This is a genomic window from Streptomyces sp. NBC_01551, from assembly GCF_026339935.1.
Taxonomy (GTDB): domain Bacteria; phylum Actinomycetota; class Actinomycetes; order Streptomycetales; family Streptomycetaceae; genus Streptomyces.
In genome coordinates, this window is sequence record NZ_JAPEPX010000001.1 from 4733827 (window position 1) to 4791497 (window position 57671).

General features: G+C 72.1%; 47 protein-coding genes (1 of these 47 running past the window's edge). 31 read left to right on the forward strand and 16 right to left on the reverse strand.

Features of this window, described 5'->3' with window-relative positions; all coding sequences use genetic code 11:
• The first annotated feature begins 23 nt into the window (after positions 1-23).
• Complete coding sequence (mnmA, locus tag OG982_RS21565) at positions 24-1160, forward strand: tRNA 2-thiouridine(34) synthase MnmA (RefSeq protein WP_266784284.1); 1137 nt, start codon at positions 24-26, stop codon at positions 1158-1160.
• 119 nt (positions 1161-1279) lie between these two features.
• Here the strand turns inward: mnmA and OG982_RS21570 are convergent, their stop codons facing one another.
• The gene (locus OG982_RS21570; protein WP_266784282.1) at positions 1280-2203 is read right to left on the reverse strand and encodes an NADP-dependent oxidoreductase; all 924 of its coding nucleotides are present in this window, start codon (positions 2201-2203) and stop codon (positions 1280-1282) included.
• A gap of 126 nt (positions 2204-2329) precedes the next feature.
• Here OG982_RS21570 and OG982_RS21575 point away from each other — a divergent pair, with 126 nt between their 5' ends.
• Together OG982_RS21575 and OG982_RS21580 are read left to right on the forward strand one after the other, a co-directional pair.
• Entirely contained in the window at positions 2330-3310 is a 981-nt protein-coding gene (locus tag OG982_RS21575) for a GlxA family transcriptional regulator (RefSeq protein ID WP_266784280.1), read from the forward strand.
• 61 nt (positions 3311-3371) lie between these two features.
• Positions 3372-6779, forward strand: coding sequence for a S8 family serine peptidase (locus OG982_RS21580; protein WP_266784278.1), 3408 nt, complete (start codon positions 3372-3374; stop codon positions 6777-6779).
• A 339-nt stretch (positions 6780-7118) separates the two neighbouring features.
• Here the strand turns inward: OG982_RS21580 and OG982_RS21590 are convergent, their stop codons facing one another.
• Positions 7119-7751, reverse strand: coding sequence for a hypothetical protein (locus OG982_RS21590; RefSeq protein WP_266949116.1), 633 nt, complete (start codon positions 7749-7751; stop codon positions 7119-7121).
• Between the two features lie 607 nt (positions 7752-8358).
• On the opposite strand from OG982_RS21590, the gene OG982_RS21595 reads away from it, so the two are divergent.
• From OG982_RS21595 to gatB, 9 genes are all read left to right on the forward strand, one after another.
• Entirely contained in the window at positions 8359-8703 is a 345-nt protein-coding gene (locus OG982_RS21595) for a DUF1330 domain-containing protein (RefSeq protein WP_266949118.1), read from the forward strand.
• A gap of 67 nt (positions 8704-8770) precedes the next feature.
• Positions 8771-9460, forward strand: a complete 690-nt coding sequence (locus OG982_RS21600; protein WP_266784272.1) for an SDR family oxidoreductase — start codon at positions 8771-8773, stop codon at positions 9458-9460.
• Complete coding sequence (locus OG982_RS21605; protein ID WP_266784270.1) at positions 9457-10440, forward strand: methionine synthase; 984 nt, start codon at positions 9457-9459, stop codon at positions 10438-10440. Before OG982_RS21600 ends, OG982_RS21605 begins: the two co-directional genes overlap by 4 nt.
• Positions 10441-10471: 31 nt before the next feature.
• Positions 10472-12682 (forward strand): NAD-dependent DNA ligase LigA, encoded by a 2211-nt coding sequence (ligA, locus tag OG982_RS21610; protein ID WP_266784268.1) that lies wholly within the window; start codon positions 10472-10474, stop codon positions 12680-12682.
• A 446-nt stretch (positions 12683-13128) separates the two neighbouring features.
• Complete coding sequence (locus OG982_RS21615; protein WP_266784266.1) at positions 13129-15258, forward strand: bifunctional diguanylate cyclase/phosphodiesterase; 2130 nt, start codon at positions 13129-13131, stop codon at positions 15256-15258.
• A gap of 202 nt (positions 15259-15460) precedes the next feature.
• Positions 15461-15757, forward strand: coding sequence for an Asp-tRNA(Asn)/Glu-tRNA(Gln) amidotransferase subunit GatC (gene gatC, locus OG982_RS21620; RefSeq protein ID WP_007266718.1), 297 nt, complete (start codon positions 15461-15463; stop codon positions 15755-15757).
• A 5-nt stretch (positions 15758-15762) separates the two neighbouring features.
• Positions 15763-17259, forward strand: coding sequence for an Asp-tRNA(Asn)/Glu-tRNA(Gln) amidotransferase subunit GatA (gene gatA / locus OG982_RS21625; RefSeq protein WP_266784264.1), 1497 nt, complete (start codon positions 15763-15765; stop codon positions 17257-17259).
• Positions 17256-17501 carry a hypothetical protein gene (locus OG982_RS21630; protein ID WP_125816106.1) on the forward strand — a complete coding sequence of 82 codons (246 nt, stop codon included), beginning with the start codon at positions 17256-17258 and terminating at the stop codon, positions 17499-17501. The genes gatA and OG982_RS21630 overlap by 4 nt, the downstream gene beginning before the upstream one ends.
• Positions 17502-17517: 16 nt before the next feature.
• On the forward strand, positions 17518-19029 hold the full coding sequence (gene gatB, locus OG982_RS21635) for an Asp-tRNA(Asn)/Glu-tRNA(Gln) amidotransferase subunit GatB (protein ID WP_266784260.1): 1512 nt from the start codon (positions 17518-17520) through the stop codon (positions 19027-19029).
• A 66-nt stretch (positions 19030-19095) separates the two neighbouring features.
• On the opposite strand, the gene OG982_RS21640 is transcribed toward gatB, so the two are convergent.
• The 4 genes from OG982_RS21640 to OG982_RS21655 form a co-directional block, all read right to left on the reverse strand.
• Positions 19096-19332 carry a DUF397 domain-containing protein gene (locus OG982_RS21640; RefSeq protein ID WP_266784258.1) on the reverse strand — a complete coding sequence of 79 codons (237 nt, stop codon included), beginning with the start codon at positions 19330-19332 and terminating at the stop codon, positions 19096-19098.
• The gene (locus OG982_RS21645) at positions 19329-20153 is read right to left on the reverse strand and encodes a helix-turn-helix transcriptional regulator (RefSeq protein ID WP_266784256.1); all 825 of its coding nucleotides are present in this window, start codon (positions 20151-20153) and stop codon (positions 19329-19331) included. The genes OG982_RS21640 and OG982_RS21645 overlap by 4 nt, the downstream gene beginning before the upstream one ends.
• Positions 20154-20286: 133 nt before the next feature.
• A complete protein-coding gene (locus OG982_RS21650; RefSeq protein ID WP_266784254.1) occupies positions 20287-20886 on the reverse strand; it encodes a GNAT family N-acetyltransferase in 600 nt (199 codons plus the stop codon).
• Positions 20883-22973 (reverse strand): penicillin acylase family protein, encoded by a 2091-nt coding sequence (locus tag OG982_RS21655; RefSeq protein ID WP_266784252.1) that lies wholly within the window; start codon positions 22971-22973, stop codon positions 20883-20885. The genes OG982_RS21650 and OG982_RS21655 overlap by 4 nt, the downstream gene beginning before the upstream one ends.
• A 66-nt stretch (positions 22974-23039) precedes the next feature.
• On the opposite strand from OG982_RS21655, the gene OG982_RS21660 reads away from it, so the two are divergent.
• The 3 genes from OG982_RS21660 (at position 23040) to OG982_RS21670 (ending at position 25951) form a co-directional block, all read left to right on the forward strand.
• Positions 23040-23780: a siderophore-interacting protein gene (locus OG982_RS21660; protein WP_266784250.1), complete on the forward strand. Its 741-nt coding sequence runs from the start codon at positions 23040-23042 to the stop codon at positions 23778-23780.
• Between the two features lie 101 nt (positions 23781-23881).
• Complete coding sequence (locus tag OG982_RS21665) at positions 23882-25348, forward strand: hypothetical protein (RefSeq protein ID WP_266949120.1); 1467 nt, start codon at positions 23882-23884, stop codon at positions 25346-25348.
• 102 nt (positions 25349-25450) lie between these two features.
• On the forward strand, positions 25451-25951 hold the full coding sequence (locus OG982_RS21670) for a DinB family protein (protein WP_266791799.1): 501 nt from the start codon (positions 25451-25453) through the stop codon (positions 25949-25951).
• Positions 25952-26015: 64 nt separating this feature from the next.
• Here OG982_RS21670 and OG982_RS21675 read toward each other — a convergent pair whose 3' ends face one another.
• Positions 26016-26813 (reverse strand): GNAT family N-acetyltransferase, encoded by a 798-nt coding sequence (locus OG982_RS21675; RefSeq protein ID WP_266791797.1) that lies wholly within the window; start codon positions 26811-26813, stop codon positions 26016-26018.
• A gap of 63 nt (positions 26814-26876) precedes the next feature.
• Here OG982_RS21675 and OG982_RS21680 point away from each other — a divergent pair, with 63 nt between their 5' ends.
• The 6 genes from OG982_RS21680 (at position 26877) to OG982_RS31000 (ending at position 34373) form a co-directional block, all read left to right on the forward strand.
• Positions 26877-27248: a signal peptidase I gene (locus tag OG982_RS21680; RefSeq protein WP_266784246.1), complete on the forward strand. Its 372-nt coding sequence runs from the start codon at positions 26877-26879 to the stop codon at positions 27246-27248.
• Positions 27249-27334: 86 nt separating this feature from the next.
• A complete protein-coding gene (locus tag OG982_RS21685; RefSeq protein ID WP_266784244.1) occupies positions 27335-29584 on the forward strand; it encodes an MMPL family transporter in 2250 nt (749 codons plus the stop codon).
• A gap of 39 nt (positions 29585-29623) precedes the next feature.
• Entirely contained in the window at positions 29624-30178 is a 555-nt protein-coding gene (locus tag OG982_RS21690) for a GNAT family N-acetyltransferase (protein WP_266784242.1), read from the forward strand.
• A gap of 82 nt (positions 30179-30260) precedes the next feature.
• Positions 30261-30941 carry a hypothetical protein gene (locus tag OG982_RS21695; protein ID WP_266784240.1) on the forward strand — a complete coding sequence of 227 codons (681 nt, stop codon included), beginning with the start codon at positions 30261-30263 and terminating at the stop codon, positions 30939-30941.
• Positions 30942-31098: 157 nt separating this feature from the next.
• A complete protein-coding gene (locus tag OG982_RS21700; protein ID WP_266784238.1) occupies positions 31099-31266 on the forward strand; it encodes a hypothetical protein in 168 nt (55 codons plus the stop codon).
• An 80-nt stretch (positions 31267-31346) separates the two neighbouring features.
• Entirely contained in the window at positions 31347-34373 is a 3027-nt protein-coding gene (locus tag OG982_RS31000; RefSeq protein ID WP_323139298.1) for an AAA family ATPase, read from the forward strand.
• 41 nt (positions 34374-34414) lie between these two features.
• Here the strand turns inward: OG982_RS31000 and OG982_RS21715 are convergent, their stop codons facing one another.
• The 3 genes from OG982_RS21715 to OG982_RS21725 all read right to left on the reverse strand — a co-directional run bounded on the left by OG982_RS21715 (position 34415) and on the right by OG982_RS21725 (position 37064).
• Positions 34415-34588 (reverse strand): DUF6191 domain-containing protein, encoded by a 174-nt coding sequence (locus OG982_RS21715; RefSeq protein ID WP_266784236.1) that lies wholly within the window; start codon positions 34586-34588, stop codon positions 34415-34417.
• 42 nt (positions 34589-34630) lie between these two features.
• The gene (locus OG982_RS21720) at positions 34631-35911 is read right to left on the reverse strand and encodes a sorbosone dehydrogenase family protein (protein WP_266784234.1); all 1281 of its coding nucleotides are present in this window, start codon (positions 35909-35911) and stop codon (positions 34631-34633) included.
• Between the two features lie 133 nt (positions 35912-36044).
• On the reverse strand, positions 36045-37064 hold the full coding sequence (locus OG982_RS21725) for an aldo/keto reductase (RefSeq protein WP_266784232.1): 1020 nt from the start codon (positions 37062-37064) through the stop codon (positions 36045-36047).
• An 89-nt stretch (positions 37065-37153) separates the two neighbouring features.
• On the opposite strand from OG982_RS21725, the gene OG982_RS21730 reads away from it, so the two are divergent.
• The 6 genes from OG982_RS21730 (at position 37154) to serA (ending at position 46943) form a co-directional block, all read left to right on the forward strand.
• On the forward strand, positions 37154-38101 hold the full coding sequence (locus tag OG982_RS21730; RefSeq protein WP_266784230.1) for a 2-hydroxyacid dehydrogenase: 948 nt from the start codon (positions 37154-37156) through the stop codon (positions 38099-38101).
• Between the two features lie 237 nt (positions 38102-38338).
• Positions 38339-41308: a bifunctional diguanylate cyclase/phosphodiesterase gene (locus tag OG982_RS21735; protein WP_266791794.1), complete on the forward strand. Its 2970-nt coding sequence runs from the start codon at positions 38339-38341 to the stop codon at positions 41306-41308.
• A gap of 227 nt (positions 41309-41535) precedes the next feature.
• The gene (locus OG982_RS21740; protein WP_266784228.1) at positions 41536-43422 is read left to right on the forward strand and encodes an acetolactate synthase large subunit; all 1887 of its coding nucleotides are present in this window, start codon (positions 41536-41538) and stop codon (positions 43420-43422) included.
• 31 nt (positions 43423-43453) lie between these two features.
• Entirely contained in the window at positions 43454-43978 is a 525-nt protein-coding gene (ilvN, locus tag OG982_RS21745; RefSeq protein WP_266784226.1) for an acetolactate synthase small subunit, read from the forward strand.
• Between the two features lie 102 nt (positions 43979-44080).
• Positions 44081-45082, forward strand: a complete 1002-nt coding sequence (gene ilvC, locus OG982_RS21750) for a ketol-acid reductoisomerase (protein WP_266784224.1) — start codon at positions 44081-44083, stop codon at positions 45080-45082.
• Between the two features lie 271 nt (positions 45083-45353).
• Entirely contained in the window at positions 45354-46943 is a 1590-nt protein-coding gene (gene serA, locus OG982_RS21755) for a phosphoglycerate dehydrogenase (protein WP_266784222.1), read from the forward strand.
• Positions 46944-47368: 425 nt separating this feature from the next.
• On the opposite strand, the gene OG982_RS21760 is transcribed toward serA, so the two are convergent.
• A complete protein-coding gene (locus OG982_RS21760; protein WP_266784220.1) occupies positions 47369-47602 on the reverse strand; it encodes a hypothetical protein in 234 nt (77 codons plus the stop codon).
• Between the two features lie 480 nt (positions 47603-48082).
• Complete coding sequence (locus tag OG982_RS21765) at positions 48083-49672, reverse strand: MFS transporter (protein ID WP_266949122.1); 1590 nt, start codon at positions 49670-49672, stop codon at positions 48083-48085.
• Positions 49673-49761: 89 nt separating this feature from the next.
• Here OG982_RS21765 and OG982_RS21770 point away from each other — a divergent pair, with 89 nt between their 5' ends.
• The gene (locus OG982_RS21770) at positions 49762-50346 is read left to right on the forward strand and encodes a TetR/AcrR family transcriptional regulator (RefSeq protein WP_266949123.1); all 585 of its coding nucleotides are present in this window, start codon (positions 49762-49764) and stop codon (positions 50344-50346) included.
• A gap of 296 nt (positions 50347-50642) precedes the next feature.
• Here the strand turns inward: OG982_RS21770 and OG982_RS21775 are convergent, their stop codons facing one another.
• Both OG982_RS21775 and OG982_RS21780 read right to left on the reverse strand, forming a co-directional pair.
• Complete coding sequence (locus OG982_RS21775; protein WP_266949124.1) at positions 50643-51245, reverse strand: GPP34 family phosphoprotein; 603 nt, start codon at positions 51243-51245, stop codon at positions 50643-50645.
• A 94-nt stretch (positions 51246-51339) separates the two neighbouring features.
• Positions 51340-52575 carry a CdaR family transcriptional regulator gene (locus OG982_RS21780; RefSeq protein ID WP_266784212.1) on the reverse strand — a complete coding sequence of 412 codons (1236 nt, stop codon included), beginning with the start codon at positions 52573-52575 and terminating at the stop codon, positions 51340-51342.
• Between the two features lie 201 nt (positions 52576-52776).
• On the opposite strand from OG982_RS21780, the gene OG982_RS21785 reads away from it, so the two are divergent.
• Both OG982_RS21785 and pruA read left to right on the forward strand, forming a co-directional pair.
• Positions 52777-53703 carry a proline dehydrogenase family protein gene (locus OG982_RS21785; RefSeq protein ID WP_266784210.1) on the forward strand — a complete coding sequence of 309 codons (927 nt, stop codon included), beginning with the start codon at positions 52777-52779 and terminating at the stop codon, positions 53701-53703.
• Between the two features lie 44 nt (positions 53704-53747).
• Complete coding sequence (gene pruA / locus OG982_RS21790; RefSeq protein WP_266784208.1) at positions 53748-55379, forward strand: L-glutamate gamma-semialdehyde dehydrogenase; 1632 nt, start codon at positions 53748-53750, stop codon at positions 55377-55379.
• An 84-nt stretch (positions 55380-55463) separates the two neighbouring features.
• Here the strand turns inward: pruA and OG982_RS21795 are convergent, their stop codons facing one another.
• Entirely contained in the window at positions 55464-56195 is a 732-nt protein-coding gene (locus OG982_RS21795) for a nitroreductase family protein (protein WP_266784206.1), read from the reverse strand.
• A gap of 425 nt (positions 56196-56620) precedes the next feature.
• Between OG982_RS21795 and OG982_RS21800 the strand changes: the two genes are divergently transcribed.
• Positions 56621-57175 carry a GNAT family N-acetyltransferase gene (locus OG982_RS21800; RefSeq protein ID WP_266784204.1) on the forward strand — a complete coding sequence of 185 codons (555 nt, stop codon included), beginning with the start codon at positions 56621-56623 and terminating at the stop codon, positions 57173-57175.
• Positions 57176-57193: 18 nt separating this feature from the next.
• On the opposite strand, the gene OG982_RS21805 is transcribed toward OG982_RS21800, so the two are convergent.
• A protein-coding gene (locus OG982_RS21805; protein WP_266784202.1) for a phosphocholine-specific phospholipase C crosses the window boundary here: on the reverse strand, positions 57194-57671 show its final stretch. 1550 nt of this gene lie beyond the right edge of the window; only the last 478 of its 2028 coding nucleotides appear in the window; the start codon falls outside the window, past its right edge; it ends in the stop codon at positions 57194-57196.

Here is a 57671-nt window from a genome sequence, read left to right on the forward strand (position 1 = left end):
TTCCCCGTACCCTGGAAGGCGCTATGACTGAGAACCTGCCGCGCACCGATCGCCCCCTCCGCGTCCTCGCCGCCATGTCCGGTGGCGTGGACTCCGCCGTCGCCGCCGCCCGCGCCGTCGAAGCCGGGCACGACGTGACCGGCGTCCACCTGGCGCTTTCCGCGAACCCGCAGTCCTTCCGGACCGGCGCGCGCGGCTGCTGCACGATCGAGGACTCCCGCGACGCCCGCCGCGCGGCCGACGTCATCGGCATCCCGTTCTACGTGTGGGACCTCGCCGAGCGCTTCCGCGAGGACGTCGTCGAGGACTTCATCTCCGAGTACGAGGCCGGGCGCACCCCGAACCCCTGCCTGCGCTGCAACGAGAAGATCAAGTTCGCGGCGCTGCTCGACAAGGCGCTCGCCCTCGGCTTCGACGCGGTCTGCACCGGCCACTACGCCACCGTCGTCCTGAACGAGGACGGCTCGCGCGAACTCCACCGCGCCTCCGACATGGCCAAGGACCAGTCGTACGTCCTCGGCGTCCTCGACGAGAAGCAGCTCGCGCACGCGCTGTTCCCACTCGGCGACACCCTGACGACGAAGGACGAGATCCGGGCGGAGGCGGAGCGGCGCGGCCTGGCCGTCGCGAAGAAGCCCGACAGCCACGACATCTGCTTCATCGCCGACGGCGACACCCAGGGCTTCCTCGCGAAGCGCCTGGGCAAGGCGGAGGGCGACATCGTCGACGAGTCCGGCGAGAAGGTCGGCACCCACGAGGGCGCCTTCGGCTTCACCATCGGCCAGCGCAAGGGCCTGCGGATCGGCCACCCGGCGGCGGACGGCAAGCCGCGCTACGTCCTGGACATCTCCCCGGTGAACAACACGGTCACGGTCGGCCCCGTCGAGGCGCTGGACGTCACCGCGCTCACCGCGATCCGCCCGCGCTGGTGCGGCTCCACGGCCGCCGCGCCGGGCACCTACACCGCGCAGTTGCGCGCCCACGGCGGCGAGACCGAGGTCTTCGCGGAGCTGGTGGACGGGGAGCTGCGGGTCCGCTTCTCCGAGCCGGTCCGGGGCGTCGCCCCGGGCCAGGCGATCGTGCTCTACGACGGCACCCGCGTCGTCGGCTCGGCCACCATCGCGACCACGACCCGCGCCGAGGCCGCGACCGCCGTCTGAGCAGCGCCGTCTGAGTACAGCCGTCTGAGCACAGCCGTACGAGCAGCGCCGTCCGACCCGCCGCTGCCGGGGGCACGGGCCCCCGGCGCGCGGATCGATCCGGTCGGGCGACCGTCGGGTCAGGCGACCGTCAGGACGATCTTGCCCGTCGTGCGGCCCTGCTCGCCGATCTCGTGGGCCTTGGCGGCCTCCGCGAGCGGCAGGACGGTGTCGATCACCGGGCGGAGGGTGCCGTCCTCGACCAAGGCCGCGATCTCCAGCAGGCCCCGGTAGTCGGGCTCCACCAGCGTCCAGCCCGTGTGGACGCCCGGCGCCTCGGCCGGGACGCCGTCCGGGCCCGGCAGGGTCACCAGGTGGCCGCCCGGCTTCAGGACCTTCAGCGAGCGCTCCCCGTACTCCCCGCCGATCGCGTCGATCACGACGTCCACGTCGGACACCGCGTCCTCGAACGCCGTGGAGCGGTAGTCGATCACCTCGTCCGCGCCCAGCTCGCGCAGCACCCCGTGCTTCGCGGCGCTCGCCGTGCCGATCACGTACGCGCCGCGCGCCTTCGCGATCTGCACCGCGAAGTGGCCGACGCCGCCCGCCGCGGCGTGCACCAGCACCCGCTGCCCGGCCCGCAGCCCCGCCGTGTCCACCAGGGCCTGCCACGCGGTCAGCGCGGCCAGCGGCAGGGCCGCCGCGCCGATGTGGTCGATGCCCTCGGGCTTGCGGGCGAAGTGCCGCGCGGGCGCCGTCACGTACTCCGCGTACGCCCCGGCCTGCTGCGGGAAGCGCGGCATCCCGAAGACCTCGTCGCCCGGCTGGAACAGGGTCACGCCCGGGCCGACCTCCTCGACGGTGCCGGAGACGTCCCAGCCGACCGCGGGGACCGGGCCCCAGGGGATCAGGGCGCCGCTCTCGCGGGTCTTCCAGTCCACCGGGTTCACGCCGGCCGCGTGGACCCGTACGAGGATCTCGCCCATGCCCGGCTCCGGCCGGTCGATCTCGGTCTCGGTGAGAACCTCGGGTCCACCCCACTGGCTGACGACTACGGCACGCATGATGTGTGTCTCCTTATGGCCGGTATGGCTCGCATCGCCCGGATTTCCCGGCCGATGTGACCAGCTTCGCCGTCTTCGTGCCCGCGTGGTGCTGACCGAACGGCCACCATGTGACAGGATCTGGCCATGCACAAAATCGCCGTACTCGCCCTCGAAGGGGTCCCTCCGTTCGAGCTCGGGATGCCGTCCCGGGTCTTCGGCAACGCCCTCGACGACGTCGGGAAGCCGCTCTACGAGGTGACCGTCTGCACCGTCGACGGCCGGCCCGTGGCCAGCGACGCGGGCTTCACCATCGGGGTCTCGGCGGGCCCCGAGGCCCTGGCGGCCGCCGACACGGTGATCATCCCGCCCACCAACGTCATGATGGCGCTGGAGCAGGGCGTCCCCCTGCCCCGCCCGCTCGCCGACGCCCTGGCCGCGATCCGCCCCGGCACCCGGCTGGTGTCGATCTGCACCGGCACCTACGTGCTCGCCGCCGCCGGGCTGCTCGACGGCCGGCCCGCCACCACGCACTGGCTCAAGGCCCCGGCCTTCCAGCGCGCCTTCCCGCGCGTCAAGCTCGACGAGGACGTCCTCTTCGTCGACGACGGCGACATCCTCACCTCCGCCGGGGTCGCCGCCGGCGTGGACCTGTGCCTGTACATGGTCCGCCAGGACCACGGCACCGCCGCCGCCAACCGCGCCGCCCGGCTGTGCGTCGTACCGCCGTGGCGCGACGGCGGCCAGGCCCAGTACATCGACCGGCCCGTCCCCGAACCCACCGTCGCCACGACCACCGCCACCCGTGCCTGGGCCCTGGAGCGGCTCGCCGAGCCGATCACGCTGACCGAGCTCGCCGAGCACGCCCGGATGAGCCTGCGCACCTTCACCCGGCGCTTCCGCGACGAGGTCGGGATGACCCCGGTGCAGTGGCTCACCGGGCAACGCCTGGAGATCGCACGCCAGTTGCTGGAGTCCAGCGATCTGCCCGTCGACCTGGTCGCACACCGTGCCGGATTCGGCTCCGCCAACTCCCTGCGCCAGCACATGCGGAGCACCCTCGGGATCTCGCCGATCGCCTACCGCCGCACCTTCCAGCCCAACTCCGCCATTCTGACGCCCCATTGATGGCCCGTCACTCCGTCGGCATACTGCGTGGTTCCTGCACCCTTCTCTCAGGGGGAACTACGTGCGCAACCATCACGGCAGGGCGGGGGCGGCGGCTTCGGTCGCCGCGATCGCCGCTCTCGCGCTCGCGGCGGGGCTGACCACCCCGGCCGCGGCCGCGCCCGCACCGCGCTCCTTAGCCGGCCCGGCGGCGAGATCCACATCCGCTTCGGCACCCGCATCCGCATCGGCCGCCGGCTCGAAGACCACCCGCGTCACCCTCGTCACCGGCGACCGCGTCGTCCTCGACGCCGACCGCAAACCCGTCGGCCTCGAACGCGCCAAGGGCCGCGAGCACATACCCGTCTCGCTGCGCCGCGCGAACGGCCACACCAGCGTCCTGCCGTACGACGCCCAGGCCCTGATCCGCGCCGGAAAGCTCGACCCCCGGCTCTTCGACGTCACCGAGCTGAGCCACCCCGAGTACCAGGACCGCCGCTCCGGCCGCCTCCAGCTGATCGTCGGCTACGAGGGCGGCTCCGCCCCCGCCGCCCGGTCCGCCCTGCGCGCCGCCGACGGCCTCAAGGTGACCCGTACGTACGCCACCCTCGGCGCCGAGGCCGTCACCGCGGCCCCCCAGGACGCCGCCGCCGTCTGGGAGGCGCTCACCGACCCCCAGCGGGACACCGGCCGCCGCGCCGCCGCCCCCGGCATCGCCACCGTCTGGCTCGACGCCGTGCGCACCGCCACCCTCGACAAGAGCACCCGGCAGATCGGCGCCGACAAGGCCTGGGCCGCCGGATACGACGGCGCCGGCGTCAAGATCGCCGTCCTCGACACCGGCGTCGACGCCACCCACGCCGACCTCACCGGCCAAGTCGTCGCCGAGCAGAACTTCTCCCGCGCCGCGGACGCCAAGGACCGCTACGGCCACGGCACCCACGTCGCCTCCATCGCCGCCGGTACGGGCTCCCGATCGGGCGGCGCCTTCAAAGGCGTCGCGCCCGGCGCGAAGCTCCTGAACGGCAAGGTCCTCGACGACAACGGCTCCGGCGACGACTCCGGCATCCTCGCCGGCATGGAGTGGGCCGTCGCCCAGGGCGCCGACATCGTCAACCTCAGCCTCGGCGGCTACGACACCCCGCAGCTCGACCCCCTCGAAGCGGCCGTCGACAAGCTCAGCGCCGACAAGGGCGTGCTGTTCGCCATCGCGGCCGGCAACAGCGGCCGCCCCGGCACCATCAACTCCCCGGGCAGCGCGGACGCCGCGCTCACCGTCGGCGCCGTCGACGACACCGACGTCCTCGCCGGCTTCTCCAGCACCGGCCCGCGTACCGGCGACGGCGCCGTCAAGCCGGACGTCACCGCCCCCGGCGTCGACATCACCGCCGCCGCCGCGCCCGGCAGCGTCATCGACCGCGAGGTCGGCCAGAACCCGGCCGGCTACCTGAGCATCTCCGGCACCTCCATGGCCACCCCGCACGTCGCCGGAGCCGCCGCGCTGCTCAAGCAGCAGCACCCCGCCTGGAAGGGCGCCGAGCTCAAGGGCGCGCTGACCGCCTCCACCAAGGGCGGCGCGTACACCCCGTACCAGCAGGGCACCGGCCGGATCGCGGTCGACGGCGCGCTGCGCCAGAGCGTGGTCGCCCAGGAGGCGGCGCTGACCTTCGGTACACAGCCCTGGCCGCACGCGGACGACACCCCGCAGTCGCGGAAGATCACGTACCGCAACCTCGGCAGCACGCCCGTCACCCTCGATCTCGCCGTCACCGGCAGCGGCCCCGACGGCAAGCCCGCGCCCGAGGGCTTCTTCACCTTCGGCGCCCGGCAGCTGACCGTCCCGGCGGGCGGCACCGCCGACGCCGCCGTGACCGCCGACACCCGCCTCGGCGGGGCGCTGGACGGCACGTACACCGCGTACGCCGTCGCGACGGCGGCCGCGACCGGCGGTGGCCAGGGCCAGAGCGTCCGTACGGCCGTGGTCGCCGAACGCGAGCCGGAGTCCTACCAGCTGACGCTGCGCCACATCGGGCGGGACGGGAAGCCGGCCACGAACTACAGCAGCACCGTCGAAGGCACCAAGGGCGGCGCGAGCGCCCGCCGCTTCGAGCCGTACGACGCCTCCGGCACCGTCACCGTGCGCGTGCCCAAGGGCGGTTACCTGCTCGACACCTCCCTCGTCGTCGACCCGCTGGACCCCACCCGGGGCGCCGACTGGATCGTCCAGCCCCAGCTCGACATCACCGGTGACACCACGGTGACGCTCGACGCGCGCACCACCAAGCCGGTCGACATCACCGTCCCGTCGAAGTCCGCGGTCGCGCGGTTCGCCATGCCCTCGTACACCCTGCGCGAAGGCGGCTCGGAGTACGGCTTCGGGTTCTGGCTCGACTCGCTCACCGGGTTCCGCACCCGCCACCTGGGCCCGCCGCCCGCGGCCGGCGCGCTCAGCCAGCAGTGGGACGTGCACTGGGAGGACGGCGCCACGGCGGAGTACCACGCCGTCCTCGGCGGCCCGGTACGTGCCGTCGCCACCGGCTACACCCGCCACCTGAAGCCGCGCGACCTGGCGACCCTCAAGGTCGAGCAGGGCGCCTCGGCCCCGGGCAAGGAAGGCTCGCTCGTCGCGATGGGCCTCCTGCCGGACAGCAGTTCCGCGAGCTCGATGTCGCGCCGGCGGCCGCTGCCGACCACGACGGCGGTGTACGTGTCGACCGTCGACCGGGTGAAGTGGGACCTCTCCTTCAGCCAGAGCGGCGGTGTGGACGAGAACGGTTTCCCGGTCGACGAGGCGACGTACGAAGCGGAGCGCCAGCGCACGCTCACGGGCGGCCGCACCTACCACGAGCGCTTCAACACGGCCGTCCTCGCACCCCGCGTGGACGCCGACCACGGGGTCGTGCGCGAGGGCAACCGCATCGCGGGCTCCGTACAACTGCTCGCGGACGGCGCGAACCACGCCGGTGACTACGTCGCGGCCACCGGCAGCACGGTCCTCTACCGCGACGGCGTCGTGGCGGGCCGCAGCCAGGCCCCGCTGGCGTCGAGCGAGCCGTTCACGGTCCCGGCGGGCGACGCGGCGTACAAGCTGACCACGACCGCGCTGCTGCGCCCGGAGCTCTCCGCGACCTCGTCGAAGGTGACGGCGACCTGGTGGTTCCGCTCGAAGGAGACGGCCGCACCGACCGCGCTCCCGGTTTCGGCGGTCCGCTTCGACGCCCGCCCGGCGCCGGACGGCACCCTGCCGGCCGGGCGGACGGCGACCTTCCCGCTGACCGTGCAGGGCCCGGCGGCCGCGGCCCCCGCCGCCTTCCGGGCGCAGGTCTCCTACGACGAGGGCTACACCTGGCAGCCGCTCACCGTGAAGGACGGCAAGGTCAGCGTGAAGACCCCGGCGAAGGGCGCCGCGGTCTCGCTGCGCGCCACCGTCACCGACCGGGCGGGCAACACGTCGGAGGTGACCGTCATCCGCGCCTACCTCGCGGGCTGACCCCCTCACACCCCGACCGTCGTACGCCGATGACACCGAAGGTAAGTGAGTCCGCGTCACGGACGCCACGTTCCGGCAGGTGCGGCCCCTGCGCCCGGCCGAAAGCCAGGCGCAGGGAGCCGATCAGGGGGCCACGCGGGGAATTCAGGGCTGCTGACCGCTGGCTTCCCTCGGCCCGTCCTGTCTGAAGATCTCGTCCATGGCCTTGGCTCCGTCCCGGATCACCGGTCGAAGCTGCTTGCGGTACACCCGTTCCGTTGTGTGTGTCCCGCTGTGCCCGGGTCATGTCGCTGAAACCGAGGTGGTGCGGAGCAAGGGGAACGGATGGCCAGGCGTGCGTCACCCCCTTTTCAGGGAGAGGAGATCGATCGGTGCAGCGCACACATTCTCCTTGATCCTCCTCGCCCGGCGAGCGATCTCGAGGTTCTTCCCCAAGGCCAAGGCCTTGAAGTCTTCCTGCGCCGCGATGGTGCGGCGGCGCACCTCAACGCAGTCCTTTGGTGTCGGGTTCTGTTGGCCATCGACCAGCATCATGGCGCTCAATGCCCAGTAGGTCTTTGTGTATTGACGCGCTTCTACCTCAACGTACCGATTCCGAGCACCTTCCGCTTCCGAGATGTTGAGTGCAGCCTGATACTCCTTCGTCATTTCGCCCAGGTCCAGGTTCTGTGCGGCGACGTCGGCTAGCACGCGGTGCGCCTGGAGCGCTTCAAGCGGATCTGCCATACGTAGGCCACCGGAGCCGTCGGGCTCCATGCGGGTGGCCAGATCCAGCGCACGGTGCGCCATGCGTCCTGCAAGTTCCAGGTCAGTAGTGGAAAGTGCTACGAACAGGCCTACGAGCCGGTAGGTCGATGCGCTCAGGTTCAGGTTCTTTTGCCCGTGCTTGACGACCAGGATCTCGACCTGCTTCGCCAGCGTCACGATCTCGCTCCGGTAAGTTGATCCGCCGGTGCGGTCCAGCTCGCTCATTTTCACCAGGTGACTGGATATCTCAGCGCGTGCCCCATCCTGTCGCTGCACGTCGGCGATATCGTGGGCTACACCGATGGCGGCAATTGTCGAAACAAGGGACGCACCCGTTGCGACGAGTGCGATGGTGGCACTGGCGACTGCGGCCCAGGCGGACAGCCTTCCAGTGTCGGACGGGGGCGCGGCCATCAGTCGAGATCGTTGCGCAGACCGAGCGCTCCGGCAGAAGAGGCCCGGAGGCCGCCTACCTTCGTGGCGTCCGTATCGAGGCCCCCGGAGCTGAGTACCGCTTTCACCGTCTTGGACTTCGCAGCTGCGGTTGCCTGTGCGGCTTGCCGACGCACGCTTTGATCACCTGCTCGACGGCCTGCCACCGCTCCGTTCTTCCCTCGACGATTGGCCATGGACTTCACCATGCGCCTCTCCGTTCTCTGGCTGCCCCGTGCTGCAGGTCCGCTCCCACCTTTAGGCACGAGGCCGTGGCCCGCCATCCAAGGACGGCCGAGTGGGGGGCGCGGGTTACCCCGGAGGTAATCGCCTCCGAGGTCATCGGCGGGGCACGCTGGGACCGGCAACGAGCCCACCCCGCAGGGAAGAAGAGGCCGACATGACCGCGTACGCCATCGCCCACATACGCCCCGAGACCATGAACGAGGACGTCCTGCGCTACATCGAGGAGATCCAGGCCACCTTCGGCCCCTTCGGCGGCCGTTTCCTCGTCCACGGCCAAGAAGTCGAGGTCCTGGAGGGCAGCTGGCCCGGCACCGTCGTCGTGGTCGGCTTCCCGGACGTCGAGCGGGCCCGCGCCTGGTACGCCTCACCCGCCTACCAGGCCCTCGTCCCGCTGCGCGCCGACCACATGGCGGGCGACATCATCCTCGTGGGCGGCGTCCCCGCCGACTACGACGCCACCGAGACCGCCGCCACCCTGCGCGCCGCCGCGGGCCTGTAGACCCGGGTCACCAGCCCCGCCGGGTACGCGTGCGACCAGCCCTGGCCGGGGTGCGAGCATGGGCGGTATGGCTACTCACCTGATCACCGGCGCCGGGTCCGGCATCGGCGCCGCCGTCGCCGCCCGCCTGCACGCCCGCGGCGACGACCTCGTCCTGCTCGCCCGCGACGCCGCCCGCGGCAAGCAGCTCGTCGAGCGCTACCCCGGCTCGCGCGCCCTCGTCGGAGACCTCGCCGACCCCGAGCGGCTGTCCTGGGCGTTCTCCAAGCAGGCGATCCCGGAGCGGATCGACTCCCTCCTGCACATCGCCGGCATCGTCGACCTCGGCCCCGTCGGCGAGCTGCGCCCCAAGACCTGGCACCAGCAGCTCAACGTCAACCTGATCGCCCCCGCCGAGGTGACCCGGCTGCTGCTGCCCACCCTGAGGGCTTCGCACGCCACCGTCGTCTTCGTGAACTCCGGCGCCGGCCTGACCGCCCACGCCGAGTGGGGCGCCTACGCCGCCTCCAAGCACGGCCTCAAGGCCCTCGCCGACTCGCTGCGCGCCGAGGAGAAGCCGAACGGCATCCGCGTCACCTCCGTCTACCCCGGCCGCACCGCCAGCCCCATGCAGGCCAAGGTGCACTCGCAGGAGGGCAAGGAGTACGACCCGGCCCGCTGGATCGACCCCGAGTCGGTCGCGACCACGATCGTCATGGCCGTGGACCTGCCCCGCGACGCCGAGGTCAACGACCTGTCCGTGAGGCCCGGCCGATGACCGCCGGCGCCACCGGAATCGGCTCCCTGCCCGGCGGCGACGCCCGCGAGGCCGCCAAGACCGTCACCGGGTCCTTCGAGGAGTTCCCCTACCTCGCGGAACTGCCCGCGCGCGGCCCCGGCGCCGACATGATCGGCCGCTCCCTCGGGCTGCTCGTCGACATGTACGCCCACGTCGAGCCCAGCGGCTGGCGCATCAGCGACCGCCCCGGCCGCGACAGCAAGCGCGCCCGCTCCTGGCTCGGCGAGGACCTCGACGCCCTGGAGGAGTTCACCCAGGGCTACGAGGGCAAGCTCAAGGTCCAGGCCGTCGGACCGTGGACGCTGGCCGGCTCCCTGGAACTGCACGGCGGCGAGGCCATGCTCCAGGACCCCGGCGCCTGCCGCGACCTGGCCGCTTCCCTCGCGGAGGGCGTGCGCGGGCACCTGGCCGACGTACGCAAGCGGATCCCCGGCGCCGAGATCGTGCTCCAGTACGACGAGCCGTCGCTGACCGCCGTCCTGCTCGGCCGGGTCCGCTCCGCCAGCGGATACCGGACGTACCGCGCCGTCGACCGGCAGGTCGTCGAGGGCACCCTGCGCGAGCTCTTCGCCGTCCACGACGGGGAGGTCATCGTCCACTCCTGCGCGCCCGAGGTCCCCTTCGGGCTGCTGCGCCGGGCCGGCGTCGCGGGCGTGTCGTTCGATTTCTCGTTGCTCACGGAGCGCGAGGACGACGCGATCGGCGAGGCCGTCGAAGGCGGCACGAAGCTGTTCGCCGGAGTGGTGCCGGGCACCGACGGCCCGTTGTCGGACCCGGGCGGTAGCGTCATGGGTGTCAGGAAGCTTTGGCGCAGGCTGGGGCTGGCCCCGGGGACTCTGGCGGAGTCCGTCGTGGTCACTCCGTCATGCGGCCTGGCGGGCGCTTCGCCCGCCTACGCCCGCGCGGTGCAGGCGCACTGCGTCAGGGCGGCGAGGTCGCTCGCCGACAACCCTGAGTGATGGATCGAGACGGGCCACGGGAGGAAACGGCATGGCAGCCGAACAGAAGCAGGCCGGCGACACGGCGGTACCGGCGGCGGTGCGCGAACAGCACGCCCTGATCGCCGAACAGGTCGAGGAGCACCGCTTCCGGTACTACGTGAACGACCAGCCGGTCGTCAGCGACGCCGAGTTCGACCAGCTGCTGCGCTCCCTTGAGGCGCTGGAGGAGCAGTACCCGCAGCTGCGCACGCCCGACTCGCCCACCCAGAAGGTGGCCGGGGCGTACGAGACGGACTTCGCGTCCGTCGAGCACCGCGAGCGGATGCTCTCCCTCGACAACGCCTTCGACGACGAGGAGCTGGCGGCCTGGGCGGAGCGCGTGGCCCGGGACGTCAACACCTCGGACTACCACTACCTGTGCGAGCTCAAGGTGGACGGCCTCGCGGTCAACCTCACCTACGAGAACGGCCGCCTGACCCGCGCCGCCACCCGAGGCGACGGCCGCACCGGCGAGGACATCACGCCCAACGTCCGCACCATCGCGGAGATCCCCGACCGCCTCAAGGGCGACCGGATCCCGGCGCTGGTGGAGATCCGCGGCGAGGTCTTCTTCCCGATGGAGAAGTTCGAGGAGCTCAACGCCCGGCTCGTGGAGGCGGAGGGCAAGCCCTTCGCCAACCCGCGCAACGCGGCGGCCGGTTCGCTGCGCCAGAAGGACCCGAAGATCACCGCGAGCCGCCCGCTGCACATGGTGGTGCACGGCATCGGCGCCCGCGAGGGATTCGAGATCGACAAGCTGTCGCACGCGTACGCGCTGCTGGAGGAGTGGGGACTGCCCACCGCCAAGCACAACCGGGTGGTCTCCTCGCTCGCCGAGGTCCGCGCGTTCATCGCGGACTTCGGCGAGAACCGGCACTCCGTGGAGCACGAGATCGACGGCGTCGTCGTCAAGCTCGACGAGATCCCCCTCCAGGGCCGGCTCGGCTCCACCGCGCGCGCACCGCGCTGGGCCATCGCCTGGAAGTACGCGCCCGAAGAGGTCAACACCAAGCTGGTGGACATCAAGGTCGGCGTCGGCCGCACCGGCCGCGTGACCCCGTACGCCCAGGTCGAGCCGGTGACGGTGGCCGGTTCGGAGGTCGAGTTCGCCACCCTGCACAACCAGGAGGTCGTCAAGGCCAAGGGCGTGCTCATCGGCGACACCGTGGTGCTGCGCAAGGCGGGCGACGTCATCCCCGAGATCCTCGGCCCGGTCGTCGACCTGCGGGACGGCACCGAGCGGGAGTTCGTGATGCCGGCCGACTGCCCCGAGTGCGGGACGCCGCTGCGGCCGATGAAGGAGGGCGACATCGACCTCCGCTGCCCCAACGGGCAGACCTGCCCCGCACAGCTGCGCGAGCGGCTCTTCTACCTCGGCGGCCGGCAGTGCCTGGACATCGAGAACTTCGGCAAGGTGGCCGCCGCGGCCCTGACGCACCCGCTGGAGCCGGCCGAGCCGCCGCTGCGCGACGAGGGCGACTTCTTCGGCCTGACCATCGAGGACCTGCTGCCCATCAAGGCGTACGTCCTGGACGGCGACAGCGGGCTGCCCAAGCGGGACCCGAAGACGGGCGAGGAGAAGATCGTCACCGTCTTCGCCAACCAGAAGGGCGAGCCGAAGAAGAACGCCCTGGCGATGCTGGAGAACATCGCGGCCGCCAAGGACCGCCCGCTGGCCCGCGTCATCAACGGCCTGTCGATCCGTCACGTCGGCCCGGTCGCGGCCGAGGCCCTCGCCCGCGAGTTCCGCTCCATCGAGCGCATCGAGCGGGCGACGGAGGAGGAGCTGGCCGCCACCGACGGCGTCGGCGCCATCATCGCCGCCTCCCTCAAGGAATGGTTCGCCGTCGACTGGCACCAGGAGATCCTGCGCAAGTGGCGGGAAGCCGGCGTCCGGATGGAGGAGGAAGGTTCCGGCGAGGAGGAGGGCCCGCGTCCGCTGGAGGGCCTGACCGTCGTCGTCACCGGCACCCTGGAGAGCCACACCCGGGACGGCGCCAAGGAGGCCCTGCAGAGCCGCGGCGCCAAGGTGACCGGCTCGGTCTCCAAGAAGACCTCGTTCGTCGTGGTCGGCGACAACCCCGGGTCCAAGTACGACAAGGCCGTGCAGCTGAAGCTGGCCATCCTCGACGACGCCGGATTCGCGGTGCTGCTGGAACAGGGCCCCGACGCGGCCCGCGAGGCCGCGCTCCCGGTGGGCGGCGACACGGAAGCGGAGTAGTAACTCGTACGAATGTCGTCCCGGGGGAGTAGTGGGGGCGAACGGTTGCGTGGCGTGCGGCCGTACGGGCGGGCGCACGCCGGGCGCGGCGGTCGGTGGTAAACGGCTGGTACAGGGCTGGTGGCAGGCCGGTGAGCTGTCGGATCATCGGATGGGTGACCCTGGAGTCCTGGTCCAAACTCACCCGTTCGGCGGATACCGTACTGATGAGGATGGCTGGGTCGCATTCGGGCAACCGCCGCCGACTGCTGCCCCTGGGAGCCTCTCGCGTCCTACTGTTGAGGGGTGCGCCTGTCGTGCACGGCTGCGTGAGGCCGATTCCAGCCGTGATGGCATGACATCGGGGCCATCGCGTGGCATCGGCATCGCCGGCTGTGAGAGGGACGGGCATGAAACCCACCGAAAACGCCGACCCGTCACCTGAATCCGGCGGGGAAATCCCGTCCATGCGGACGGGACGGCTCGGTTTCCTGGGTTCCAGGACGCCGGACTGCCTCCCGCTCGAAACCGGTGCGGGCGGAGCGGGGCACCGCACCGTGCTGCCCTCCGTCGTCGTGGGCCTCTCCGCCGCGCTGCTCGTCGTCGGCATCGTCACCGCACTGACCGACCGTCAGGCCCTGTTCCCCGGAGGGGCGGTGGGCTGGGCGTTCGCGCTGCTCACCGGCATCATCGTCGGCCACCTCGTCGCCCTCGGCCGTGACCGCTGGTGGGGCGGCACCGGATCGGGAGCCGCGCTCACCCTCGGCGTCCTCCTCCTCTACGGATGGGTCCCGGCCGGGCTCGTCTCGCTGGCGGTGGTCACCCTGGTCGGGGCCGCGCGCCGGCACCGCTGGCGCCAGGGCCTGCTGCACGGCTCCGTCGACATCCTCGGCATCGGCGCGGGAGCCCTCGTGCTGGCCGCGTTCGGGCAGACGCCGACCGTGGCCGCGCCGTGGCGACCCGACACCTGGGGGCTCGGCGCGGTCCCCGAGGTGATCCTGGCCGCCGTCGCGTACCTGCTCGTCACCCGGATCGTGCTGTGGCTGGCGCTGAACCAGCCCGGCGGGGGGCTGCCCACGGTCGCCCGCACGGCGTTGCTGCGCCAGGCGCTCGTGGCGGTCGCGCTGCTCGGCATCGCGCCGCTGATCTGCGTCGTCGCGATGAGCCGGCCGGTGCTGCTGCCGCTGTTCGCCGTACCGCTCATCGCGCTGGACTCCACGCTGTGGATCGCCCGGGCGCGGGCCGAGGAGCAGCTGCGGGACCCGCTGACCGGGCTGCCGAACCGGCAGTGGCTCCTGGAGCGGACATGGACCGCGCTGGACGAGGCTGAACGTTTGGGCACCCGGTCAGCTCTTGTGCTGATCGACCTGGACCGGTTCCGGGCGGTCAACGACACGCTGGGTCACCTGGCCGGCGACCGGCTGCTGCTCCAGATCGCGGACCGGCTGCGGCAGGCGCTGCCGAAGGACGCGGAGGCCGCGCGGCTGGGGGGCGACGAGTTCGCGGTGCTGCTGCCGGTCGCCGACTCGACGACGAGCGCGCAGCGGGTCGCGCGCCACCTGGTGGCGGAGCTCAGCTCCCCGCTGGACCTGGACGGCCTGACGCTGGTCCTGGAGGCGAGCGCGGGCCTGGCGGTGTTCCCGGACCACGCGCTGGACGCTGAGGGGCTGCTGCGGCGGGCCGATGTCGCGATGTACCAGGCGAAGCGGGACCGGACCGGGGTCGAGGTCTACGAGTCCAAGCGGGACAGCAACACGCCGGACCGCCTCGGCCTCCTGGGCGACCTGCGCCGTGCCCTCGACGCCGGCGAAGTGGAACTCCACTACCAGCCGAAGGTCCGCTTCGACGGGCAGGTGGCGGGGTTGGAGGCGCTGGTCCGCTGGGTGCATCCGGAGCGTGGCCGCGTCCCCCCTGACGAGTTCATCGCGATCGCGGAGACCTCGGGCCTGATGCCGCACCTGACGGAGTACGTCCTGGAGACGGCCCTGGCGCAGGTCGCGCGCTGGCGGGCACAGGGCCTGAAGGTCCCGGTGGCCGTCAACGTCTCGCCGCGCGATGTCCACACCCCCGGTTTCGCGGGCGCGGTCGCGGCGCGCCTCGCCCGGCACGGGGTCCCCGCGAGCGGTCTCCAGCTCGAAATAACGGAACACGTCCTGCTGGAGGACCCCCAGCGGGCGGCGGACACCATGGCGGGCCTGACGGGCCACGGCGTGAAGATGTCCCTGGACGACTTCGGCACGGGCTACTCGTCGCTGGTCCACCTGCGTCGCCTGCCGGTGAGCGAGCTGAAGATCGACCGATCCTTCGTGGCGCGGCTGGCGGTGGACGCCCAGGACGCCGAGATCGTCCGCTGCACGGTGGACCTGGCGCACTCCCTGGGCCTCCTGGTCGTAGCCGAGGGCGTCGAAGACGACGAGACGTGGGAGCGCCTGCGCGACCTGGGCTGCGACGCGGTCCAGGGGTGGCTGGTCGCGGCCGCGATGCCGCCGCAGGAGGCGACGGCGTGGCTCCTGGCCCGGGGAGAACGCGGCTGGCGCCGTCCGGCGGACATCACGGCGGAACTGGCCGCCGCCACGGCGGAACCCCCGTCCGCCTGACCCCGGCGGGGCCGGATCTTCCGGCCCCGCCGGTGTTTGAGGCCCGGGGCCGGGCCGGGGCAGGCGCCCGGGGCGGCCGGTGGCCCGGGTGAATGCGGGGCCCGCGCGCGGGCGCGGCGGTAACCGTTTCGTGGGGTGGGGGGTCGGCCCCATAGGATTGGGGCCGAAACCTACACACTCACCACCCCCAGAGGATCGCTGCATGCCTGGCATCACGCGCGAGGAGGTCGCCCACCTCGCTCGGCTGGCACGTCTGGAGCTGAAGAGCGAAGAGCTCGACCACTTCGCTGGACAGCTCGACGACATCATCGGCGCGGTCGCCCGCGTTTCCGAGGTCGCCGACCAAGACGTCCCGCCGACCTCCCACCCGCTGCCGCTGACGAACGTCATGCGCGCGGACGAGGTCCGTCCGTCGCTCACCCCCGAGCAGGCGCTTTCCGGCGCTCCCGCCCAGGAGCAGCAGCGTTTCAAGGTGCCGCAGATCCTGGGGGAGGACTAACAACCATGACTGACCAGATCATCAAGCTCACGGCCGCCGAGACCGCCGAGAAGATCGCCTCCGGCGAGCTCACGGCCGTCCAGGTCACCGAGGCCCACCTGGCCCGCATCGACGCCACCGACGAGAAGGTCCACGCCTTCCTGCACGTGGACCGCGAGGGCGCCCTCGCCCAGGCGCGCGCCGTCGACGCCAAGCGCGAGCGCGGCGAGAAGCTGGGCCCGCTGGCCGGCGTCCCGCTCGCCCTCAAGGACATCTTCACCACCGTCGGGGTCCCGACCACCGTCGGTTCGAAGATCCTCGAAGGCTGGATCCCGCCCTACGACGCCACCCTGACGCGCAAGCTCAAGGAAGCCGACGTCGTCATCCTCGGCAAGACCAACATGGACGAGTTCGCCATGGGGTCCTCCACCGAGAACAGCGCCTACGGCCCCACCGGCAACCCCTGGGACCTCACCCGGATCCCCGGCGGCTCCGGCGGCGGCTCCGCGGCCGCGCTGGCCGCGTTCCAGGCGCCCCTCGCCATCGGCACGGACACCGGCGGCTCCATCCGCCAGCCCGCCGCCGTCACCGGCACCGTCGGCGTCAAGCCGACCTACGGCGGCGTCTCCCGCTACGGCATGGTCGCGTTCTCGTCCTCCCTCGACCAGGGCGGCCCCTGCGCCCGCACGGTCCTGGACGCGGCGCTCCTGCACGAGGTCATCGCCGGCCACGACCCGATGGACTCCACCTCCATCGACGCCCCGGTCCCGCCGGTCGTCGAGGCGGCCCGCAACGGCTCCGTCGCCGGCATGCGCGTCGGCGTGGTCAAGCAGTTCGCCGGCGAGGGCTACCAGGCCGGCGTCGTCCAGCGCTTCAACGAGTCCGTCGAGCTCCTCAAGGAGCTGGGCGCCGAGATCGTCGAGCTGGACTGCCCGTCCTTCGACCTCGCGATGGCCGCGTACTACCTGATCGCGCCGTCCGAGTGCTCCTCGAACCTGGCCCGCTTCGACGCCATGCGCTACGGCCTGCGCGTCGGCGACGACGGCACCAAGTCCGCCGAGGACGTCACCGCGCTCACCCGCGAAGCCGGTTTCGGCGACGAGGTCAAGCGCCGCATCATCCTCGGTACGTACGCGCTCAGCTCCGGCTACTACGACGCGTACTACGGCTCGGCCCAGAAGGTCCGCACGCTCATCAGCCAGGACTTCGAGAAGTCCTTCGAGCAGGTCGACGTGATCGTCTCCCCGACCACGCCCACCACCGCCTTCGCGATCGGTGAGCGCACCGACGACCCGCTCGCGATGTACCTCGCGGACCTGTGCACCATCCCGACCAACCTGGCCGGCAACTCCGCCATGTCGCTCCCCTGCGGCCTGGCTCCGGAGGACGGTCTCCCGGTCGGCCTGCAGATCATCGCCCCGGCCATGAAGGACGACCGCCTCTACAAGGTCGGTGCCGCCGTCGAGGCCGCCTTCGTCGCGCGCTGGGGTCACCCGCTGCTTGAGGAGGCTCCGTCGCTGTGAGTTCGAGTGCGCTGTCCAAGGCCAAGGGCTTCAAGAAGTCCAAGTCCGGTACGTACCTGTCGATCGGCACCACCGCTTTCGGTGCCATCAGCGTGATCAAGCAGGCCCGCAAGGCCCGCACCGACCACGACACGCTGAAGCTGGTCGACGCCGTTGTGTCCGCCGCCGCCATCGTCACCGGCCTCGCGATCCTGTACCGCGAGCTGAAGCGCCTCGGCGACGACGACGTCCTGCTGGGCTGAGAGGGAAAGTTTCACCGTGAGCACCTACACCGAACTGCTCTCGTACGAGGAAGCTCTCGCCTCGTACGACCCCGTCATGGGCCTTGAGGTCCATGTCGAGCTCGGCACCAAGACCAAGATGTTCTGCGGCTGCTCGACCGAGCTGGGCGCCGAGCCCAACTCGCAGACCTGCCCCACCTGCCTCGGTCTCCCCGGCTCGCTGCCCGTCGTCAACGCGATCGGCGTCGAGTCGGCCATCAAGATCGGTCTCGCGCTGAACTGCGAGATCGCCGAATGGTGCCGCTTCGCCCGGAAGAACTACTTCTATCCGGACATGCCGAAGAACTTCCAGACCTCCCAGTACGACGAGCCCATCGCCTTCAACGGCTACCTGGACGTCCAGCTGGAGGACGGCGAGATCTTCCGCGTGGAGATCGAGCGCGCCCACATGGAGGAGGACACCGGCAAGTCGCTGCACGTCGGCGGCGCCACCGGCCGTATCCACGGCGCGTCCCACTCCCTGCTGGACTACAACCGCGCCGGCATCCCCCTCATCGAGATCGTCACCAAGCCGATCGAGGGCGCCGGCGAGCGGGCCCCCGAGGTCGCCAAGGCGTACGTGGCCGAGCTGCGCGAGGTCATCAAGGCCCTCGGCGTGTCCGAGGCCCGGATGGACAAGGGCCAGATGCGCTGCGACGTGAACCTGTCGCTGCGCCCGACCCCCGAGTCCGAGTTCGGCACCCGCTCGGAGACGAAGAACGTCAACTCCCTGCGCTCCGTCGAGCGCGCGGCCCGCTTCGAGATCCAGCGCCACGCGGCGGTGCTCTCGTCCGGCGGCTCGATCGTGCAGGAGACCCGGCACTTCCACGAGGAGGACGGCTCCACCACGGCCGGCCGCATCAAGGACAACGCCGAGGACTACCGGTACTTCCCGGAGCCCGACCTGGTTCCCGTGGCCCCGGCCCGCGACTGGGTCGAGGAGCTGCGCGCCGGCCTCCCCGAGATGCCGCGCGTGCGCCGCAACCGGCTCCGCGAGGAGTGGGGCGTGGGCGAGCACGACATGCAGTCGATCCTCAACGCGGGCGCGGTGGACTCCATCGTCGCCACGATCGAGGCGGGTGCCGACTCGGCCGCCGCGCGCAAGTGGTGGATGGGCGAGCTGGCCCGCAACGCCAACGAGCAGGGCGTCGTCGTCGACGAGCTGCCGATCACCCCGGCGCAGGTGGCGCGTGTCGCCGCCCTCGTCGCGGCCGGCGACCTGAACGACAAGCTGGCCCGTCAGGTCATCGAGGGCGTCCTCGCCGGCGAGGGCACCCCGGACGAGGTCGTCGAGAAGCGCGGCCTGAAGGTCGTCTCGGACGAGGGCGCGCTCGGCGCGGCCGTGGACGAGGCCATCGCGGGCAACGCCGGTATCGCGGACAAGATCCGCGGTGGCAAGATCGCGGCCGTCGGCGCGCTGGTCGGCGCGGTCATGAAGACCACCCGCGGCCAGGCCGACGCGGCCCGCGTCAAGGAGCTCATCCTGGAGCGCCTGGGCGTCTCCGAATAGCCCGGCGCCCGTACGCACGGCGGCCCCGCACCGTTTCGATGGTGCGGGGCCGTTGCCGTACCGGGGTCAGACTGACGCGTCGACGAAGGCGGCCCAGGTGGTGGGGGAGACGGTCAGGACGGGCCCGTCGCTGACCTTGGAGTCCCGCACGTGGACGGCCGCGGGGTGAGCCGCGACCTCGACGCAGTTGCCGCCCGCGTCGCCGCTGTAGCTCGACTTCTGCCAGTGGTAGGCGACTTCGAGGCAGTTGCCGCCCGCGTCGCTGCTGTAGCTCGACTTGAACCAGGCCAGTGGGTGCGTCATGACTCTCCTAGCAGGGCGTCCAGCAGGCGCTTGCTGTCCTCGATGGAGAGCGCCTGCGAACGCAGCATCCCATATTTGAGATGGAGGAGATGGACCTCGTCGGGGTCGTCCTGGAGGAAGCTGACGTGCTGGCCTTCCAGGTAGGCGAGTTGGTCGTGGTCAGGCGTCTCCAGGAGCACCATCGGGCCGTTCAGCCCCGCGTGGGTCTCGCGGTCCGTGCGGATGATCTGGATTCCCACGAAGGGGAGTTCGGCCATCGCGCGCAGATGGCGCAGCTGTTTCCGGAGGACCTCACGGCCGCCGACGGGGCGCTCCAGTAGGTGTTGCTCGATGATGAAATGCACCACTGGTGGTTGGGGTTTGCGCTGAAAGAGGCCCTGGCGGGCGATCCGGTCCTCGGTCTGCTGAGCGATCTGATCTGCGGGCAGGGGCGGATAGAAGTTGGAGAACACCGCCGTCGCGTACTCCGGGATCTGGAGTAGGCCGGGAATGGCCGCGTTCTCGTAGAAGAGCAAGCTCAGGGCCTGCTCCTCGTGCTCCATGTACTCGATCGCGAACGCCGGATATCGCTCGCGGCGCGGGATCGCCTCCGCCGCCTCGCGCAGGGCGCCCTTCGAGTCGAGGAGGTGGTCGAGGATGTCGGCCAGTTTCACGGACAGGGGCCGGCGGCCCTGTTCGACGGAGGCGATGGACTCGACGTCGCAGTGGGCCAGTTCGGCCAGTTCCTGCTGGGTGTACCGGGCGCGCTTGCGCTGATGGGCCAGCAGGACGCCGACGACCTTCCAAGAGGCGTTGCGCTTGGGCCTGTTGCTCTGGGGCATGTCGGTCACTTTCCCCCCGGCCGCCCCCGCTGACGCACGAAGCGCCCGTACGGCACCCGTACAAAAACGGTGTACGGGCCGGTTCGGACCGCCGGGCGCGCGGTTCGTCGGCGCCCGGCGGAACGGGCCGCCGCTAGCGGGCGACCGGCGCGCTGAGGAAGGCCAGGCGGGCCCGCTTCGCCGGGAGGTAGACCTCGGGGAGGTCGATCTCCGGGAGTTCGATCTCCGGGCCGAGGACGAAGCCGGTGCGCTCCAGGCGGGTGATGGCCTTCTCGTTGCGGGCGTCCGGCTCGGCGACCACGCGGAGGGTGCGGCCGTCGGACCAGACGAAGCCTATGAAGGCGTTCATCAGGGCCGCGCTGAAGCCGCGTTCGGCGGCCCCCCGCGTGGGGCCGATCAGCAGGTGCACGCCGGTGTCGCCCGGCTGGACCTCGTAGCACTCGCTGACGCGGTCCTCGGCGCAGTCGTACGTCTGGAAGAGCCCGACCGGCTCGCCGTCGCGGCTGACGATGAACGCGTGGTGCGTGGTGCGTCTGTCGACGTCTTCGTAGATCTCCTGGACCAGCTCGCGGCTGGCCTCGCGCATCCCCCAGAAGCACGCGCGCTCTTCGGTGACCCAGCTGTGGATCAGCGCCGAGTCCCCGGCGGGGTCGACGGGGGTGATGGTGACCGTGCCGAAGCCCTCGACGAGCTGGGTGTGCACGGGCCGGCGGGCGGACGTGGAGATGGTCATCTGGAGGTTTCCTTCGTGAGCCGGTCCCAGTCGGTGACGACGGGGATGAGTTCGCAGCGCGCCCAGAGGGGGAGCTGGTCGAGGTGGTGGGGCGAGCCGGAGACGCCGTCGGCGCCCAGCGGGACCGCCCAGAGGCTGTCCTCGCGGCGGCCGAGGTCCCACACGTAACGCGCGGCCGATGCGCGGGCGGTGAGGTCGGTGAAGCCGGGGACGGAGGAGGTGGCGTTCACGCAGTCGTGATCGCCGCCGAGGCCGGGCCACTCGGCCTCCGGGTCCGGGAGCGCCGACCAGGGGGTCAGCCGGTGGACCTGCGACCAGGGCGCGTCGGGGCGGGCGGCGGCGGCCGTCTCCTCCAGGGCGGCGCGGACGTGGGCCGCGCGGTCGAGGCCGGGCAGGAGGGCGGTGGTCAGCAGGCCTTCGAGGGCGTAGCCGATCTTGGGGACCAGGTACAGCCAGGGGTGGAACACGTCGGGGCCGGAGGGCGCGTCGGTCAGCCCGGCGAAGACGGGGTCGGCGGCGAGTTGGCGGACGGTCGCGGTCCGGAAGGCCGAGAAGACGGTCGCGTCGGTGCTCTCGGCGGCCATGTGGCGGTCCCAGGCGAGCAGCCGGGTGCGCAGCGCGGCGGCTGCGGGGGAGAGGTCGTCGAGGCCGGGCAGCAGGGCGAGCAGCGGCTCGGCGGAAGCCAGGTACGTGTCCTGGTGTACGTCGGCCATCGCCTTCGGGGTCCAGTCCGCGGAGCCGCTCAGCAGCTCGCGGATGCGGTTGGCGCGGTGCGGGGGCGCGAACTCGACGCCGAGCGGGGAGGCGATGCCGTGCGCGTTCGCCATGACGGCGAAGCCCTGGACGGGCTCGACCGGCGTCTGCGCCCAGCCCTGCCACTCGTGCCGGCGCTCCCACGCGGGCACCGGGCGCAGCCGGTTGGCGGGGTCGCGCAGCGGCACGGCGCCGGCGACGCGGTGCAGCAGACCGCCCTCGGAGTCGGCGGCGTGGACGACGTTGACGGGCTCGGCCCAGGCGTCGAAGGCGCGGTCGATGTCGGCGACCGTACGGGCGCGCAGCAGGGCGGGGAGGGTGGCGAAGCCGAGGTCGCGGCGGACCCGGGGCGGGTAGCGCAGGGCGAGGGTCTGGCCGCCGCCGTCCGTGTCGTCCCGGACGATGACGGGGCCGCGCGCGGTCTCCAGGACCTCGATGTCGACGGGGTCGGCGCCGGCGACGGTGATGGTCTCGGTGTGCCGCCGGACCGGCTCCCAGGCGCCGTCGGGGCCCAGGGCCTCGATGCCGGCGCCGTCGGCGGTGGGGCGCAACTGCTCGGCGTACAGGTCCTGGTAGTCGGACATCGCGTTGGTGATGGCCCAGGCGGCGGTGCCGGTGTGGCCGAAGTGGCCGAGGCCGGGGATGCCGGGGACGGCGAGGCCGATGACGTCGTACTCGGGGCAGGCGAGACGGATCTGCTGGTAGACGCCCGGGTCCTCGATGAAGCGGTGCGGGTCGCCCGCGATGATCGCCGAGCCGGTGGCGGTGCGGTCGCCGGGGACGAGCCAGCCGTTGCTGCCGACGGTGCCGGGGCCGTCGGTGGCGAAGAGGGTGACGGCCTCGTCGCCGAGGGCGCGGGCCACGCGCTCGCGCCACAGCTTGGTGGCGAAGCCGGCGAACAGGATGTGCGTGGCGATCCAGATGGCGAGGGGGACCCAGGGCTCCCACGGGGTGGGGGCGTGGCCGGTGCGGGCGAACCGCTCGTCGCGGGCGGCGCCTTCGGCGAGGCCGTCGTTGACGCCGTCCACGTAGGCGCGGACCCAGGCGGCGGTTTCCGCGTCGAGGGCCTCGTAGCAGGCGCGGGCGGTGTCGGCGAGGCGGCTCTGGCGGGCGAACCGGTCCCAGGTGACGGACTCGGCGCCGAGGAAGGCGGCGCTGGAGCCCTCGGCGCGGTGCCGCTCGACCTCCAACTGCCAGGCACGGTCGAGGGCGGTGGTGCGGCCCTGGGCGCGGGAGAGGCCGAGGGCGTCGGGTGCGCGAAGATGGGGGATGCCCCATGCGTCGCGGTAGACCTCGTAGGCTTGGCCGGTCGCGCTGTTGCTCACACTGCTCACACTCTTCCCCGGGCTGTCTTAGGTTAGGCTGACCTAACTATAAGCTGGATGAAGGGGTGGGCGGCGATGGGCGTCGGTAAGGGCTGGGAGGGCGTGGTCCTCAAGCTCATGCGGGGCAGGGACTTCACGTTCACGGTGACGGGCGTGGAAGACGTCACCGAGCACTACCGGCGGATCCGGCTCTCGGACGGCGGCCTGCTCGCCGAGGCCGGGGGCTCCCTCCACCCGACGATGTGGGTGCGGCTGTGGTTCCAGAGCGAGGGCAAGCCGCACCAGCGCGCCTACACGCTCGTCGACCCGGACCCGGCCGAGGGGACGTTCGCGTTCGAGTTCGCGCTGCACGACGGCATAGCGAGCGACTGGGCGCGGGCCGCGAAGCCGGGCGACACGATCGAGGCCACCGTCCAGGGGACGGGCTTCACCGCCCCGGAGCCGGAGCCGCAGCGCCTGCTGGTCATCGGCGACCCGGCCTCGCTCCCGGCCGTCAACTCCCTGCTGGACGCGTACCCGAGCACCCCGGCGACGCTGTGGTTCGAGACGCAGCACGACTCCGACCTGCGGCTGCCGGTACGGCTCGACACGGAGCGGCACGAGATCCGGCGGGTCGAGCGCGGCACGGGCGGCGGGGCGGCGCTGGTGGAGCGGGTGAAATCGGAACTCCCCGCGCTGGTGGCGGACCCGGCCTCGGCGTACGTCTGGCTGGCCTGCGACGCGGCGACGACCCGCACGCTGACGGGGTACCTCCGCAAGGACCTGGGGCTGCCGAAGCAGCGCGTGAACTCGCTGGGGTACTGGCGGGCCGGCTGAGCCCCCGTCGTCGATCCGCTGGCGGGGCTTGCCAGTTGCTAACCTCGGGCGACAGCTGAAGATCGACACGGGGGAGAGCGGGCATGCGGGCGGCGAGGGCTGTGGCAGGTGCCGTACTGGCGGCGAGCATGCTGGCCGGCTGCGGCGGCCCGGACGGCGCAGCCGCGGCCGACCCGGCGACGGCCGGTGCGGGCAAAGGCGGCGAGGGCGGCGGCAAGGACGGCAAGGCCGCACCGCGGGCGTCCGCCGCGGCGAAGCCGGCGCCCAAGCTGAACGTCCCGCCCGCGTACGACGGTTCCCAGGGCTGGGACCACTCCCTCCCCTGGGTGCCCGGCTCCGTGGACACCATCCCCGTCGCGGCCGTGCCCGGCGCCAACGCGGTCGCGCTCCTGAACGTGGGGGCCGACGGGGCCGTCGGGTACACGGTGCAGCTCCGGGCCGCCGACAGCGGGCAGGTCCGCTGGACCTCCGCGCCGTGGAAGCTCCCGACGCCGGTGGACGGAGCCTCGGGAGCCGTCGCGACCCACGAAGGCGCCGAGATCCCGGGCGTGACGAGCGTCGAGCAGAACGGCCACAGCTACGTGGTGGCGCACGCCCACGGGAAGACCGGCGAGGACGCCCTCCACGAGGGCGCCGAGGTGGTGCGCCTGTCGGTGTACCGCCCGGAGGAGAGCGGCTCGGCGGTGAAGCCGGTCCGGGAGATCGACGTTCCCGTCCACGCGAAGCCCGGCGAGTACGTGGTGCGGGCGGACGGCGGAAAGCTGCTCGTCGCCTACGGCGGGCGGGGGCGGTACCCGACGTGGTCGGCCGCGGTGGACGTGGAGACCGGCACGGTCACCCCGTACGAGATGCCCGCCGACCTCCTTTCGCAGTGCGCGGAGCGGCAGGCGGCCATGCCCGTCCCCTGCCGCAACGCCCGGGTGATGGCGGCGGGAGCCGACGGGCCGCTGGTCGCCGCGGACGGCGGCTTCGGCGTGCCGGGCCGGTGGTTCAGCGAGGCGCACAAGCCCGAGGGCGTGGCCGCCAAGGGGCCCCTCGGGGGCTGGAACGGCAAGGTGTACGGGGTCGCCGGGGGACGCGTCCTCGCCACGTGGCAGATGGAGTGGAAGGCCGGCGTGGTGCCCGTGTGGTCGGTGCACGACCAGCGGACCGGCGCGCTGACCGCGCGCATGGAATGCGACGTCACCGAATCCCACACCGACTCCTCGCTGCGGGACTACCCGGTGGTCAGCTCCCCCTCCGGGCGCTTCCTCGCGGCGGGACCCATCGCCTTCGACCTGGAACGCAAGCAGGGCATCTGCCTCTGGCGCGACGGCAACCGCAAGACCATCGCGGTCAGCTCGATCCGCGACGACGGCACCGCCTACGGGGAGGTCGAGGACAGCGACACCGCCGGCTCCCGACCCGCCATCGCCCAGCTGAACCTCACCACGGCCACCGGTGAGGCGAAGGCGCTGGACCCGGGCGTCGAGGTCCCGCAGCACACGGCCGTGGGCGGCTCGGGCATGTTCGTGTTCCGCGACGAGAACAAGGACGTCCGCCTCTCCCTGAGGCGTGCGCGGCCGTAGCCCAGTGGGCGGGACGCCGGACATGAAGGCGGGGAGCGCATGGAGGGAAAGGAGCGCATGCAGCGCATGGAGGGCATGGAGGGCATGGACCGCATGGAACGTATGGAACGCATCGGACCTCCGCTGACCGGAGGCGAACGGGAAACCCTGCGGGCGTACCTCGACTTCCACCGCGCCACGCTCGCGATGAAGGTCGAGGGTCTGGACGACGAGGAGTTGCGGCGGCGCTCCTCCCCGCCGTCCACGCTGTCGCTGCTGGGGCTCGTCCGGCACATGGCCGAGGTGGAGCGGCAGTGGTTCCGCCGTGTGATCGGCGGGGCGGACGTCCCGCACGTGTGGTCCGACAAGCACGACTTCCAGGCTGCGTACGACACCACCGGCGCCACGGGGGCCGAGGCCTTCGCCGCGTGGGAGGCGGAGGTCACGCACGCCCGGCGCGTCGAGGCCGCCGCGGAGTCCCTGGAGGTGACGGCGTACGTACCGCGGTGGGAGTCGGACGTCTCGCTGCGCCTGGTGATGCTGCACATGATCCACGAGTACGCCCGCCACAACGGCCACGCCGACCTGCTCCGCGAGGCCATCGACGGGGCCGTGGGAGCCTGAGGTCCTGGAGGTCCTGGAGGTCCTGGAGGCCCTGGGTCCTGGGGGTCTTGAGGGTCCTGAGGGGTCAGGCTTCGCGGGTGTGCAGGTGCGGCGTCGTGACGCCCAGGGTCGCGAAGCCCAGCCGGTGGAGGATGGGGCGGCTGTCGTCCGAGGCGTCGACCTGGAGGTACGGGATGCCGAGGTCGGCGGCGATGCGGGCGCGGTGTGCGACCAGGAGGCGATAGATGCCGCGGCCGCGCCACCCGGGGAGCGTGCCGCCGCCCCACAGGCCCGCGAAGGGGGTGCCCGGCCGCATCTCCATCCGGGCCGCGCTCACCGGGGTGTCGCCTGCCATCGCGACCACGGCCGCGATGGTCTCCGGCTCATCGCGCAGCAGGGTCAGCAGCAGGTGCCGGATGCGCGGGCGGTCCGTGCCGAAGGCACCCGCGTGGACGGCCATCATCAGGTCCACACCCGCCTCGTCCGTGACCACCCGCAGGGTGATCCCCTCCGGCGGCTCCACCGGCAGCCGCGCCAGGTCGAGCGTCCGGCCCACCATCAGCGTCTCGGCCGGCTCCGCGACGAACCCCGCCGCCCGCAGCCGCTCCCCGAGATCCGCCGGGCGGTCGTGGTCGTACAGCTTCCACTCGAACTCGGACACCCCACGCTCCCGGTAGTGCGCCACCTGCGCCGCGATCTCCGCGTCCGCCGTCGCCTCGTCGAGGTCCGACCAGAGCACGCCGTTCCAGCCCTCCTCGGGCGCGGTCTGCCGGACCACGGCGCCGACCCGCTCCACCCGTGCCCCGGCCGAGTCCGGGCTCGCACCGCGCCGCATCCGCGCGTCGTACTCGGCCCGTACCCTCGTCAGTTCGTCAAGATTCATCATCGTCATCGCACCAGCTCACCAGCCTGCGGACCGCCCCCACAACTGCATTAGCCTCACCCCGTGAACGACGAAGCCCTCATCTACACAGGCAAGGCCACCCCCGACGCCGCCGCCGACCGCGGCTGGCTCCTCGGCCACTTCAAGGACCCCGGCGACGTCCGCCACAGCGAGGACGTGGAGATCAAGTGGGGCGTCCACCCCAAGGGCGAGGAGCGCGCCCAGTGGGTGACCGGCGAGTCGCGCACCGCGCTCCAGGTGCTGATCAGCGGGCGCTTCCGGCTGGAGTTCCCCGGCCGCACCGTCGTCCTCGCCGAGCAGGGGGACTACGTGGTCTGGGGCCGCGGCGTCGACCACTCCTGGTACGCCGAGGAGGACGCGGTCGTCCTCACCGTCCGCTGGCCCTCGATCCCCGGTTACCGCGCCGACGCGTAGAGCTGTGACGATGCACACGAAACGGTCCAAGGATCACTAATCGCTGCGATCGTGGACCGGATATCGACCATCAGGGAGCACGTTCGTTGGCAGCAATCGCACGGTGGTGCATGCGGCACCGCCTCGTGACCGTCCTGCTCTGGCTCGTCGCGTTCGGCGGGACCGCCGCTGCCGCAGCCGTCGCCGGACCGGCGTTCTCCAACGACTACGAGGTCCCCGGCACCGAGTCGAGCAAGGCCAACGCCCTCCTGCGCGACGGCTTCCACGGCCAGGGCGGCGACACCGACACCATCGTGTGGCGGACCCCTGACCATCAGAGCGCCCGCACGCCCGACGTCGAGCGGCGGATGACGCGGGCGCTCGACGCCGTCGCCGCGCTCCCCGGCGTCGGATCGGTCGCCGGCCCCTACGGCCCCGCCCCCGAGGACGCCGCCCGCATCAGCTCCGACGGGCGCACCGCCTACGCCGTCGTGACCTTCGACAAGCCGGCCGACTCCGTCCCCAAGGCCCAGGCGCAGGCGGTCGTCGACGCCGCGAAGAACGACGGGACCGAGCGGGACGGCCTCCAGGTCGAACTCGGCGGCCGCGCCATCGGCCTCACCGAGGCCCCCACCGCGCACCTCGCCGAGGTCATCGGAGTCGGCGTCGCGGCCCTGGTCCTCTTCCTCGCCTTCGGCTCGCTCGCCGCGAGCCTGCTGCCGATCGCGACCGCCCTGGTCAGCGTCGGCACCGCCTATTTCGGCATCACCCTGCTCGGGCACACGATGCCCGTCGCCGACTTCGCGCCGATGCTCGGCACCCTCGTCGGCCTCGGGGTCGGCATCGACTACGCACTGTTCATCGTCACCCGGCACCGCAAGGCCCTCCAACGGGGCCTGCCGGTGGCCGAGGCGGCCGAGAACGCCGTCGCCACCACCGGGCGGGCCGTCGTCTTCGCCGGAGCCACCGTCTGCATCGCGCTGCTCGGCATGCTCGTGCTCCGGCTGAACTTCCTGGGCGGGGTCGCGATCGCCGCCTCCGTCACCGTGGTCCTCACCGTGGCCGCCTCGGTCACCCTGCTGCCCGCCCTCCTCTCGTACATCGGCCCGCGCGCCCTCTCTCGCCGCGAGCGCCGCCGGCTCGCCGCCGAGGGCCCCCGGCCCGAGACGCCGACCGGCTTCGCCGCCCGCTGGTCCGCCTTCGTCGAACGCCACCCCAAGCTGCTCGGCCTCGCCGCCGCCGCGGTCATGGCGGTGCTGGCCCTGCCCACGCTCTCCCTGCACCTGGGCACCTCCGACCAGGGCAACAACCCGGCCACCGCGACCACCCGCAAGGCCTACGACCTGCTCGGCGAGGGCTTCGGCCCCGGCATGAACGGACCGCTCACCGTCGTCGCGCGCCTCGACGGGGCGGGCGACCGGGTCGCCGTGACCCGGCTGGCCGAGGAACTCCGTACGACCGAGGGCGTCGCCTCCGCCGGCCCGGCCGTCCTCAACCGGAGCGGGGACACCGCCGTCGTCACCGTCGTACCGGAGTCCGCCCCGCAGTCCCGGGCCACGAGCGACCTCGTCGACACGCTCCGCCGGGAGGTCATCCCCGGCTCCGACGACCGCCGCGCGATGGACATCCACGTCGGCGGCGTGACCGCCGGCTACGACGACTTCGCCGAGGTCATCGTCGGCAAGCTGCCGCTCTTCGTCGGCGTGGTCATCGCCCTCGGGTGCGTTCTGCTGCTGCTCGCCTTCCGGTCCATAGGCATCCCCGTCAAGGCGGCGGCGATGAACGTCGCCGCCGTCGCCTCCTCCTTCGGCGTCGTGGTCGCGATCTTCCAGTGGGGCTGGGGCAGCGAGCTGATGGGCCTGGGCAGCGCGGGCCCGATCGAGCCGTTCCTCCCCGTGATCATGGTGTCGGTCCTCTTCGGGCTGTCCATGGACTACCAGGTGTTCCTGGTCAGCCGGATGTACGAGGAGTGGCTGGAGACCGGGGACAACCGGCGGGCCGTCCGCGTCGGCCTCACCGAGACCAGCCGCGTGATCAACTCGGCGGCGGTCATCATGATCTCCGTCTTCCTGGCCTTCGTGCTCAGCGGCGACCGGATCATCGCCATGTTCGGCATCGCCCTCGCGGCGGCCGTGGCCCTCGACGCGTTCGTGCTGCGCACGCTGCTCGTCCCGGCGCTCATGCACCTGCTCGGCGGCGCGAACTGGTGGCTGCCGGCCTGGCTGGAGCGCCGGCTGCCCCGCATCAGCATCGAACCCCCGGAGTGCCGCCCGCATGCGACACTTCCGGCGCAGCGGACCGGCGCGGACCCCGCCACGAGCGAGGACGACGCCGCACCCGCGACAGCTTCCCGGTGACGCGGCAGACCGCCGCAGGAGACCCTTGGAGAGGGCCGCATGTTCTCGATAGACCTCGCCGACGACGCCCAGCTCTTCCCCGTGGAGGGCCGGCACGCCGAGGAGTTCCTGGCGCACATGGACCGCGGCCGGGAGTACATCGGTGAGCACATCGCCCTCGCCGACGTCGTGCCCGACCTCGACGGGGCGCGGGCCTTCATCGCCTCCTACGCGCAGAAGGCCGCCACCGACACCGGGCGCCTCTACGGCATCCGCCTCGACGGCACGCTCGTCGGCGGCGTCCTCTTCCGGACCTTCGACGCCGCCACAGGCACCTGCGAGGTCGGCTGCTGGCTGGAGCCGCCCGCGGCCGGCCGCGGCCTGGTCAGCCGGGCCTGCCGGGTCCTGATCGACTGGGCGTTCAACGAGCGCGGCATGCACCGCGTGGAGTGGCACGCCTCCTCCGCCAACAAGAAGAGCCTCGCCGTCGCCGAGCGCCTCGGGATGACCCGCGAGGGCGTCCTGCGCCAGACCCACCCGCACCGCGGCGTCCGCCAGGACACCGAGATCTGGGCGGTCCTCGCCGACGAGTGGCCCCCGGTTCGTCCCGCTTAGCCCAGGCCGGGAACGGGGCGCCGCCGGGCGGGTCCGACGGGCTCTCAGGAACCTCTCAGAAACGCCGCCTACGGTGCCCCGCATGGACACCACGAAGACCTCTGCCCCGCCCGCTCCCGAGGCGGACTCCGCCGAGCCCCAGACCCCCGCGCGCGCGGAGAAGGCCGACGGGAGCAAGCCGGCCGCCACCAAGGCCGACACGACGAAGGCCGAGGCCGACGTGAACACCGCGGCCACGGAAGCCGCCACCGAAGCCGCCGCGGAAGCCCCCGCCGGCCTCACCGGCGAGGCGGCCGACCTGTCCGGTGCCGACGACCTCGACGACCTCGATGACCTGGACGGGCTCGACGAGCCGGAGCAGCAGGTCGGCGGTGTCGGCGCCGCCGCCTCCGCGATTGTCGCCGCCGGTCTGGGCCTCGTCGCCCTCAGCGGCACCTGGGTCTCGCGCGTCATCGCCGAGCGCCAGACCCTCATCGGCCAGATCGAATCGGTCAACGCCACCACCACCGAGGCGAAGATCTCCGCCCTGTACGGCGACGCCTGGCACCTGACTGCCCTCGTCAACGGTGTCGTCTCCACCCTCGCCCTCCTCCTCGCCGTCTTCGTCCTGGCCCGCCCCGCCTTCGGCACCCCGGGCCGCGTCCTGCCGGTCTGGATCCGCTCCGTCGCCTGGGCCGCCGTCGCCCTCGGCGCCATCGGTGTCCTGCTCTTCGGCCTCATGTACTTCGACCTCCTCCTCGCCATGCCGAAGGCCGCCGCCTAGGCACTGCCTTAGTCCGCCTCAGGACCCCCCGACCCCGGACTAAGGCCCCCCGGCCGGCACAGATGCGGCATGCGCCCGATGTGCCGGCACCCCCTGGGAAGCGAATCTTGGATCACACCGAACGAGGTGCCCGAGAAACCCCACCAGGGAGAACGAGATGTTCGAGTACGAGATGGCCCACGCCCGCCACGCCGACCTGATCCGCGAGGCGGCCGAGTACCGCCAGGCCCGCGAGGCGCGCAAGGCGCACCGCGCCTCCTCGCGCGGCAAGGAACCCGAAGGGTCGGTGAGAGGGTCCCGGAGCCGCTTCGCCCGCGCCGCGTGACCCGCGACGCGATCCGCGTGAACTGACACGTGATGAGAAGCGCAGCGAAACCCAGTGCCGCCGGCCCGGACGCCTGTGCGATGCTCGGCGGCGTGGAAACCAGATCTGTCAGCCCGGTGTTCGTCGGCCGCGCCGACGAACTGGCCGTACTCACCGACGCCCTGACCCGCGCCGCCTGCCAAGAACCGCAGGCGCTGCTCATCGGGGGAGAGGCCGGCGTCGGCAAGACCCGCCTCACGGAGGAGTTCCTCGGCGAGGCGACCCGCCGCGGCGCGGTCGTCGCGGTCGGAGGCTGTGTGGAGATCGGGGCGGAGGGACTTCCCTTCGCCCCCTTTTCCACGGCCCTGCGCAGCCTGCGCCGCCAGCTCCCCGACGAGCTCGCCGACGCGGCCGCGGGCCAGGAGGACGAACTCGCCCGGATCCTCCCCGAACTCGGCGAGACCCTCCGGGGCCCGCACGACGAGGAGAGCACCGCCCGGCTCTTCGAGCTGACGGCCCGGTTGCTGGAGCGGCTCGCCGCCGAGCGCACTCTCGTGCTCGTCCTGGAGGACCTGCACTGGGCGGACACCTCCACCCGGCACCTGCTCGCCTACCTCTTCCGCGCCCTCGGCAGCGGCCGGCTCGTCGTCGTCGCCACCTACCGGGCGGACGATGTCCACCGCCGCCACCCGCTGCGCCCGCTCCTCGCCGAACTGGACCGGCTCCGCACCGTCCAGCGGATCGAACTGCCCCGCTTCAACCGGGCCGAGGTCCGCCGCCAGCTCGCCGGGATCCTCGCCGCGCAGCCCGACGAGGACTTCGTCGACTCCGTCTTCGACCGCTCCGACGGCAACGCCTTCTTCGTCGAGGAACTCGCCGCCTGCCGCGAGAGCGGCTGCCGCACCGGACTCACCGAATCCCTGCGCGACCTGCTGCTCGTCCGCGTCGAGGTCCTCCCGGACGCCGCCCAGCGCGTGGTGCGGATCGTCGCCGAGGGCGGATCCACCGTCGAGTACCCCCTGCTGCGCGCCGTCGCCGGACTCACCGAGGACGAACTGATCGACGCCCTGCGGGCCGCCGTCGGCGCCAACATCCTCCTCGCCACCCCCGACGGCGACGGCTACCGCTTCCGCCACTCCCTCGTCCGCGAGGCCGTCAGCGACGACCTGCTGCCCGGCGAACGCGCCCGCGTCAACCGCCGCTACGCCGAGGCCATGGAAGACGACGACGCCCTCGTCCGCGCCGAGGAGCGGGTCATCCGGCTGGCCAGCTACTGGTACTGCGCCAACGACCCCGCCAAGGCCCTGCCCGCCGTACTCGCCGCCTCGGTCACCGCCCGCCGCCGGCACGCCTACTCCGAGCAGCTGCGGCTGCTGGAACGGGCCCTGGACCTGTGGGACAGCACCCCCGAGGACGTCCGCGCGCGGCTGCGCCCGGCGGACTACACCGAGGTCTACCCGCCCTGCGGCTGCGACCCCGCCACCACCCCGCTCCAGCGGCTCGACATGCTCGCCGAGGCGACCGTCGCCGCCCGGTTCGGCGGAGAGCGCGAACGCGCCCTGAAGATGACCAAGACCGCGCTGCGGATGCTGGAGGACGGGCACGACCCGCTGCGCGAGGCCTGGTTCTGGACCGAGCGCTCCCGCCTGGTCTCCAGCCTCGCCCGCGGCGACGGCTGGGCGGAACTGGCCAAGGCCCAGGACCTCGTCCAGGGGCTGCCCCCGTCCCAGGTGCACGCCGACGTCCTCGTCCGGGCCGCGAGCTGGGGCATGCTGCACAACCCCGGCCCCGACAACCTGGCCGCCGCCGAACGCGCCGTCGAGTACGCGCGGATGGTCGGCGCCGAGGAGACCGAACTCAACGCCCGGATCACCCTCGGCACCCTGCGCACCGACTCCGGCGGCGCCGAAGCCGGTCTCGCCGAGATGCACGCGGTCAAGGAGCGGGCCACCACACTCGGGCTCGCCATGCTGGCAGGTCGTGCACATATCAACCTCTCCTCTCAGTTGGAAAGCATGGGCCGGTCCCGGGAAGCCGTGGAACTGGCCGAACAGGGAGCCGAGTTCGTCAGCCGGTCCCGGCTGCTGGACTCCGAGGCCTGGCTGCGCGGCAACATGGCGGAGAGCCTCTACGGCCTCGGCCGCTGGGACGAGGCGGCCCAGGCGGCCCGCCGCACCCTCGCCGTCGGCCAGAGCGCCGGCCCGCGCGGCTCCGCCGCCGCCCGGCTCGCCTACCTGGCCCTGGGCCGCGGCGAACTCGCGGAGGCGGCCGCCCAGCTCGCCGCCGCCCACGCCCACTTCGGCGACCACGACACCCAGCCCCAGCACCGCATACCGCTGTTCCGCCTGGCCGTCGGCATCGCGGCGGGGGAGGGGCGCTTCAGCGACGTCCGCACCGAGACGGCTGCGGCCATCGCCTACGGGTTCCCCCTCGGCCACCACCGTTACGTGTGGCCGCTGCTGCTCGCGGCCGCCTCCGCCGAAGCCGACTTCCGCGGTCTCCCGGTCGCCGACGCGGGCCGCGCCGACGCCCTCGGCGCGCTGCGCACCGCCGCCCGGACCCTGGCCACCCCGGTGCCGCTGTGGGCCGCGCACTCCGAGTACGTACGCGCCGAGCTGCTCCGGGCCGACGACCTGGACACCGTCGCCGACTGGACCGCCGTCGAGGCGGCCGTCCGCCCGCTGGAGCGCCCGTACCTGCTGGCCCGGGCCCGCCACCGGCTCGCCGAAGCCCTGCTGGCCGCCGGCTGCGACCGCGAGGACGCCGCCGACCTGCTCCGCGAGGCCTACGCCACCGCCGACCGGCTCGGCTCACGCCGGCTGCGCGAAGACCTGGCCCTGCTCGCCCGGCGCGCCCGCATCCCGCTCGCCCCCGACCGCCCCCACACCCCGCCCGCCCCGGACACCGACCCGGTCGAGGCCCTCGGCCTGACCAGCCGGGAACGGGACGTACTGCGCCTGGTCGCCGCCGGGAACACCAACCGCCAGATCGCCGAGGAACTGTTCATCTCCCCGAAGACTGCCAGCGTCCACGTCTCGAACATCCTGGCCAAGCTGGGCGTCGCCGGCCGCGGTGAGGCGGCCGCCCTCGCCCACCGGCTGCGGCTGTTCGTCCCCGTCTCCGGCTGACCCCCGCGCCCCCGCGCCCCACGCACGCCCCGGACAAGCGGCTACGCCACGGGCCGCTTGTCCACGCGTATGACCACCTTGCCCGACTCCAGGTCTATCGGGCCGCGCCCCGGATCCCCGTCGTTCACATCGATCCGGGACAGCTCCAGCCGCTTCTTCTCCTCGTCCGTGTGCTTACGGCCCGGATTGAACAGCTCCTCGATCATGTTGAACACCGCGCCCACCACGCCTTCCGTCCCCCACCGGGGCCCTGCCGGTTACCGCACCGTCAGTGTCAGGATCCTGTCGTCGCCCGATTGCGGCGACCCGCGCCCATCCGTCTCGCTCGTGACCAGCAGCAATCTGTCCCCGCCGAGGGAGATCACCGTGCGCAGCCGGCCGTACTTCCCCGTGAGGAAGGCCTCCGGCTCCGCCACCGGAACCGCCCCGGCCAGCGGGATCCGCCACAGCCGCTCGCCCTTCAGCCCGGCCATCCACACCGAACCCTGTGCCCAGGCGATCCCGCTCGGCGAGGCCTCGTCCGTCTTCCACACCGCGACCGGGTCCCGCAGACCCGGCTTGCCGGCCTTCCCCTCGGCTTCCGGCCAGCCGTAGTTGCCGCCGGGCTCGATCAGGTTGAGCTCGTCCCAGGTGTTCTGGCCGAACTCGGCCGCCCAGAGCCGCTTGTCCTTGTCCCAGGCCAGCCCCTGCACATTGCGGTGCCCGTACGAGTAGACGACTGAATCCGCCTCCGGGTTGCCGTGCACCGGCTGTCCGTCCGGGGTCATCCGCAAGATCTTGCCGCCCAGCGACTCCTTGTCCTGCGCGAGCCCGGTGTCGCCGGTCTCGCCCGTCCCCGCGTACAGCATCTTGTCCGGGCCGAACGCGATCCGGCCGCCGTTGTGGATCAGACCCTTGGGAATGCCCCGGAACACCGTGTCGGGCGCCCCGAGTTGCTGGCCGGGGTCCCGCTGCTCGTCGTACCGCATCCGGGCGATGCGGTTGTCGGACTCCGTCGTGAAGTACGCGTACACCATGCGGTCCGAGGCGAAGGCGGGGGACAGGGCCAGGCCCATGAGCCCGCCCTCGCCGCCCGGGGCGACCCCGGGCACCTTGCCGATCTGCGTCACCTCGCCGGTGGACACCCGGACCCTGCTGATCGTGCCCTTGTCCCGGGAGGCGACCAGCAGGTCCCCGTCCGGCAGGGGGGCCACGCCCCACGGGGACTCCAGGCCCTTGGCGACCTCGCCGGACACCGTCACCGAGCCCTTCGCCGGCGGCGCCGAGGCCTGCGGCGACCCGGAGGCTCTCGCCGAGGGCGACGCCGACGCCTTCGGCGGCGAGCTGCCGGCCGCCGCCCCCGCGCCGCCGCTCGCCGGGGAACACCCGGCCGCCAGCAGGGCGCCGCACCCCGCCAGCGCGGCCGCGGTCACGGCGCCCCGACCCCGCGCGCCCCGCCCCTCGTACCGCTGCGGTCCGCGCTCCCGCCCGGACGACTCCTCGTACGAGTCCTCGTACGTCTTTCCGCGCGACTTCCCGTACGTCCGTCCGTATCGCATCGCCCTGCTCCCCTCCGGTCCTCCGATCCTGCCCTTCGTCCATCTCAACAGCTCCGGCAGTTCCCGAAGTTCCGTCACTCGTACACTCGATCGAGTGGTTGCCGGGTCGTCCGCGGCCCGGCCCCGCCGTGCCTCAGTCCCAGGCTCCCACCGCCGCCGGCAGCGCCGCGATCTCGGCCAGGTCCCCCGCCGTCAGCCGGACCTCCGCCGCCCGCGCGTTCTCCGCCGCCCAGCGCGCCCGCTCGGCCCCCGGCACCGGCACCACGTGCGGCCCCTGCGCCAGCACCCAGGCCAGCGCCACCTGCGCCGCCGTCACCGGCACCCCGGCCACCTCGCCGTGCCGCAGCGCCACCCGCCGCAGCCCCGCCACCAACTGCTGGTTCGCCGCCATCGCGTACGCCGTGAACCGCGGATGCCGGGCCCGCACGTCCTGCGACTCGAAGCCCTCCCCGGGCGTGAGCGTCCCGGTCAGGAACCCGCTGCCCAGCGGCATCGCCGCCAGCACCCCCACCCCCCGCGCCGCACACCACGGCAGCAGCTGCCACGCGGCCTCCGGCGACCACACCGACAGCTCCGCCTGCACCGCCGTCACCGGGAACACCTGCTGGGCCCGCTCCAGGTGCCGCAAGGTCGCCCCGTAGGCCCGGTCCCCGCGCCGCCCGGCCCCCGGTCCGGCCCCCGCGCCGAGCGCGCAGAACCCCAGCGCCCGGACCTTCCCCGCGCCCACCAGCTCCGCCATGGCGCCCCAGGTCTCCTCGACCGGGACATCGGGATCCACCCGGTGCAGTTGGTACAGGTCGATCACATCGGTCCGCAGCCGCCGCAGCGAGGCGTCGCAGGCCCGCCGCACATAGCCCGGCCGCCCGTCGGCCACCACGTGCTGTTCCCCGGCCCGCAGTCCGACCTTGGCCGACACGAAGGCATCGGCCCGGCGTTCCCGCAGCACCCGTCCCACGACCAGCTCATTGGTGAACGGCCCGTACACGTCCGCCGTGTCCAGCAGGTTCGCCCCCAGGTCCAGGGCCGTGTGCACCGTGCGCAGCGACTCCTCGCCCCGCCTCCGCGAAGGCGCGTACGCCCAGCTCATCGGCATGCAGCCGAGCCCGATGGCACCCACCCTCAGCGGCCCCGCCCCGATCGACCTGCGCTCCACCCGTGCGTCCCCCTCCCGGCCCCCGTGAACACGGCCCCGGCGAACAAACTAACGGCTTGATCCACATCCCTTGGCATAGCCTCCGGATCATGACCACCACGACCGGGGACGTCTGGCTCCCCTTCCCCGCCGACGAGATCGACGGCCTCCCCGACACCTTCCGCTACCACCAGTGGGACGGTGAGGACGCGTTCCCCGCCGACCCCGGCCCCTGCGTCTTCTACGTCACCCCGTACATGAAGTCCTCCGAGGTCACCCTGCGCCCGCTGGCGTCGATGCCCGACGTCCGGGTGATCCAGACACTGACCGCCGGCGTCGACCACGTCCTCGGCGGCCTCGGCGAACTGCGTCCCGGCGTACGGCTGTGCAACGCGCGCGGCGTCCACGACGCAAGCACCGCCGAGCTCGCCCTCACCCTGCTCCTCGCCTCGCTGCGCGGCATCCCCGGCATGGTCCGCGGCCAAGACCGCGAGGACTGGCGCGGCGGCTTCTACGAGGCGCTCGCCGACAAGTCCGTGCTGATCGTCGGCTACGGATCGGTCGGCGCGGCCGTCGAGGACCGGCTGCTGCCCTTCGAGTGCGAGCGGATCACCCGCGTCGCCCGGACGGCGCGGGAGGGCGCACGCGGGCCGGTGCACGCCCTGGCCGACCTGCCGGGGCTCCTCCCGGACGCCGACGTGGTGATCCTGTGCACGCCGCTGACCGAGGCCACCCGGGGCCTGGCGGGCGCGGAGTTCCTGGCCCGCATGAAGGACGGCGCCCTGTTGGTGAACGTCGCGCGCGGCCCGGTCGTGGAGACCAAGGCGCTGCTCGCGGAGCTGGAGTCGGGCCGGCTGCGCGCGGCGCTCGACGTCACCGACCCGGAACCGCTGCCCGCCGGGCACCCGCTCTGGCATGCTCCGAACGTCCTGATCACGCCGCACGTGGGCGGGAGCAGCACCGCCTTCGAGCCGCGCGCGAAGCGGCTGATCGCCCGACAGCTCACCCGGTTCGCCGCCGGCGAGCCCGTCGAGAACACGGTGCTGATCACGGAGTGACGGATGATGCGCACGCTCCGCATTCATCCAAGTGCGCACCGTGTCCACAACTCCCTTCGTGGTCACGGAGAGTAGAGAACCTATGTCCCTGAGTGACGAAAGTGGTGTATCGTCCGGAACAAGGGGCTGCGGCGCGTTCGTATGGCGCTGGGGAGTGATCGGACACTTTGGGGGGCGACGGGCGATGCACGGCCAATGGGCGAAGGATCCGATGCGGCAGAGCCGCCGCAGGCGACGATGGAGTGCGCCGAAACAAGCCAGCGAGGGGGGCCGGTGAACGCCCCGCGGGCGGCGCTCCTGACCCGGCCGCCCGCCGAGAACACCGGCCGGGGCCTCGCGGCGCAACTGCTCCTCGCACTCATCAGCGGCGGCTACGCCGTCGGAGCCGCCCTCGGCTGGGGCTCGGAAGAAATCGCCGAGATCATGGGCGACTTCGGACTCAGCGCGGCGGGGATACTCGCAGCGGTCTCCTGCTACTCCTACGCCCGGTCCATCGACCGGCGCGAGCGCCCCGCCTGGCTCCTCTTCGCGTTCTCCTCCCTCATGGGAGCCTGCGGCAACGCGGTCTGGGGCTGGTACGAGGTGATCCTCGGCGAACCGGTGCCGAAACCCTCGGTCGCCGACTTCGCCTTCCTCTGCTTCGCACCGCCCGCCATCGTGGGCCTGCTCGTCCTCGCCAAACGCCCGGTGACGCGCGCCGGGTGGGTGTGCCTCGGCCTCGACTCCTGGCTCATCGGCGGCTCGCTGCTCACCCTTTCCTGGAGCCTGGCCCTCGCCAACGCGGCGCGGACCGCCCAGTCCGGCGCCACCGGCAGCGTGCCGAGCGCCGCGCTCTCCCTCGCGTACCCGCTGCTGGACATCGCGCTCGTCTCGATGGTCCTGGTCCTGCACTTCCGGCGCTCCGAGGCCAACCGCTCCGCCGTCAACACCGCCATCGCGGCGCTGGCCCTGACCGTGCTCAGTGACGCCCTGTTCACCTCGCCGCTGCTCAGCGACGGCTACCAGTCCGGACAGCTGCTCGACGCCGGCTGGTTCGCCGGCTCGCTGCTGCTCGCGTACGCGCCGTGGGGCGCCCGGCGGCTGCACCCGTTGCCCCCCGCCGCCCCGCACCCGCACCCGGAGCGGCCGCACAGCCGGCCCATCACCGGCTCGCTGCCCGCCCTCACCCCGTACCTCGCGGCCGCCGTCTGCACCCTCGGGATCCTCTACAACGTCGTCGACGGCCGGAAGGTCGACCGGATGGTCGTCTTCACGGGGTGCACCGTGGTGCTCGCCCTCGTCATCCGGCAGGGCATCATGCTGCTCGACAACATCGCGCTGACCCAGGAACTGGCCCAGAAGGAGAACCACTTCCGCTCCCTGGTCCAGGGCTCCAGCGACGTCATCATGATCGCCGCGCCCACCGGAACCCTGCGCTACGTCAGCCCCGCCGCCGCCGGGGTCTACGGCCGCGAGGCGGAGGAGCTGGTCGGCACCGAGCTCGCCACCCTGATCCACCCGGACGACCTCGGCCGCGTGGTGCACGAGGTGCGCCGGTTCCTCGCCGCGCCGCCCACCGAGGAGCCGACCACCCGCATCGAGTGCCGGTTCAAGTCGGGCGGCGGCGAGTGGTTGAACGTGGAGTCCACGGTCAACCGCCACCAGGGCGGCCTCATCCTCAACAGCCGGGACGTCACCGAACGCGTCCGCCTCCAGGCACAGCTCCAGCACAGCGCCGAGCACGATCCGCTGACGGACCTGCCCAACCGGGCCCTGTTCACCCGCCGCGTCCGCCAGGCCCTGACCGGCCGCCGGGCCGGCGACCACAGCACCGCGGTCCTCTTCATCGACCTCGACGGGTTCAAGGCGGTCAACGACAGCATCGGCCACCAGGCGGGCGACGAGCTGCTCGTCGAGGCCGCCCGCCGCCTCCAGGACTCGGTCCGGGCCGGGGACACCGCCGCCCGCCTCGGCGGGGACGAGTTCGCCGCGCTGATCCTGGGCGACGGCAGCCGCGACCGCAGCGCGCGCGAGTACCAGGTCCACGAGATCGCCGACCGGCTGCGTACCACCCTCTCCCAGCCGTACCGGATCGCGGGCAGTGAAGTACGGGTCGCCGCCAGCATCGGCGTGGCCTTCGCCGACCCCGGCATCACCCCTTCGGACCTGATGCGCAACGCGGACCTCGCGATGTACCGGGCCAAGGCGGGCGGCAAGGATCGCGTCGAGCTGTACGCGCCGCAGATGCAGGCCGAGGTCGTGCGCAAGGCCGAGCTGGCGGGGCGGCTGCGCACCGCGCTGCACGAGGGGGAATTCGCCCTGCTGCACCAGCCCGTTGTCTCCCTGGCCACCGGCCAGGTGACGGCGGTGGCCGCGCAGGCCCGCTGGCGCTCGGCGCAGGGGATCTTGTTCACCCCGGCGGAGTTCCTCCGGGTGGCCGAATACAGCGAGGGCCCCTCGGGCGCGGGGCGCGAACCCGGCGGCCCGGGCGGCATGGGCGGCCCGGCCGGGGCGGCCGGCGCGGGACCGGACGCCACGCGCGCCGCCGAGCTGGCGCGCTGGATGCTGGACGAGGCCGTGGGTCATGCCGCCGAGCGGCACCGGGCCGGGCACGACGTCCCGGTGGCCGTCCGGATGACCGCCCAGCGGCTGCTGGACCGCGCCGTGCCGACGGCCTCGGTGGAGGCCCTGCTGGGCCGGCACGGGCTGCCGTCGGGGGCCCTGGTGATCGAGCTGGCGGACAGCGACCCCAGAGTGCCCTTCGACGAGCTGGAGCGCCGCCTGGCGGCCTTGCGCAGGCTCGGCGTACTGATCGCCCTGGACGGCTTCGGCAGCGGCTACGCGGCCATCAGCGCCCTGCGCAGGCTCCCGGTGGACATCCTCAAGCTGGACCGGGGCCTGGTCGAAGGCGTGGTCGAATCCGCCCGCCTCCACAAGATCACCGCCGGATTGTTGCGGATCGCAAACGACCTCGGCATGCAGTCGGTGGCCGACGGGGTGGATCTCCCCGAACAGGTGATGGCCCTGCGGGCGATGGGGTGCACCCATGGACAGGGTCTGGCCTTCTCCGGACCTCTCGACGAGTACAGGCTGCGCCGCGCGCTCGTGAGGGGTACGTTCCCAGTACCGGGCGGGGCGGCCCAACCCGCCTTGGCCGGTGGTTCTCCCGGGGGATCGATGGCCATCCACAGAGGCTCACATAATGAGACGCCCGTCCCACCCACTTGACATCCACCTCCCGCCGGAGGGAGGGTCAGTGCCATGCGCACCCGAATTCTCGTACTTGGAAAGCGCGTCGGCTGAGGCTGGGACCTGCATGTCCCCGCTCCACAACACCGACGCGCTCCCCTCGCTTGCCTCCTGGCACGAGGGGTTTTTTGTTGCACTGGCACACCGCAGAAACCTCGCAGAACGCGCAGAACCCTCAGCTTCACACCCTCAGCTTCGAGAAGAGAATGCCGATGACCGAGCAGGCCACCGGGGCCCACCATCCGCAGCCGCGGCCCCGTTCCGGCGGACAGCAGTCCACCGCAGTTGAGCACGTCACGGGTGCGCAGTCCCTCATCCGCTCTCTCGAAGAGGTGGGGTGCGACACCGTCTTCGGCATTCCGGGCGGCGCCATCCTCCCCGCGTACGACCCGATGATGGACAGCAAGAAGGTCCGTCACATCCTGGTCCGCCACGAGCAGGGTGCCGGCCACGCGGCCACCGGATACGCCCAGGCGACGGGCAGGGTCGGCGTCTGTATGGCCACCTCCGGCCCCGGCGCCACCAACCTGGTCACCCCGATCGCCGACGCCCACATGGACTCCGTCCCGCTCGTCGCGATCACCGGCCAGGTCTCCTCCAAGGCGATCGGCACCGACGCCTTCCAGGAGGCGGACATCGTCGGCATCACGATGCCGATCACCAAGCACAACTTCCTGGTCACCAAGGCCGAGGACATCCCGCGCACGATCGCCGAGGCGTTCCACATCGCCTCCACCGGCCGCCCCGGCCCGGTCCTGGTCGACATCGCCAAGGACGCCCTCCAGGCGAAGACCACCTTCAGCTGGCCCCCGTCCCAGGACCTCCCCGGTTACCGCCCGGTCACCAAGCCGCACGCCAAGCAGATCCGCGAGGCCGCCAAGCTCATCTGCCAGGCCAAGCGCCCGGTCCTGTACGTCGGCGGCGGCGTCATGAAGTCCGGCGCGACCGCCGAGCTGAAGGTCCTCGCCGAGCTGACCGGCGTCCCGGTCACCACCACCCTGATGGCGCTCGGCTCGTTCCCCGACAGCCACCCGCTGCACGTGGGCATGCCGGGCATGCACGGCGCGGTCACCGCCGTCACCGCCCTGCAGAAGTCCGACCTGCTGATCGCGCTCGGCACCCGCTTCGATGACCGCGTCACCGGCAAGCTCGACAGCTTCGCCCCGTTCGCCAAGATCATCCACGCGGACATCGACCCCGCCGAGATCGGCAAGAACCGCGCGGTCGACGTCCCGATCGTCGGCGACGCCCGCGAGGTCATCGCCGACCTGATCCAGGCCGTCCAGGCGGAGCACACCGAGGGCCACGCCGGCGACTACACCGCCTGGTGGAACGACCTCAACCGCTGGCGCGACACCTACCCGCTGGGCTACGACCTGCCCGACGACGGCATGCTGTCGCCCCAGCAGGTCATCGAGCGCATCGGGCAGCTGGCGCCGCAGGGCACCATCTACGCGGCCGGCGTCGGCCAGCACCAGATGTGGGCCTCGCACTTCGTCAACTACGAGGAGCCCCGCACCTGGCTGAACTCCGGCGGCGCCGGAACCATGGGCTACGCGGTCCCCGCCGCGATGGGCGCCAAGGTCGGCCAGCCGGACCGCACGGTCTGGGCGATCGACGGCGACGGCTGCTTCCAGATGACCAATCAGGAACTCGTCACCTGCGCGCTGAACAACATCCCGATCAAGGTCGCGATCATCAACAACGGTGCGCTGGGCATGGTCCGCCAGTGGCAGACCCTGTTCTACAACCAGCGGTACTCCAACACCGTGCTGCACGCGGACGAGACCGGCCACGACACCGTCGGCTCCCAGCTCGGCGAGTCCGTCGCCCCCCGCAAGGGCACCCGCGTCCCTGACTTCGTCAAGCTGTCCGAGGCGATGGGCTGCGTGGCCCTGCGCTGCGAGGACCCGGCCGACCTGGACAAGGTCATCGCCGAGGCCAACGCCATCAACGACCGTACGGTGGTCGTCGACTTCATCGTCCACGAGGACGCCATGGTGTGGCCGATGGTCGCCGCCGGCACCTCCAACGACGAGGTCATGGCAGCCCGGGGCGTCCGTCCCGACTTCGGCGACAACGAAGACGACTGAGCCGAGAGAGCCGAGAGAGAGAACGCCCCACATGTCCAAGCACACGCTCTCCGTCCTGGTCGAGAACACGCCCGGCATCCTCGCCCGGATCGCCGCGCTGTTCTCCCGCCGCGGGTTCAACATCGACTCCCTCGCGGTCGGCGTCACCGAGCACCCCGACATCTCGCGCATCACCATCGTCGTGAACGTCGAGGACCTCCCGCTGGAGCAGGTGACCAAGCAGCTCAACAAGCTGGTCAACGTGCTCAAGATCGTCGAGCTGGAGCCGCACAACGCGATCGAGCGCGAACTCGTTCTGGTGAAGGTCCGCGCCGACAACGAGACCCGCTCGCAGGTCATCGAGATCGTCCAGCTGTTCCGCGCCAAGACGGTCGACGTCTCCCCGGAGGCCGTCACCATCGAGGCCACCGGCGGCGCCGACAAGCTCGGCGCCATGCTCAAGATGCTGGAGCCCTTCGGCATCAAGGAGCTCGTGCAGTCCGGCACGATCGCCATAGGGCGTGGCGGCCGGTCCATCACGGACCGCAGCCTGCGCGCGCTCGACCGCAGCGCCTGACCCACCACCGGTCCCACCTCTCGCATGGCGAGACCGGCAAACTTCGATTCCGTTCCCCGCCGTACGGTGGGAGCAACACCAGCGCACCAAGGAGATATCCCAGTGGCCGAGCTGTTCTACGAGAACGACGCCGACCTGTCCATCATCCAGGGCCGCAAGGTCGCGGTCATCGGTTACGGCAGCCAGGGCCACGCCCACGCGCTGTCGCTCCGTGACTCCGGCGTCGACGTCGTCGTCGGCCTGAAGGAGGGCTCGAAGTCCAAGGCCAAGGCCGAGGAGCAGGGCCTGAAGGTCGTCTCGGTGTCCGAGGCCGCGGCCTGGGCGAACGTCATCATGATCCTGACCCCGGACCCGCTCCAGGCCGAGATCTACGAGGAGTCCATCAAGGACCACCTCCAGGAGGGCGACGCGCTCTTCTTCGGCCACGGCTTCAACGTCCGCTACGGCTTCATCAAGCCCCCGGCCAACGTGGACGTCGCCCTCGTCGCCCCGAAGGGCCCGGGCCACCTGGTGCGCCGTCAGTACGAGGAAGGCCGCGGCGTGCCCTGCATCGCCGCCGTCGAGCAGGACTTCACCGGCTCCGCCTTCGCGCTCGCGCTCTCGTACGCGGCCGGCATCGGCGGCACCCGCGCCGGCGTCATCAAGACCACCTTCACCGAGGAGACCGAGACCGACCTGTTCGGTGAGCAGGCCGTCCTGTGCGGTGGCGCCTCCGCGCTGGTCAAGGCCGGTTTCGAGACCCTGACCGAGGCCGGCTACCAGCCGGAGATCGCGTACTTCGAGTGCCTGCACGAGCTGAAGCTCATCGTGGACCTCATGTACGAGGGCGGCCTGGAGAAGATGCGCTGGTCGGTCTCCGAGACCGCCGAGTGGGGCGACTACATCACCGGCCCCCGCATCATCACCGACGCCACCAAGGCCGAGATGAAGCAGGTCCTCGCGGAGATCCAGAGCGGCGAGTTCGCCAACACCTGGATGGCCGAGTACAAGGCCGGTCTGCCGAAGTACAACGAGTACAAGAAGGCCGACGAGGCCCACCTGCTGGAGACCACCGGCAAGAAGCTGCGCAAGCTGATGAGCTGGGTCGACAGCGACGAGAGCTGATCCGTGAGCGGCGGGGCCGGGACGAGAACTCCCGGCCCCGCGGCGCATGACAGGCCGGATCGGACAGCTCCCACCACTGCCTTGTCCACCCTGGCCAACCCCGGACGGGTGATCCTTCCGGACAGGCGGAATTCCGCACGGGATCCGCTACTACACTGCTCAACACAACGCGTCAGGCCCACAGTGTCGTGCGTCTTCCACGCGGCTACCCCCTCCACCGCCTGCGGCCGTCGGGACGGCCGTCCGCACTGGACTTGTGAGGATGACCCACGTGAGCTCGAAACCTGTCGTACTCATCGCCGAAGAGCTGTCGCCTGCCACCGTCGAGGCGCTCGGCCCGGACTTCGAGATCCGGCACTGCAACGGCGCCGACCGCGCCGAGCTGCTCCCCGCGATCGAGGACGTCGACGCGATCCTGGTCCGCTCCGCGACCAAGGTCGACGCCGAGGCCATCGCCGCCGCCAAGAAGCTGAAGGTCGTCGCCCGCGCCGGTGTCGGTCTCGATAACGTCGACGTCTCGTCCGCCACCAAGGCCGGCGTGATGGTCGTGAACGCCCCGACCTCCAACATCGTCACCGCCGCCGAGCTCGCCTGCGGCCTGCTCGTCGCCACCGCCCGCAACATCCCGCAGGCCAACACCGCCCTGAAGAACGGCGAGTGGAAGCGGAACAAGTACACGGGTGTCGAGCTCAGCGAGAAGACCCTCGGCGTCGTCGGCCTCGGCCGCATCGGCGTCCTGGTCGCCCAGCGCATGTCGGCCTTCGGCATGAAGGTCGTCGCGTACGACCCCTACGTACAGCCCGCGCGCGCCGCCCAGATGGGCGTCAAGATGCTGACGCTGGACGAACTGCTGGAGGTCGCCGACTTCATCACGGTGCACCTGCCCAAGACCCCCGAGACCCTCGGTCTCATCGGGGACGAGGCCCTGCACAAGGTGAAGCCGTCCGTCCGCATCGTCAACGCCGCCCGCGGCGGGATCGTGGACGAGGCCGCGCTGTACACGGCCATCAAGGAGGGCCGCGTCGCCGGCGCCGGTCTCGACGTGTACGCGAAGGAGCCCTGCACGGACTCCCCGCTCTTCGAGCTCGACCAGGTCGTCTGCACCCCGCACCTCGGCGCGTCCACGGACGAGGCCCAGGAGAAGGCCGGTGTCTCGGTCGCCAAGTCGGTGCGCCTCGCGCTCGCCGGTGAGCTCGTGCCCGACGCGGTCAACGTCCAGGGCGGCGTCATCGCCGAGGACGTCCGTCCCGGCCTGCCGCTCGCCGAGAAGCTCGGTCGCATCTTCACCGCCCTCGCGGGCGAGGTCGCGGTCCGCCTCGACGTCGAGGTCTGCGGCGAGATCACCCAGCACGACGTCAAGGTGCTCGAACTCTCCGCGCTCAAGGGCGTCTTCGAGGACGTCGTCGACGAGACGGTCTCCTACGTCAACGCCCCGCTGTTCGCGCAGGAGCGCGGCGTCGAGGTCCGCCTGACGACCAGCTCGGAGTCCCCGGACCACCGCAACGTGGTGACCGTCCGCGGCACCCTGTCGGACGGCCAGGAGGTGTCGGTCTCCGGCACGCTCGCGGGCCCGAAGCACCTTCAGAAGATCGTGGGCATCGGCGAGTACGACCTCGACCTGGCGCTCGCCGAGCAGATGATCGTCCTGCGCTACGCCGACCGCCCGGGCGTCGTCGGCACCGTCGGCCGCATCCTCGGCGAGGCCGGCCTGAACATCGCGGGCATGCAGGTCGCCCGCGCCGAGGAGGGCGGCGAGGCGCTCGGCGTCCTCACCGTCGACGCCGAGGTCCCGGTGGGCGTCCTCGCGGACATCGCCGCCGAGATCGGCGCCGTCTCGGCGCGCAGCGTCAGCCTCGGCTGACGGAGGGAAGTACGGCGAAGGGCCCGGGGTACAGGGCGAATTCCAGGGGTCGTTGCAACACGTGATCACCGACGTGTGGTGGCGAGCAGTTTAGACAGGCGCTCGGCTGGGGTTTCCCGGCCGAGCGTCTTGCGTGGGCGGCTGTTGAGTTCGGCAGCGACTGCGTCGAGGTGGTCCCGGGTGTGGCCGGACGGGCTGCTGCCCTAGAGACTGCCGGATTCGCGACCAGCGTACGGGCCCCTGTCTCTCGCCCCATGGCAGCTCCAGCCCAAAGCAGCTCCCGCCGACCTCATCTGGCCCGTGTGCGATCGTCACGCCTCCTAGGTACGTTGGGCCGTCAGCCGAGGGAGAACGCTCGCGAGGGAGTCGCCCCGCAACGCGTGGCTGCGGGGCGACGATCCACTTTCGCAACGGGCCTAGGGGGTTTAGTCGACCGTCTGCCCGTCGTACATACCGCCCCTGCAGGTCGGGAGCACGGGCGTCGACCGATCGATCGTTCCGCCGTTGTCCGTGCACTCACCCGGGGTGACGCTGGCCGGGGTGACGCTGGTGGCGGTGGCGGTGGCGGTGGCGGTGGCGGCGGTGGCGGCGCCTGTGAGGCCGAGTCCGGCGAGGGCTGCCGCGGCGAAGACTGCCGCGAGGATTCGTCGAATGCGCATTTGGTTCGCCTTTCACAGATTGCCTCGGTTGGGGCACTAGCCAGCTTGATCTTCACCCATGGGGGTGGCACGTCATGTTGGGCCATTCGGGTGACAGTGTTGTCGGGTGCGGGTGCGGGTGCGGGGTCGGTGCCTCGGGCTCCTGGGCGGCCGCCGGCTCTGGGGCCTCGGTGTACCGCCACGGCCCCGTTTCCACGAGAGGCGGTGCCGCCTTGTTCTTCCCGGACGCCTGCCGGCCGTTACGCCATCGCCTGCCTGTCCGGTCGTTGATGCCAACGATCCCGCAGGCGTCCAGGTGAGACGTTCCCTGATCCACGAGCAGAAGGTATGTGTCCCGCTCGCGGCTCAACTTCTTGCGTCCCAGTGGCCGTCGATCCGCCCGAACCTCGAAGTCCATCACATCCCCTGAGCTGGGGTGTTGCGACGACCACTAGAACTCAAGCAGCCCGGGCCCTTTCGTCTTCTCATGCCCTACGTCGATCAGCCGGCCAGGGTCGCCCGGGCGTCGGCGGGTTCCTCCGCGAGCGGAGCCGGGTCCCCGGCACCCCGTATCAGGGCCGCGGCGAGCAGCGCCGCCCCGAGCAGCAGGACCGTTCCACCCCAGGCCGCGTACTGCATGCCGTGGACGAAGGCCTCGCGGGCCAGGGTCAGCACCCGCTCGCCCGCCTCGCCGCCGAGCCCCCGGGCGGTGGCCACCGCGCCGCCCAGGGTTTCCCGCACGGCGGGCTCCTGGTCCGCCAGGTCGCCGCGGTAGACCGCGGTGCCGAGGCTGCCGAGCAGCGCCATGCCGAGGGCGCCGCCGAACTCCTGGCCCGTCTCCAGCAGGGAGGCGGCCGAGCCGGCCTTCTCGGCGGGCGCCGAGCCCAGTGCCATGTCACCGACCAGGGACATCACGGTGACGATGCCGGAGGCGAGCACGCCCGCGCCGGTCAGCAGCAGCCAGAGGGAATCCGTACCGACCAGGCCGATCAGGCCGAACCCGGCGGCGGCGAGGGCGAAACCGCCGGCGATGACGTAGGCGCGGTCGACCTTCTGGGCCAGAGCCGCGCTGACGGGGGCCGAGGCGCCGATCACGACGGAGGGGGCAAGGCTCCACAGGGCGGCCTCCAGGGTGCCCATGCCGAGCACCGACTGCAGGTACTGGGTGGTGAAGTAGGCCGAGCCCATCATGGCGAAGGCGGCGACGGTGTTCAGCGCGATGCCCGAACCGAAACCGCGGCCCCGGAACAGGTCCCGGCTGACCATGGCGTCCTCACGGGTGCGCTGGCGGCGGACGAAGACGTACCCGAAGGCGAGGCCGACGGCGAGGCAGCCGAGGTAGAGCGGCTCGAAGCCCTCGGCGGCGATCTCCTTGAGCCCGTAGACGACCGGCAGGACGGCGGCCATGGAGAGCGGCACGCTCAGCAGGTCGAAGCGGCCGGGGGCCGGGTCCTTGAACTCCGGGACCAGGACCGGGACCAGGACGAGCAGGAGCAGCATCGCGGGGACGTTGATCAGGAAGACGGAACCCCACCAGAAGTGGTTGAGCATCACTCCGCTCATGACCGAGCCGAGGGCGATGCCGCCGGTCATGGCGCCGGACCAGATGGCGATGGCCTGGCCGCGCTGCTTGGCGTCCTGGAAGAGGTTGCGGACCAGGGCGAGCGTGGAGGGCATCAGGGTCGCGCCGCCGATGCCGAGCAGGACGCGGGCCGCGATCAGCATCTCGGCGCTGGTGGCGTACCCGGCGGCGACGGAGGCGAGCCCGAAGGCGGCGGCGCCGGCCAGCAGCAGCTTGCGGCGGCCGATGCGGTCGCCGAGGGAGCCCATCGTGATCAGCAGGCCGGAGAGGGCGAAGGCGTAGCTGTCGAAGATCCAGAGCTGCTGGGTGGCGCTGGGGTCGAGCTCCCGGGTGATGGCGGGGATGGCGAAGTAGAGGACGGAGACGTCCATCGAGACCAGGAGCAGGGGCAGCAGGAGGACGGTGAAGGCCGTCCATTCCCGGCGGCCGGCCAGGCGGGCGGCGGGGTTCTCGGGGTTCTCGGGGTTCTCGGGTTTCGCGGAGTTCGCGGGGCTCGCGGGGTTCGTCATGGACAGGAATGTACAAGCGTCATAAACATCTGTCTAGTACGCATGTATAGAACGTGCGTCTGTGACGCTTGTCTTGCTAGGCTGCGGGCATGGGACACCGAGAAGATCTGCTCGAAGGCGCGAAGAAGTGCCTGGTCGAGAAGGGGTTCGTGCGCACGACCGCGCGCGACATCGTCAAGGCCTCGGGCGCCAACCTTGCGTCCATCGGCTACCACTACGGCTCGAAGGACGCCCTGCTCACGCAGGCCTTCACCGAGCTCATGGAGGAATGGGGCGAGGTCTTCAAGACCGGCATCGACGGTGAGGGCGGCTCGCTGGAACGGTTCCGCCAGGTCTGGGACGGCGTGCTGTCCCAGCACGCGGCCGGGGCCGGGCCGGTCTGGGCGGCGAGCATGGAGGTGGCGCTGAGCGGGGACCGGCTGCCGGAGCTGCGGACGATGCTGGCGGCGTCGCAGGGGGAGGGGCGGCGGGGGCTGATCGCGATGTTCACCGGGCGGCCGGAGGAGGGCATCACGGAGCGGGAGGAGCGCACGCTCGGGGCGTTCTACCAGGCGTTGCTGAACGGGCTGATGATGCAGTGGCTGTTCGACCCGGAGTCGGCCGCGACCGCCGAGGAACTCACGGACGGCATGCGGCAGGCGGCCGAGGGCATGACGGGGCCCACCCCGGCCTGACCCCGCCGACGACCCCGCCGGGCCCCGGCTGCGCCGGGCCCCCTGGGGCTCCGCCCCAGACCCCGCGCCTCAAACGCCGGCGGGGCTGGGGGTGGACGCCGTGCCTCAAGTGACGGTGGGCGTGGGGTGGACGACGCCGTGCCTCACGTGGCGGCGGGGCAAGGGATGGACGACCCCGAGCCTTAAGTGCCGGCGGGCTGGGTGCGGGTCCCGTGCCTCCGGTGACGGTGGGGGTGGGGTGGACGACGCCGTGCCCCACGTGGCGGTGGGGGTGGGGCGGGCCGGGGGTGGTTGGGTCAGTTGCCGCGCCAGATGTTGTCGAAGGCCGCGTCCTCGATGGTGCGGCGTTGGCGGACCGACTCCAGTTCAAGGAGGGCGTCGTTGACCGCGGCCAGGACGGTGGTGGCCGTGTCGTCGTCGGGGGCCGTCGCCGCCGGGTCCTCGGGGGCGATGCCGATGGCCGTCGCGAGGGAGGTCAGGACGGGCTCCCCCGCGGTCCAGCGGTCCGCCGCCCGGCGCCGGTCGGGTGAATCGGCCAGCGCCATCCGGGTGGTGCGGAACGGCACCCCCCGGCGGCCCTGGCGCGCGAGCCGGCCGTCGGACTCCAGGGCGGCCAGGTACGTCGCCGGCAGATCGCGGCCCCGGCGCCAGAGCCAGTCCCCGACCGACTCGTACGGCGCTTCCCGGACCAGCGACGACGCGGCCTCGCTCAGGAGCGGGTCGGCGAGCGGCGGCGGGTGGCCCGGCACGATCCGGTCGTCGGCCAGGCTGGCCGCCTCCGCGGCCAGGAGGTCGATCAGCTCAGCCCCCGCCAGCGCGAGGGCGAGATCGCCCCGCCCCACCGGGCGGTCGGGCGCCACGTCCAGCGCGATGATCATCAGGTCCTGCGGTGTGGTCATGAAGGCTCCCCGTCGGAGGCGCCGGCGCGGCCCCCGGGCACCAGCAGATCAGCTCCCGCCCGATCGCGCACCCCGAATGCCGAAGGCGCCCGCATCAGCTGTGCAGGCGCGCCGACTTGAGGGCCATGTGGAGCAACAGCCGGTCCTCGCCCTCGTCCAGGTCGAGGCCGGTCAGCTGCTCGACGCGGGCCAGCCGGTAGTACAGGGTCTGGCGGTGGATTCCCAGAGCCGCCGCCGCGCGGCCCGCCTGGCCCGCGGAGTCGAGGAACACCTCGGCGGTGCGCGCCAGTTCCCGGTGCGCGGGGGCGAGCAGGGCCCGGGTCGCGGGCTCGTCCACCGGGTCCGCCGCCAGGGTGGCCAGCATCCGGTACGGGCCGATCGCCGACCACTGCGCGACCGGGCCGAGCCGGGGCTGGGCCGCCGCCGCGCGGGCGCCGGCCGAGGCCTCGGCCCAGGCGTCGGCGAGGGTCGCCAGACCCCGGCGCGGTTCCCCGATCCCGGCCGTCGGCCCCGCGGCCTGCGGGTGCCGCTCCCCGTTGGCCGCCGCTCCGGACGGCCCCGCCGGCTGGAGCAGCCGGGTCGCCAGGGTCACGGCCGGGGTCGGCACGTCCGCCGAGCGGAGCCGGACCAGCACCGCGAGAGCCTGCTCGGCGGCGCCGCCCGGGACCCCGCCAGAGCCCCCCGAGCCGCCCGACCCGCCGTCCTCGCGCCCCCGCCACGGCACCAGGCACATCGCCGCCGCCCCGGGTACCGACGCCGGCGCCTCCCCGGCCCACGGCGCTACGCACACCGTCGCGTGCAGCCCGTCGGCTCCCGGCCCCAGGGCCACCCGCAGCGCCGCCACCGCCATGTCCTGCTGCCAGCCCCGCCCGGCCGTGAGCACCGCCAGGAACTCCCGCGACAGGTCCGCGCCCGCCTTCGCCTCCTCGGCGAGCAGGACCCCGATCCGCTGGGCCACCTCCATGGCCGCCTCCAGGGCCGCCGGGCCGGGGCCGGGATCCTGGTCGAGGAGCCACACGTAGCCCTGGACGATGCCCCGGTAGCGCACCGGCAGGCAGATCCGCCCCCGGAAGACCCCCGCGTCCGGCGCCGCCGGGATCCGCACCGGGCCGGTCGCGCGGGCGATGCCGAAGCCCTCGAACCAGGAGCGCACGGCCGCCGTCGACTGGCGGGTCAGGATCGAGCGGGTGCGCACGGGGTCCATCGCGAGATCGTCGTCGCTGTCGTGCGCGCCGAAGGCGATCAGCCGGAAGTCCCGGTTCTCCAGCGTCGCGGGAGCCCCGAGCAGCGCCGAAATCTCGTCCACCAGGTCCTGGTAATCGCCCTTCATCCGGACATTCTCCCACCCCGCAAGCGGGTCTTCAGACAGATGTATGAGATCGCGGCCACGGATGCGTGACAGCTGTCGATGGCAGAGGATCGACGCGATCCTTAGGTTTCACGGTGGTTTTACTTGCGTTTTCCTTACGGCCGCAGCCCACCCCCCGCGGCGGACCGTATGACTGCTTCTGCCACCCGTTGGAGGTGCCCCGTGCTGGGTCCCGCGATCCTCGCCGCCTCGCGCAGCGACAAGATGCGCCGAATCGTCTCTGCCGCCCCGGTGACCAAGCCCGTGGTGAACCGGTTCATCCCCGGTGAGACGGTCGACCAGGTCATCCCGATCGTCGAGGACCTCACCCGCAAGGGCCTTGAGGTCACCCTCGACGTCGTCGGCGAGGACATCACGACCGTGGAGCAGTCGCACGCCGCCCGCGACGCCTACCTGGAGCTCATCGCGCGCCTCGCGGAGCTGGGCCTCGGCGAGAAGGCCGAGATGTCGGTCAAGCTGTCGATGTTCGGCCAGGCGCTGGAGGGCGGCCACGAGCTCGCGCTCGCCAACGTCCGTCCGGTCGTCGAGGCCGCCGCCGCCATCGGCACCACCGTCACCCTGGACGCCGAGGACCACACCACCCTCGACTCGATGTTCGCCATCCACGAAGAGCTGCGCCGGGACTTCCCGCAGACGGGCTGCGTGATCCAGGCGTACCTCTTCCGCACCGAGGCCGACGCCCGCCGCCTGGCCGCCGCCGGCAGCCGCGTCCGGATCGTGAAGGGCGCCTACAAGGAGCCCGCCGAGGTCGCGTACCTGGACAAGGGCGAGATCGACAAGGCGTACGTCCGCATCCTGAAGATCCTCATGGAGGGCGAGGGCTACCCGATGATCGGGTCCCACGACCCGCGGCTCATCGCCATCGGCCAGGAGCTCGCCCGCCAGGCCGGGCGCAAACTGGACGAGTACGAGTTCCAGATGCTGTACGGGATCCGCAGCGAGGAGCACCTGCGGCTCGCCGCCGAGGGCCACCGGATGCGTGTCTACACCGCGTACGGGACCGACTGGTACGGCTACTTCATGCGCCGCCTCGCGGAGAAGCCGGCCAACCTGCTCTTCTTCGTCCGCTCGATGATCACCAAGAACTAGGTCTCTAGAACCTCTAGAAACAAGGTCAAGGAGTTACCAGACCCATGGATGCTGTGACCCAGGTCCCCGCGCCGGTCAACGAGCCGGTCCACTCGTACGCCCCCGGCAGCGCGGAGCGCGTGCGTCTCGAAGAGCAGCTCAAGCAGCTGTCCGAGAACCCCCTCGAACTTCCCATGACGATCGACGGCGTCAAGCGCATGGGTGGCGGTGAGCGCTTCGACGTGGTCCAGCCCCACGACCACAAGTCCGTCATCGGCACCTACGCCAACGCCACCGAGGCCGACGCGCAGGAAGCCGTCGACGCGGCCCTGGCCGCCGCCCCGGCGTGGCGCGCGATGTCGTTCGACGACCGCGCCGCGATCATCCTGCGCGCCGCCGAGCTGCTGGCCGGCCCCTGGCGCGAGAAGCTGGCCGCCTCCACGATGCTGGGCCAGTCGAAGACCGCGCAGCAGGCCGAGATCGACACCCCGTGCGAGCTCGTCGACTTCTGGCGCTTCAACGTCCACTTCGCCCGCCAGATCCTGGCCGAGCAGCCCGCCGCGAACAGCGCCGGCGTGTGGAACCGCAGCGACCACCGCCCCCTGGAGGGCTTCGTCTACGCGATCACGCCGTTCAACTTCACGGCCATCGCCGGCAACCTGCCGACCGCCCCGGCCCTGATGGGCAACGTGGTCGTGTGGAAGCCGTCCCCGACGCAGACGCACTCCGCGGTCCTGCTGATGGAGCTCCTGGAGGCGGCCGGTCTGCCCAAGGGCGTCATCAACCTGGTGACCGGCGACGGCATCGCCGTCTCCGAGGTGGCCCTGAACCACCCCGAGCTGGCCGGCATCCACTTCACCGGCTCGACCAAGACCTTCCAGTACCTGTGGAAGACGGTCGGCAACAACATCGAGAAGTACCGCTCCTACCCGCGTCTGGTCGGCGAGACCGGCGGCAAGGACTTCGTCGTCGCCCACCCGAGCGCCGACCGCGGCATCCTGAAGACCGCCCTGACCCGCGGCTCCTTCGAGTTCCAGGGCCAGAAGTGCTCGGCGTCCTCGCGCGCCTACGTCCCGGCCTCGATCTGGAACGACGGCTTCAAGGAGGCCTTCGCGGCCGAGGTCGACGGCATCACGATGGGTGACGTCCGAGACCTGACGAACTTCATCGGCGCCGTCATCGACGAGCGCTCGTTCGCCAAGAACAAGGCCGCGATCGACCGCGCCAAGGCCGACCCGACCTGCACCATCGTCGCCGGTGGCACCTACGACGACTCGGAGGGCTACTTCGTCCGCCCGACCGTCATCGAGTGCACCGACCCGGAGAACGAGGTCTTCACGACCGAGTACTTCGGCCCGATCCTCGCGATCCACGTCTACGAGGACGACAAGTACGACGAGATGCTCGCCCAGATGGAGAACGTCTCGGCGTACGCCCTCACCGGCGCCGTCATCGCGCAGGACCGCTACGCGGCCGCCGACACGATGGAGAAGCTCCGCTTCGCGGCGGGCAACTTCTACATCAACGACAAGTCGACCGGTGCCGTCGTCGGCCAGCAGCCCTTCGGCGGCGGCCGCGCCTCGGGCACGAACGACAAGGCGGGCGCCGCGTCGAACCTGCTGCGCTGGACCTCGACCCGCTCCATCAAGGAGACCCTGGTCCCGCCGACCGAGTACGGCTACCCCCACATGGGCTGATCCGGCCCACCGCTGAACCCCGCCCCCGCTCCGGTACCCCCAAGCCCGGAGCGGGGGCGGTTCCAGTTCCGGGCCCGCGGCGCCTCAGACCTCGACGATGACCTGGTCCAAGGACTTGCGCAGGAGGTCCGGGACCTCGCAGTCGTCGGCGGGGTAGCCGACCGGGATGACCGCGAAGGCCTTCTCGTTCTCCGGGCGTTCCAGGACGTGGGCCAGGAAGCGCATCGGGCTCGGGGTGTGGATCAGGGCGGCCAGGCCGCTGAGGTGGAGGGCGCAGAGCAGCATGCCGACCGCGATGCCGACCGACTCGTCGACGTAGTAGTGCTTGCGCTTGGTGCCGTCCGGGCCGAGCCAGTAGCGCTGCTGGAAGACCACGATCAGCGCCGGGGCGTCGGTGAGGTGGGTCTTGACGGCGTCGGTGCCGATGGGGCGCAGCGCGGCGAGCCATTCGTCGCCGAGGCGGCCGTCGTAGGAGAGCTGCTCCTCCTGCTCGGCAGCGGCGCGGATCTGCTGCCGGACGGCCGGGTCCTTGACCAGGACGAAGGTCCACGGCTGCTGGTGCGCCCCGGACGGCGCGGTCGCGGCGCAGGCGATGGCGTCCTTGACGACCTGCTCGGGGACGGGGTCGGGGGAGAAGTGCCGCACCGTGCGGCGCTCGTCCATACGGGCCCGCAACTCGGCGGAACGCGCGAGGGATTCCCGGCTCGGCATCCGCTCGGGGCGGTACGGGGTGGGGCGGTAGGGCTCACCGTGGGTGGGGGTCCAGCGCTCGCGCTCGGTCTCGGGCGTGGCCCCGGGTGTGGTGTCAGGCGACATGGACAGATCTTCACGCCGCGCAGCCGACCACCGCCAGGGCGGCGTCATGAGCCACTGTCCGTTGTGTACTGACAGGGGGGCTATGGGTATGGCGGCCGCCGGTCGATTCCTTGCGTGAGGCGCCTGTCACGGATGGGCGTCCTGGGGCGCGGGGGGGAGCGTTGCCCGGCCCCGCCCCGGCGACTCCCGGCACCGGCCGGGCCCGGGGTGTGCGACTGGACCACACGCGTCGTGCACGGCGTACGGACCTTGGCGGACCTGCGCGAGGCCGACGCGACCCGAGCGGACCGGACGATCCGGCCCGAGGGGCCGGCCGGGCCGCGGGCGCTCCTCGTCGCGCGTGCGTACCGGGCTGTCCGCCTTCCGGAGAACCCGCTGGTTTCCGGCCTTTCCTGGGCCCCGCACCCCCTTGATACGGTCCCCGGATGGAGACGGACGCGGGTGCGGGGATTTTCGTACGGCACACCTCGGAGCTCGGTGACGGTGAGCTGCGGGAGGTCCGGACGCTGCTGGACACCGCCTTCGACGGGGACTTCGGGGACGAGGACTTCGAGCACGCCCTCGGCGGTATGCACGCCCTGGCGTACGAGGGCGGGGAGCTGGTCGCGCACGGCAGTGTGGTGCAGCGGCGGGTGCTGCACCGGGGGCGGGCGCTGCGGACCGGGTACGTCGAGGCCGTCGCCGTACGGGCCGACCGGCGGCGGTGCGGGCTGGGCGGGCGCGTGATGGCCGCGCTGGAGGCGGTGATCGGGCGGGCCTACGTGCTGGGCGCGCTCTCGGCGTCCGAGGCCGGGGCCGCCCTGTACACGGGCCGGGGCTGGCAGCCGTATCCCGGGCGGATCGGGGTGCTGGGGCCGAGGGGGCCCGTGCGGCTGGCCGAGGAGGAGGGTTCCACCTTCGTGTGGTCGCCGCCCGGCGGGATCCTGCTGGACCCGGCCGGGCGGCTGGACTTCGACTGGCGCGACGGGGACGTCCTGTAGGCGCCCGCCGGGCGGGCCTCAGCCCGAGACGCTGGGCGCGCCCGTCTCGATGTGACCGGTGTAGCGGCGCGACCAGGTGCCGTCGGAGTCCGCCAGGATCGTGAAGTCGTACCAGCCCTTGCTGTAGTGCACGGCGTTGAAGAAGTCCTCGCGCGAGGAGTTCGCCGGGACCGTGTACGTCCACGGGCCGTCGGTGCGGTAGGCGTTCGAGCGGATGGTGAAGGTGACCGGGGAGGCCGAGGTGTTGGTCATCTTGAAGTAGACGGCCGTCTTGCCGGTGCCCGGCTCGACCGCGAAGCGGGACGCGACCTCGATCGCCTTGCCCGCCTTGGACGCGTCGCCGATGAACCGCCGCAGGAACCGGTTCGGGCCGTACATCGAGATGTCGTACTTCCCGGAGCCGCTGCCGAGCCCGATGCTGAAGTAGTCGGTAGCCGTCGCGCCCGGGTCCACCGTGTACTGCCAGGCCGACGTGTCCCGGTGCTGGTGCGGGTGG

Coding starts and splice junctions, on each gene's coding strand:
- OG982_RS21600 (WP_266784272.1), top strand. CDS start 8,771: ATGGCTACTCACCTGATCACCGGCGCCGGGTCCGGCATCGGCGCCGCC.
- pruA (WP_266784208.1), top strand. CDS start 53,748: ATGGATGCTGTGACCCAGGTCCCCGCGCCGGTCAACGAGCCGGTCCAC.
- OG982_RS21700 (WP_266784238.1), top strand. CDS start 31,099: ATGTTCGAGTACGAGATGGCCCACGCCCGCCACGCCGACCTGATCCGC.
- OG982_RS21775 (WP_266949124.1), bottom strand. CDS start 51,245: ATGACCACACCGCAGGACCTGATGATCATCGCGCTGGACGTGGCGCCC.
- gatA (WP_266784264.1), top strand. CDS start 15,763: ATGACTGACCAGATCATCAAGCTCACGGCCGCCGAGACCGCCGAGAAG.
- OG982_RS21570 (WP_266784282.1), bottom strand. CDS start 2,203: ATGCGTGCCGTAGTCGTCAGCCAGTGGGGTGGACCCGAGGTTCTCACC.
- OG982_RS21605 (WP_266784270.1), top strand. CDS start 9,457: ATGACCGCCGGCGCCACCGGAATCGGCTCCCTGCCCGGCGGCGACGCC.
- OG982_RS21640 (WP_266784258.1), bottom strand. CDS start 19,332: ATGACGCACCCACTGGCCTGGTTCAAGTCGAGCTACAGCAGCGACGCG.
- OG982_RS21695 (WP_266784240.1), top strand. CDS start 30,261: ATGGACACCACGAAGACCTCTGCCCCGCCCGCTCCCGAGGCGGACTCC.
- OG982_RS21800 (WP_266784204.1), top strand. CDS start 56,621: ATGGAGACGGACGCGGGTGCGGGGATTTTCGTACGGCACACCTCGGAG.
- OG982_RS21595 (WP_266949118.1), top strand. CDS start 8,359: ATGACCGCGTACGCCATCGCCCACATACGCCCCGAGACCATGAACGAG.
- ligA (WP_266784268.1), top strand. CDS start 10,472: ATGGCAGCCGAACAGAAGCAGGCCGGCGACACGGCGGTACCGGCGGCG.
- OG982_RS21690 (WP_266784242.1), top strand. CDS start 29,624: ATGTTCTCGATAGACCTCGCCGACGACGCCCAGCTCTTCCCCGTGGAG.
- mnmA (WP_266784284.1), top strand. CDS start 24: ATGACTGAGAACCTGCCGCGCACCGATCGCCCCCTCCGCGTCCTCGCC.
- OG982_RS21730 (WP_266784230.1), top strand. CDS start 37,154: ATGACCACCACGACCGGGGACGTCTGGCTCCCCTTCCCCGCCGACGAG.
- gatC (WP_007266718.1), top strand. CDS start 15,461: ATGCCTGGCATCACGCGCGAGGAGGTCGCCCACCTCGCTCGGCTGGCA.
- OG982_RS21575 (WP_266784280.1), top strand. CDS start 2,330: ATGCACAAAATCGCCGTACTCGCCCTCGAAGGGGTCCCTCCGTTCGAG.
- OG982_RS21645 (WP_266784256.1), bottom strand. CDS start 20,153: ATGCCCCAGAGCAACAGGCCCAAGCGCAACGCCTCTTGGAAGGTCGTC.
- OG982_RS21590 (WP_266949116.1), bottom strand. CDS start 7,751: ATGAGCGAGCTGGACCGCACCGGCGGATCAACTTACCGGAGCGAGATC.
- OG982_RS21735 (WP_266791794.1), top strand. CDS start 38,339: ATGGAGTGCGCCGAAACAAGCCAGCGAGGGGGGCCGGTGAACGCCCCG.
- OG982_RS21660 (WP_266784250.1), top strand. CDS start 23,040: ATGGGCGTCGGTAAGGGCTGGGAGGGCGTGGTCCTCAAGCTCATGCGG.
- ilvN (WP_266784226.1), top strand. CDS start 43,454: ATGTCCAAGCACACGCTCTCCGTCCTGGTCGAGAACACGCCCGGCATC.
- OG982_RS21740 (WP_266784228.1), top strand. CDS start 41,536: ATGCCGATGACCGAGCAGGCCACCGGGGCCCACCATCCGCAGCCGCGG.
- OG982_RS21760 (WP_266784220.1), bottom strand. CDS start 47,602: ATGCGCATTCGACGAATCCTCGCGGCAGTCTTCGCCGCGGCAGCCCTC.
- OG982_RS21795 (WP_266784206.1), bottom strand. CDS start 56,195: ATGTCGCCTGACACCACACCCGGGGCCACGCCCGAGACCGAGCGCGAG.
- OG982_RS21675 (WP_266791797.1), bottom strand. CDS start 26,813: ATGAATCTTGACGAACTGACGAGGGTACGGGCCGAGTACGACGCGCGG.
- OG982_RS21780 (WP_266784212.1), bottom strand. CDS start 52,575: ATGAAGGGCGATTACCAGGACCTGGTGGACGAGATTTCGGCGCTGCTC.
- OG982_RS31000 (WP_323139298.1), top strand. CDS start 31,347: ATGCTCGGCGGCGTGGAAACCAGATCTGTCAGCCCGGTGTTCGTCGGC.
- OG982_RS21615 (WP_266784266.1), top strand. CDS start 13,129: ATGCGGACGGGACGGCTCGGTTTCCTGGGTTCCAGGACGCCGGACTGC.
- OG982_RS21770 (WP_266949123.1), top strand. CDS start 49,762: ATGGGACACCGAGAAGATCTGCTCGAAGGCGCGAAGAAGTGCCTGGTC.
- OG982_RS21670 (WP_266791799.1), top strand. CDS start 25,451: ATGGAACGCATCGGACCTCCGCTGACCGGAGGCGAACGGGAAACCCTG.
- OG982_RS21650 (WP_266784254.1), bottom strand. CDS start 20,886: ATGACCATCTCCACGTCCGCCCGCCGGCCCGTGCACACCCAGCTCGTC.
- OG982_RS21765 (WP_266949122.1), bottom strand. CDS start 49,672: ATGACGAACCCCGCGAGCCCCGCGAACTCCGCGAAACCCGAGAACCCC.
- OG982_RS21720 (WP_266784234.1), bottom strand. CDS start 35,911: ATGCGATACGGACGGACGTACGGGAAGTCGCGCGGAAAGACGTACGAG.